The 55866-nt window shown below is 71.3% G+C and carries 49 protein-coding genes and 1 tRNA gene (1 of these 50 cut by a window edge); 21 read left to right on the top strand and 29 right to left on the bottom strand.

The features are described 5' to 3' along the window. Together WMF24_RS33420 and WMF24_RS33415 are read left to right on the top strand one after the other, a co-directional pair. On the top strand, positions 1 to 392 hold the 3' portion of the coding sequence (locus WMF24_RS33420) for an enoyl-CoA hydratase/isomerase family protein (protein WP_437731485.1). 346 nt of this gene lie to the left of the window's left edge; 392 of the gene's 738 nt are visible here — the last part of the coding sequence; its start codon lies beyond the left edge, outside the window; its stop codon occupies positions 390 to 392. 2312 nt (positions 393 to 2704) lie between these two features. Then, the gene (locus WMF24_RS33415; protein ID WP_437731484.1) at positions 2705 to 3157 is read left to right on the top strand and encodes a hypothetical protein; all 453 of its coding nucleotides are present in this window, start codon (positions 2705 to 2707) and stop codon (positions 3155 to 3157) included. 54 nt (positions 3158 to 3211) lie between these two features. Here WMF24_RS33415 and WMF24_RS33410 read toward each other — a convergent pair whose 3' ends face one another. From WMF24_RS33410 to WMF24_RS33380, 7 genes are all read right to left on the bottom strand, one after another. Further along, a complete protein-coding gene (locus WMF24_RS33410; protein WP_437731483.1) occupies positions 3212 to 4291 on the bottom strand; it encodes a hypothetical protein in 1080 nt (359 codons plus the stop codon). A gap of 243 nt (positions 4292 to 4534) precedes the next feature. Then, the gene (locus WMF24_RS33405) at positions 4535 to 6211 is read right to left on the bottom strand and encodes a protein kinase domain-containing protein (protein WP_437731482.1); all 1677 of its coding nucleotides are present in this window, start codon (positions 6209 to 6211) and stop codon (positions 4535 to 4537) included. Next, positions 6205 to 7260 (bottom strand): hypothetical protein, encoded by a 1056-nt coding sequence (locus WMF24_RS33400; protein ID WP_437731481.1) that lies wholly within the window; start codon positions 7258 to 7260, stop codon positions 6205 to 6207. The genes WMF24_RS33405 and WMF24_RS33400 overlap by 7 nt, the downstream gene beginning before the upstream one ends. Before the next feature lie 178 nt (positions 7261 to 7438). Beyond that, positions 7439 to 11209, bottom strand: a complete 3771-nt coding sequence (gene hrpA, locus WMF24_RS33395) for an ATP-dependent RNA helicase HrpA (RefSeq protein ID WP_437731480.1) — start codon at positions 11207 to 11209, stop codon at positions 7439 to 7441. Between the two features lie 37 nt (positions 11210 to 11246). After that, positions 11247 to 12005: a hypothetical protein gene (locus tag WMF24_RS33390; RefSeq protein WP_437731479.1), complete on the bottom strand. Its 759-nt coding sequence runs from the start codon at positions 12003 to 12005 to the stop codon at positions 11247 to 11249. Next, complete coding sequence (locus WMF24_RS33385; RefSeq protein ID WP_437731478.1) at positions 12002 to 12934, bottom strand: PEGA domain-containing protein; 933 nt, start codon at positions 12932 to 12934, stop codon at positions 12002 to 12004. The genes WMF24_RS33390 and WMF24_RS33385 overlap by 4 nt, the downstream gene beginning before the upstream one ends. 11 nt (positions 12935 to 12945) lie before the next feature. Next, on the bottom strand, positions 12946 to 14328 hold the full coding sequence (locus WMF24_RS33380) for a serine/threonine-protein kinase (protein ID WP_437738884.1): 1383 nt from the start codon (positions 14326 to 14328) through the stop codon (positions 12946 to 12948). An 835-nt stretch (positions 14329 to 15163) separates the two neighbouring features. On the opposite strand from WMF24_RS33380, the gene WMF24_RS33375 reads away from it, so the two are divergent. From WMF24_RS33375 to WMF24_RS33365, 3 genes are read left to right on the top strand one after another with little or no spacing between them, the layout of a single operon-like run. Further along, the gene (locus WMF24_RS33375) at positions 15164 to 15811 is read left to right on the top strand and encodes an Isoquinoline 1-oxidoreductase subunit (RefSeq protein ID WP_437731477.1); all 648 of its coding nucleotides are present in this window, start codon (positions 15164 to 15166) and stop codon (positions 15809 to 15811) included. Then, entirely contained in the window at positions 15808 to 16266 is a 459-nt protein-coding gene (locus tag WMF24_RS33370; RefSeq protein ID WP_437731476.1) for a (2Fe-2S)-binding protein, read from the top strand. The genes WMF24_RS33375 and WMF24_RS33370 overlap by 4 nt, the downstream gene beginning before the upstream one ends. A gap of 2 nt (positions 16267 to 16268) precedes the next feature. Beyond that, positions 16269 to 18521, top strand: coding sequence for a molybdopterin cofactor-binding domain-containing protein (locus tag WMF24_RS33365; RefSeq protein WP_437731475.1), 2253 nt, complete (start codon positions 16269 to 16271; stop codon positions 18519 to 18521). Between the two features lie 28 nt (positions 18522 to 18549). On the opposite strand, the gene WMF24_RS33360 is transcribed toward WMF24_RS33365, so the two are convergent. Further along, positions 18550 to 19047 carry a GNAT family N-acetyltransferase gene (locus WMF24_RS33360; RefSeq protein ID WP_437731474.1) on the bottom strand — a complete coding sequence of 166 codons (498 nt, stop codon included), beginning with the start codon at positions 19045 to 19047 and terminating at the stop codon, positions 18550 to 18552. Positions 19048 to 19255: 208 nt separating this feature from the next. Here WMF24_RS33360 and WMF24_RS33355 point away from each other — a divergent pair, with 208 nt between their 5' ends. The 3 genes from WMF24_RS33355 to WMF24_RS33345 all read left to right on the top strand — a co-directional run bounded on the left by WMF24_RS33355 (position 19256) and on the right by WMF24_RS33345 (position 22009). Then, positions 19256 to 19975: a DUF969 domain-containing protein gene (locus tag WMF24_RS33355; RefSeq protein WP_437731473.1), complete on the top strand. Its 720-nt coding sequence runs from the start codon at positions 19256 to 19258 to the stop codon at positions 19973 to 19975. Continuing rightward, positions 19972 to 20928 (top strand): DUF979 domain-containing protein, encoded by a 957-nt coding sequence (locus tag WMF24_RS33350; protein WP_437731472.1) that lies wholly within the window; start codon positions 19972 to 19974, stop codon positions 20926 to 20928. The genes WMF24_RS33355 and WMF24_RS33350 overlap by 4 nt, the downstream gene beginning before the upstream one ends. A gap of 61 nt (positions 20929 to 20989) precedes the next feature. Continuing rightward, on the top strand, positions 20990 to 22009 hold the full coding sequence (locus tag WMF24_RS33345; RefSeq protein WP_437731471.1) for a DUF2891 domain-containing protein: 1020 nt from the start codon (positions 20990 to 20992) through the stop codon (positions 22007 to 22009). A gap of 104 nt (positions 22010 to 22113) precedes the next feature. Here WMF24_RS33345 and WMF24_RS33340 read toward each other — a convergent pair. Next, a tRNA-Gly gene (locus tag WMF24_RS33340) sits at positions 22114 to 22188 on the bottom strand. Between the two features lie 401 nt (positions 22189 to 22589). Then, complete coding sequence (locus tag WMF24_RS33335) at positions 22590 to 22889, bottom strand: hypothetical protein (RefSeq protein ID WP_437731470.1); 300 nt, start codon at positions 22887 to 22889, stop codon at positions 22590 to 22592. A gap of 775 nt (positions 22890 to 23664) precedes the next feature. Between WMF24_RS33335 and WMF24_RS33330 the strand changes: the two genes are divergently transcribed. The 5 genes from WMF24_RS33330 (at position 23665) to WMF24_RS33310 (ending at position 28727) form a co-directional block, all read left to right on the top strand. Continuing rightward, a complete protein-coding gene (locus WMF24_RS33330) occupies positions 23665 to 23862 on the top strand; it encodes a hypothetical protein (RefSeq protein WP_437731469.1) in 198 nt (65 codons plus the stop codon). Positions 23863 to 23994: 132 nt separating this feature from the next. Next, on the top strand, positions 23995 to 25266 hold the full coding sequence (locus WMF24_RS33325; RefSeq protein ID WP_437731468.1) for a hypothetical protein: 1272 nt from the start codon (positions 23995 to 23997) through the stop codon (positions 25264 to 25266). After that, a complete protein-coding gene (locus tag WMF24_RS33320) occupies positions 25263 to 25808 on the top strand; it encodes a glycine-rich domain-containing protein (protein ID WP_437731467.1) in 546 nt (181 codons plus the stop codon). Before WMF24_RS33325 ends, WMF24_RS33320 begins: the two co-directional genes overlap by 4 nt. After that, positions 25808 to 26974 carry an MFS transporter gene (locus WMF24_RS33315; RefSeq protein WP_437731466.1) on the top strand — a complete coding sequence of 389 codons (1167 nt, stop codon included), beginning with the start codon at positions 25808 to 25810 and terminating at the stop codon, positions 26972 to 26974. The genes WMF24_RS33320 and WMF24_RS33315 overlap by 1 nt, the downstream gene beginning before the upstream one ends. A gap of 109 nt (positions 26975 to 27083) precedes the next feature. Continuing rightward, complete coding sequence (locus WMF24_RS33310) at positions 27084 to 28727, top strand: flavin-containing monooxygenase (protein WP_437731465.1); 1644 nt, start codon at positions 27084 to 27086, stop codon at positions 28725 to 28727. A 72-nt stretch (positions 28728 to 28799) separates the two neighbouring features. Here WMF24_RS33310 and WMF24_RS33305 read toward each other — a convergent pair whose 3' ends face one another. Genes WMF24_RS33305 through WMF24_RS33285 form a run of 5 tightly spaced genes read right to left on the bottom strand, consistent with a single transcriptional unit; the run spans position 28800 to position 32999 of the window. Then, positions 28800 to 30203: a hypothetical protein gene (locus WMF24_RS33305; protein ID WP_437731464.1), complete on the bottom strand. Its 1404-nt coding sequence runs from the start codon at positions 30201 to 30203 to the stop codon at positions 28800 to 28802. A 9-nt stretch (positions 30204 to 30212) separates the two neighbouring features. After that, positions 30213 to 30629, bottom strand: a complete 417-nt coding sequence (locus WMF24_RS33300) for a PAAR domain-containing protein (RefSeq protein ID WP_437731463.1) — start codon at positions 30627 to 30629, stop codon at positions 30213 to 30215. A gap of 48 nt (positions 30630 to 30677) precedes the next feature. Then, entirely contained in the window at positions 30678 to 31421 is a 744-nt protein-coding gene (locus WMF24_RS33295; protein ID WP_437731462.1) for a hypothetical protein, read from the bottom strand. 38 nt (positions 31422 to 31459) lie between these two features. After that, positions 31460 to 32809 carry a hypothetical protein gene (locus WMF24_RS33290; RefSeq protein ID WP_437731461.1) on the bottom strand — a complete coding sequence of 450 codons (1350 nt, stop codon included), beginning with the start codon at positions 32807 to 32809 and terminating at the stop codon, positions 31460 to 31462. After that, positions 32790 to 32999 (bottom strand): hypothetical protein, encoded by a 210-nt coding sequence (locus WMF24_RS33285; protein WP_437731460.1) that lies wholly within the window; start codon positions 32997 to 32999, stop codon positions 32790 to 32792. Before WMF24_RS33285 ends, WMF24_RS33290 begins: the two co-directional genes overlap by 20 nt. A gap of 169 nt (positions 33000 to 33168) precedes the next feature. Here WMF24_RS33285 and WMF24_RS33280 point away from each other — a divergent pair, with 169 nt between their 5' ends. After that, positions 33169 to 33786, top strand: coding sequence for an ECF-type sigma factor (locus WMF24_RS33280; RefSeq protein ID WP_437731459.1), 618 nt, complete (start codon positions 33169 to 33171; stop codon positions 33784 to 33786). Continuing rightward, positions 33770 to 35362 (top strand): serine/threonine-protein kinase, encoded by a 1593-nt coding sequence (locus WMF24_RS33275; protein WP_437731458.1) that lies wholly within the window; start codon positions 33770 to 33772, stop codon positions 35360 to 35362. Before WMF24_RS33280 ends, WMF24_RS33275 begins: the two co-directional genes overlap by 17 nt. A 136-nt stretch (positions 35363 to 35498) precedes the next feature. On the opposite strand, the gene WMF24_RS33270 is transcribed toward WMF24_RS33275, so the two are convergent. After that, complete coding sequence (locus WMF24_RS33270; protein WP_437731457.1) at positions 35499 to 36167, bottom strand: hypothetical protein; 669 nt, start codon at positions 36165 to 36167, stop codon at positions 35499 to 35501. Positions 36168 to 36433: 266 nt separating this feature from the next. Here WMF24_RS33270 and WMF24_RS33265 point away from each other — a divergent pair, with 266 nt between their 5' ends. Further along, positions 36434 to 36637 (top strand): hypothetical protein, encoded by a 204-nt coding sequence (locus WMF24_RS33265; RefSeq protein ID WP_437731456.1) that lies wholly within the window; start codon positions 36434 to 36436, stop codon positions 36635 to 36637. 85 nt (positions 36638 to 36722) lie between these two features. On the opposite strand, the gene WMF24_RS33260 is transcribed toward WMF24_RS33265, so the two are convergent. From WMF24_RS33260 to istA, 3 genes are read right to left on the bottom strand one after another with little or no spacing between them, the layout of a single operon-like run. Further along, complete coding sequence (locus WMF24_RS33260) at positions 36723 to 37253, bottom strand: GNAT family N-acetyltransferase (RefSeq protein WP_437731455.1); 531 nt, start codon at positions 37251 to 37253, stop codon at positions 36723 to 36725. After that, positions 37250 to 38026: an IS21-like element helper ATPase IstB gene (gene istB, locus WMF24_RS33255; protein WP_437731454.1), complete on the bottom strand. Its 777-nt coding sequence runs from the start codon at positions 38024 to 38026 to the stop codon at positions 37250 to 37252. Before istB ends, WMF24_RS33260 begins: the two co-directional genes overlap by 4 nt. Continuing rightward, the gene (gene istA, locus WMF24_RS33250) at positions 38013 to 39620 is read right to left on the bottom strand and encodes an IS21 family transposase (RefSeq protein ID WP_437731453.1); all 1608 of its coding nucleotides are present in this window, start codon (positions 39618 to 39620) and stop codon (positions 38013 to 38015) included. The genes istB and istA overlap by 14 nt, the downstream gene beginning before the upstream one ends. A 106-nt stretch (positions 39621 to 39726) precedes the next feature. On the opposite strand from istA, the gene WMF24_RS33245 reads away from it, so the two are divergent. Further along, complete coding sequence (locus WMF24_RS33245; RefSeq protein WP_437731452.1) at positions 39727 to 40008, top strand: hypothetical protein; 282 nt, start codon at positions 39727 to 39729, stop codon at positions 40006 to 40008. A 186-nt stretch (positions 40009 to 40194) separates the two neighbouring features. Here the strand turns inward: WMF24_RS33245 and WMF24_RS33240 are convergent, their stop codons facing one another. From WMF24_RS33240 to WMF24_RS33230, 3 genes are all read right to left on the bottom strand, one after another. Beyond that, entirely contained in the window at positions 40195 to 41595 is a 1401-nt protein-coding gene (locus WMF24_RS33240) for a serine/threonine-protein kinase (protein WP_437731451.1), read from the bottom strand. A gap of 351 nt (positions 41596 to 41946) precedes the next feature. Next, a complete protein-coding gene (locus WMF24_RS33235) occupies positions 41947 to 42237 on the bottom strand; it encodes a hypothetical protein (protein WP_437731450.1) in 291 nt (96 codons plus the stop codon). Positions 42238 to 42352: 115 nt separating this feature from the next. Further along, positions 42353 to 43306 carry a LysR family transcriptional regulator gene (locus WMF24_RS33230; protein WP_437731449.1) on the bottom strand — a complete coding sequence of 318 codons (954 nt, stop codon included), beginning with the start codon at positions 43304 to 43306 and terminating at the stop codon, positions 42353 to 42355. A gap of 60 nt (positions 43307 to 43366) precedes the next feature. Here WMF24_RS33230 and WMF24_RS33225 point away from each other — a divergent pair, with 60 nt between their 5' ends. Next, positions 43367 to 44500, top strand: a complete 1134-nt coding sequence (locus WMF24_RS33225) for an SDR family oxidoreductase (RefSeq protein WP_437731448.1) — start codon at positions 43367 to 43369, stop codon at positions 44498 to 44500. Here the strand turns inward: WMF24_RS33225 and WMF24_RS33220 are convergent. The 7 genes from WMF24_RS33220 to tssI all read right to left on the bottom strand — a co-directional run bounded on the left by WMF24_RS33220 (position 44487) and on the right by tssI (position 53396). Next, complete coding sequence (locus tag WMF24_RS33220; protein WP_437731447.1) at positions 44487 to 45011, bottom strand: GNAT family N-acetyltransferase; 525 nt, start codon at positions 45009 to 45011, stop codon at positions 44487 to 44489. The genes WMF24_RS33225 and WMF24_RS33220 overlap by 14 nt on opposite strands. 120 nt (positions 45012 to 45131) lie before the next feature. Beyond that, a complete protein-coding gene (locus WMF24_RS33215; RefSeq protein WP_437731446.1) occupies positions 45132 to 45614 on the bottom strand; it encodes a GNAT family N-acetyltransferase in 483 nt (160 codons plus the stop codon). Positions 45615 to 45837: 223 nt separating this feature from the next. Then, the gene (locus WMF24_RS33210) at positions 45838 to 47628 is read right to left on the bottom strand and encodes a hypothetical protein (protein ID WP_437731445.1); all 1791 of its coding nucleotides are present in this window, start codon (positions 47626 to 47628) and stop codon (positions 45838 to 45840) included. Positions 47629 to 47639: 11 nt separating this feature from the next. After that, positions 47640 to 48056 (bottom strand): PAAR domain-containing protein, encoded by a 417-nt coding sequence (locus WMF24_RS33205; RefSeq protein ID WP_437731444.1) that lies wholly within the window; start codon positions 48054 to 48056, stop codon positions 47640 to 47642. 25 nt (positions 48057 to 48081) lie between these two features. After that, positions 48082 to 49395: a hypothetical protein gene (locus tag WMF24_RS33200; protein ID WP_437731443.1), complete on the bottom strand. Its 1314-nt coding sequence runs from the start codon at positions 49393 to 49395 to the stop codon at positions 48082 to 48084. Between the two features lie 17 nt (positions 49396 to 49412). Further along, positions 49413 to 50774 (bottom strand): hypothetical protein, encoded by a 1362-nt coding sequence (locus tag WMF24_RS33195; RefSeq protein WP_437731442.1) that lies wholly within the window; start codon positions 50772 to 50774, stop codon positions 49413 to 49415. 18 nt (positions 50775 to 50792) lie between these two features. Then, a complete protein-coding gene (tssI, locus tag WMF24_RS33190) occupies positions 50793 to 53396 on the bottom strand; it encodes a type VI secretion system tip protein TssI/VgrG (RefSeq protein WP_437731441.1) in 2604 nt (867 codons plus the stop codon). Between the two features lie 141 nt (positions 53397 to 53537). Between tssI and WMF24_RS33185 the strand changes: the two genes are divergently transcribed. The 3 genes from WMF24_RS33185 (at position 53538) to WMF24_RS33175 (ending at position 54953) form a co-directional block, all read left to right on the top strand. Then, positions 53538 to 53726, top strand: coding sequence for a hypothetical protein (locus WMF24_RS33185; RefSeq protein ID WP_437731440.1), 189 nt, complete (start codon positions 53538 to 53540; stop codon positions 53724 to 53726). Positions 53727 to 53943: 217 nt separating this feature from the next. Further along, complete coding sequence (locus WMF24_RS33180) at positions 53944 to 54348, top strand: RidA family protein (protein ID WP_437731439.1); 405 nt, start codon at positions 53944 to 53946, stop codon at positions 54346 to 54348. A 314-nt stretch (positions 54349 to 54662) separates the two neighbouring features. After that, entirely contained in the window at positions 54663 to 54953 is a 291-nt protein-coding gene (locus WMF24_RS33175; RefSeq protein WP_437731438.1) for a putative quinol monooxygenase, read from the top strand. Positions 54954 to 55866 lie beyond the last annotated feature (913 nt).

Genomic DNA, 55866 nt, shown 5'->3' with positions numbered 1-55866 from the left:
ACTACATCGCGCTCGGCGATGGCGACTACAAGATGGGTCTCCCCGAGCTCGCCGTGGGCATCCCCTTTCCGCCCGTCGCGTTCGAGATCGTGCGCGCCGCCTGTCCCAACCCCGCGTTCCGGAGGCTCGTCTTCGGAGCGGACCTCCATTCTCCCGCGGAGGTCTTCGAGATGGACGTCGGCGACGCGTTCTCTGCCGATCCGATCGACGACGCGCGCCGCTGGCTCACCAAGGCGTGCGGCCGCCCCGCCGCGGCGTTCCGGCTGGCCAAGGCGAGCCAGCGCAAGGAGGCGTGGGAGCGGATCGCAGCGCCGTCGCCCGCCGAGCGGGAGGCGTTCATCGACGCGCTCCTCTCCGCGAAGCAGGCGTTGACCGCGCCGCTCGCCGGGTGAGCCAGGTCACCGCCGCCGGATTGCGCCGCCGCGGCGGTGGCCGGCGGTGGGGGGACGCCAGCCGGCGTGCAGCGGGCGGTGGGGGGACGCCAGCCGGCGTGCAGCGGGCGGTGGGGGGACGCCAGCCGGCGTGCAGCGGGCGGTGGGGGGACGCCAGCCGGCGTGCAGCGGGCGGTGGGGGGACGCCAGCCGGCGTGCAGCGGGCGGTGGGGGGACGGCGGCCGGCGGGCGGACGCCGTCGAGGCTGCGCGCGGGCCATCGGGGCGCGTCGGTACGGTCCTGGCGGTCGCGGGTCGTCAAGGGCGCGGCTTCGGATCGCTGCGCCTGGGGCACGCGTCCGGGGCTGCGGTCGTTCACCATCCTGCTGGTTGACGAATAGCCAGGGGGAGAAGCGTTCCAGCAGCAACGGACGCCCTGGCGAAGGACTTCGCTTCGTCACAGGCGCTATCCGAGACGCCCTATTCCAGCCTGTCGCCCGATGATGCGGTGCCAGATCGGCTCAGGTAAGGTGTGCCTCGTGCATTCAATTGGCATACCCATGTGTGGTCAGGATCATACGCCGTAGCACCTCCAATAGATACAGGCGGGGCCGCTCGTGCGCTCGGCAGCGCGTCGAGGATCTCCTCGCTCCCCGGACGCCATCGAAAGGACCATCTCGTCATCTCCGAAGGTCTCGGGTGATGCGCGTTCCGACGTTCGATGATGCGCCCTCGCGTATGGCGATACCACTCATTGAGCCGTTTGGCTACATACAGATCCCCCGTGTGTGAGAACCATGCATCGAGCTCAGACCCGGCGTTGATCGCGTTGACAAAAACTTTGACCGGCGAGAGCCACTCTTGCGATAGCTGTCGCAGCAGGAGCTCGTCAAAGCGCGATAGGAAGAGCCCATGGCCTGCCCGTCGGGGAAAGAGTCCGGCATGATAACGCCCAAGGTTGGCCAACTGCGGGTGGAACATGCTCCCAGACGCACAGAACCTGGAGAAGGCGACGGGTGAGCGGCGGCACCACAATTTCCAGAGCGTAGCCGCGAGAGCTGTCTCGAGCTTCGACCATTCGACCACGGGCGGCTTGCGTAGCAGAGCACCCGCGACATCGAGGGATATGGCCCTGTCTGGGCCGGGCCCTTGCGGAGATGCTCCGGCGGCGTCTGGGCTGAGATCGACGACGTACAGCGCGCGCCCTCGCTCGACCACGGAAGCGCAGATCCGACAGAGGCTCATCAGGCCGCCCGGTGTCGGTGGAAGCGCCACACAGACCGGCGGCCCACCAGAACGCGCAAGCTCTTCGTTGAGATCGGTAGACGGATCTCCACCCAGGTATCTAACGCGCGCAGCACGATGACGTTTCGGATCGAGTCTCGATGGCCCCAGCAGGAGCTCGTCATCGTCGACCAGGACGGGGGATGCCACCTTGGCTAGATCCGCTCCGGCAACCCTGCCCATGGCAACGTAGACTGCGCCCTGTATCGGATTGTTTATCATCTGAATCCGCATGATCTGCACTGGCACGCTGGCGGGTATGGTGTGCCCGATTGACGGCTTCAAAGCAGCTCCTGCACGATGTGTGGCGCCATTTGTCGCAGCCAGGATATCCCGTGATGCACTTGCCGCCGATGTCTTGGCAATCTACGAACATGTCCGTGCATGTCTTGTCGGGCGTGCACCCTGCCATCTCCTCAGTGGCGCCGCTCCCCACGTCGCCACCGTTTTCGAACCAGTCCCCCGTAGCTGCTGACCCCGGTGGGTATGGTTCTCCGGCCCCTGTGCCTTCCGTCCCCCTGAGATAGCACTCGCCCACGTCGTAGTTGCACGCCCACACCGTGAGACCGAGAGGAATAAGAACAGGGATCGCCTTCAATTTCATCCTGTGGCGCATGTTCCTGCTCCGAGTTATTCCAGATGCGTGTGCGGAGGGGCGGCGTCAACTGTGATTCAGGGCATGGAGTGCGTCCCTGCGGCTACGGCTTGTCAATCTCGCCCCGGTCCGAAGCCGAGCCCGAGCTGAGCGCAGCGGGTTGCACATCGTCGCGGCCGAGCTCGGCGCGGACCATCGGAGGTCGAGGCGCACGTCGGTGCAGCCCCCCACGGCAGGGCGCGGCGGTCGAAGCGGACGACGACGGCGGCTGGCGACGAGGAGCGCGGGCGCGAGCGCTACATAGCCCTTCGCCGCGGCGGTGCGGCCGTCCGGGACGCGTCGACCCCAGAGCATGGGGATCTGCTCGCCGAATTTCTCTTTGACGCCCACGCCATGCCCAGAAAGATCGTGTGCGCTCTCCTATTGTCTATCGCGGCTCGGCCAGGGCTCCCACCATGTCCATGCGCTTACTCGGCAAGATTGGCTTGCTCTACGTCGGTGCGCTCGTCGTGATTCCGAGTGGGGTCTCACTGAGGAGAATTGTGATGAATGCGGATATTGAAGATCTGCTGGTCGATTTTTATAACGGTGCCCACATGCTTGATGTTGTCGCCGCGTGGGCTTACGCCGTTGCGAATTGGCAGGCCGTCCTCGAAGGTCTCGCGTCGTTCGAAAAGGCGTACGAACAGCTCATCGAGCTTCACGCGGAGGGTAAGCTTGGCGTCGGAGCGGCCGACTTCTCGGCCGGCAATCTCGAGCTGGTCCAGCGGATCCATCGGCTGCTCGGGCCTGGCCTGGACAGCGACGAAGCGCGTCAAGCTGCTCCAGAGATACACGCTCTGGCTGAGCGCTGTGTGCGAGCGTTGAAAGGAAGCGATACGCCGCCGGTCGGGCAAGGAGGTCAATGAAGCCGAGACGGCGGGCAGCTCACGCTGCTGTTTTCCTGACCGGGCCGCCGGGGCTCACCGGCAGGGCGCGCAGCTGCCGCCGCAATCGACGCCGTTCTCATCCTGGTTCATCACGCCGTCGGTGCACGAGGGCTCCCGGCACATGCCCGCCCAGCAGATGCCGCTGTCGCACTCCGCGCCCGTCCTGCACCCTTGCCCGGCCGGACACCGCGGGCACGGCAGCGCGCCGCAGTCGACCCCTGTCTCGTCGCCGTTCTGCGCGCCGTCGTCACACGAGGGCGGCGCGCAGCGACCTCCCTCGCAGACGTTGTTCTCGCAGTCGGCACCCCGGACGCAGGCCTCGCCGTCGGCGCAGGGGCGGCACAGACCGCCGCAATCCCGCGCGGTCTCCCCGAGCGCGGGATCGACAGCGTTGTTCGTGCAATGGGGCGGCACGCACAGCACGCCGTCGCACGCCAGGCCGTTGGAGCAGTCGTTCATCGTGACGTCGCCATCATAACAAGCGACGCAGGCGCCCACATGGCACATCCTCTGTGGATCGCCAGGACACACGGCGCCCTGGGTGAGCGGCATGTTGACCGGCCCGCCCTCGCCGCAGCTGTCGTACGTGCACGGCTCGCCGTCGTCGTAGATGTCCGACGGGTCCTCGAGCTCCAGGAGCTCGCCCGTGGTCGTACACTCCACCCGACGGCAATCTCCCTCTCGCTGCGAGGCGATCGGCCCGGGATGGATCTCCACCTCGCACGCCCCGCCGACGCAGCGGCCGGCGCCGCACGCCGGGCTCGGCGGTCCCGGGCACTCGGCGTCGCTCTGGCAACCCGCGTCGACGCCGCCGTCGGGCGCGCACCCCTCGGTGCCCGGAGCGCACTCCGAGCAGGGCCTGCACGCGACGGCGCAATCCGGATCGCGCGACTCGCTGGGAAGGCAACAGATGTGGCTGTCAGGATCGACACACACGCACCGGCTGTCCGTACAGACGGCGCCAGGGATGTCCTGATACGCGTTGTGGCAATCGGCGTCGGTGTCGCAGTAACCGCCGAGCCACGGCGCATCGTCCGCGCAGGAGGCGATGAGCCCTGCAGCGATCGCGATGACCGGCGTGGCGAGCGCCACGCCGCGAAGAAGTGATCTCATGGGAACAGCACCTCCGGACATCCACCATCGCTCGCCGGCGAAAGCACCAGCAGAGACGCGCGGACTGCCCATGTGCAGCCCCTCGTATACAGCACTGGACTCGAGGGCGCGCGTAAGAAATCGACAGAATTGGCCGCGATTGACTGGAAATTCAGAGCTGGTCAGTGGAAAGTGGTGAAACGCGCGCGCCTGGAAGCCGCGTTCGTTTCAAAGGGCCGCGATCGGCTGGCAAATTGGAGCGACTCAGCGGAATGTGGTGGAGCGCGGTCCTGGCCACTGCGCTCCGCAGGTGTACCAGTCGGCGCCGCAGGGCGGCTGCGGCTCGTCCGGCTCGATGGGCCGAGCCGGCGCCGGGGGGCGCGCCGGCGTCTCCAGGCGGACGCGCGGCGGGACGGGCGCGGTGCGCAGCGGGACGGGCGCGGTGCGCGGCGGGAGATCGGGGGGGACGGGCGTGGCCGGACGGGGCTCGGGCGGAGGATCCGCGGGGCGCGAGGCCAGCGCGCAGGGGCGCGGGAGGCGGGCAACGGCCGGGACGCGCGCGGTCCGGGGCAAGACGAGCTGGAACCAGGCGAGGAGCGCCGCTGCCGCCGCGAGGGCCAGCGCGCCTGCCGCGAGCGCGAGCCGCCAGCGGCCGCGGCGAGGTCCAGGCAAGGTCGGCCCGGTCGCATGCCGCGCGAGAGATGGCGCTGCCGGCTCTCGCCATGCGACAGGAGAGGCCGAGCCCGGCGGCGCGGGTGGTGGTGTCGGTTGCGGCGGCGCGAGCGGCGGCTCGGGCACCATCGGCTGCGGCGGCGCGCGCGGCGGCTCGGGCATCAGGCGCGGAGGCACCTCGGGCAGCGCGGACGAGGCCCCAGGAGAGGGCGCATGCTGCTGCTCGCGGCCAGTCGAGGCGCCGAGCGAGGGCGCATGCTGCTGCTCGCGGCCAGTCGAGGCGCCGAGCGAGGGCGCGTGCTGCGCCTCATCGTCATCCAGGACCCCAGGTGACCCGCTCGTCACGCCGGAGGGCAGCGTGGGCGGCCCGATCGGCGGCGACGGCGGCGCCGCATGAAACGACCGCGCGCTGTCCGCGGCCGGCCTCGGGCCGCGCACACCGGATCCTGGGCCCGGCTCTGCGCCCCGCTCGAGCTCGGCTTGCCAGCGACACCAGCCCTCGATGGCCGCGTGGAGCGCCGCGATGAGCTCCTCCATGCCGCGATACCGGGCGGCGGGGTCCTTCTCGATCGCCCTCCTCACGACGCCGGCGACCGACGGCGGCAGCGGCACGACCGTCTCGATCGCCGGGGGCACCTCGTGAAGGACGCAGCGGGCGAGCTCCTCGGGCGCGCGCCCCTCGAACGGCCGGCGCTGGCCGAGGAGCTCGTACAGGACCAGGCCCAGCGCGTACACGTCGGTCCGCTCGTCGAGGACCGCGGGCGTCGAGAGCTGCTCCGGCGCGCGGTACGCCGTTGCCGCCGCGTCGAGGCCGAAGAGCTGGACGAGGCCCAGCCCGTCGAGCCGGAAGGAGCCGTCGTCGAACAGCACGAAGGCCTCCGGGCGGAGATCCCCGTGGAAGAGCCCCGAGGCGTGGGCGGTCCTCAGCACCTCGGCGAGCTCGGCGACCTGCGAGAGCGCCCACGACGGCCCGAGATCCCTCGACCGGCCCTCGAGGCGCTCGCGCAGCGACGGGCCGTCGCGCCGCTCGATGGCCGCCCAGCAGAACGAGGCGCCGACGCCGCCGTCGAGCACCCGCGGGAGCTCGTCGACGAGCGCGCTCACCGCGCGGAGGCGCTCCAGCGTGTCGAGGAACCCCTCGGGCACCGACGCGCTCACGTACAGGAGCGCGCTCCTGCCCGCGCGATCCACGGCGGCATGGACGTCCGCCCGACCGCGGCCGGGGAGCTGCGCGACGATCCGGTAACCGAGCCCAGCGCCGTCTACCATGTCATCTCCAGGCCGAGCTGCGTGCCGGCGGCTGTCACCCGGGGGCCCCGGCCCCTCGGGTAGAGGGCGTAGAGCAGCGTCCCCGCGCCGAGGAGCGCGCCGGCGGTCAGCGCGATGGCGGCGCGCTCCTCGGCGCGCCCCATGGCCCTGTAGGCGCTCTGCGCTCGCTGGAGCTCGGCGCCGGCGATCCGGTAGCCTCCGTGGTTGCGCGCGAGCAGATCGTCGAACCTGCGCTCGTGGCCGTGCGCCTCCGCGAGGAAGATCGCGCCCAGCGTGACGCCCCCGGCGGTCGCCGCGCTGCCCAGGAGGACGAGCGCCGTCGCCGGTCCCTCGCTCCCCGGCGCAGCCGGCCCCGCCGCCTGGGGCCATCCCGCCGGCGTCGGCGCGCGCGGCGCCGTCTGCCCAGCGCCGGCCGGCGCCGGCGGGGCAGGGCCGCCGGCCGGCGCCGGCGGGGCAAGGCCGCCGGCCGGCGCCGGCGGGGCCAGATCGAGGACGACCTGGCGCGATTCCCCGGCGCGCACCTCGACGGTCGCCTCCTTCGCCGCCGCGCCGAGCGCCGCGCGGACGCGGTGCGCGCCGGGCTCCACGACCACCTCGCGGCCGAGCGGCGCCTGGCCGATGGGCCGGCCGTCGATCGAGAGCTGCGCCCCCGGCGGCACGGCGAAGGTCAACGCCCCGACCTCCTGCTTCACGCGCGCGAGATCCAGCGCCCGGCTCGCGTGCCGCTCCCGCTCCTCGGCGCTCCGGGGCGCCGGCGTCCTCTCGAGACACAGGGCCAGAAACTCCGCCGCTCTGGCCTTGTCCCCGACCCGGAACGCGAGCTGCCCCACATTGCACGCTGCCTTCTCGGACGGGGCCAGTTGCCAGACCTGAAGCCAGATGTCCCGCGCCCTCGCGAGCTGCCCTTCCGCCACCGCCCGGTCGGCCGAGCGCTCGAGTCGACGCTGGGCCTCGCTCGCCCCGGCGTCCGCGCGACCGACGGAGGGCAGGAACACCGACGCGGCGAGGATCAACGCCCGAGGGAGGGCGCGCGAGGCCGTCACGCTCATGACGAGCTACATATCAGGTCGGGTCAGGCGAAGGGGAACCAGCCGGCGTTTCTCAGGAGAGACAGAGAAACGAGAAAATAGATATGGTCGCGAGAATCTGATCCGCTCCGTGGGAATGCGATGGGCGGCGTGTTGGACGCTCTCCTCGGATCCCTGAGCGGACTCCTCGTGCGCCGAATCAGCCCATCATTCGTTTCCACTGCTCCGACAGCCGCTGCGTCGAGACGGGGACAGCGGCCTTCACCTCGGGCGCGAAGAGCGACACCCGGAGCTCCTCAATCAGCCAGCGGAACGACTCGAGCTCTTCCGCGGACACGCCCTTCTGGCGGAGCGCCTGCTGGTGCTTGAGGTAATCCTGCCAGAACGGCAGCACCTGCGCGGCCTTGGCCTGGTCCTTCTGCGGGCCGTTGGGCAGCCGCTCGAGCCGGATCTGGACGGCGCGCAGGTAGCGGGGCAGGTGCGCGAGCCTGTCGAGCGGGGCGCGCGCGAACAGCCCGACCGGCAGCAGCAGCTCGACCTGCGTGCGCGCGTCGTCGAGCGCCGGCCGCGGCGCGCCCGGCTTGCCCGTCATCGACCGGAGCATCGATTGCACGCGGTCGAGCTCGACGCCGATGTCCCGCGCGAGCCCGGCGAGCTTGCCCAGCACCCCCTGCAGCGACCGCCGGCCCTCGTCCACGCGCGCCTGGAACGCGGCCCGGGTCCTCGGGAACGCGGCGGGATCGCCGAGCCGGAACGCCTCGTCGAGCGCGCGCAGCGCGATCTGCCGCGCGAGGCCGGGCTCGCCCGGGGCCACCTTGGCGCCGAGGCCGCTCACGGCGACGGCGCTGCGCAGCGGCTGCTCGAGCTGGCTCATCTTGCCCCCGAGCTGCAGCAGGAAGAGCCGCCGCAGCCCGGCCCGCGTCGCCTCGTCGGCCGCGGCCCTCGAGGCGAGGACGCGCACGGACACGGACGTCTCGCCGTCGACGAGCGCCGGATAGCCGAACACCTTGTGCCCCCCGGCGTCGACCTCGACGCGCTCGGGCAGCGACTCGATAGCGAACGATGTGAGCCCGTCCCGCTCGATACCCGCCTTGCCGACCCTCGCCCACGCCTCGCGCGCCCGGCCGGAGAGGCGCTCCTTGAGATCCCTGAGGTCGCGCCCCTCGGCGATCACCCGGCCGTCCTCGCCGATGACGCGGAAATAGAAGCGCAGGTAGGGCGGGAGCTCCTCGATCCGGAGCGCGTCGGCCGGCACGCGCTCGCCGGTGCGGTCCTCGACGGCGGCCGCGAGCGCGGGCCGCATCGGGCCCTGGAACGGCCGCAGATCCGCGGCGATCTCCCGGGCGACCTCCCGCATCGGGACGAGCGCCTTGCGGAGCGACTTCGGCAGCGTCTCGAGCAGCAGGGCGATCTTCTCGGCGTGCCAGCCGGGGATCGTCCACTCGAGCGCCTCGGGATCGGCCTGCGGCAGGAGCACGAGCGGCAGCGCGAGGGAGACGCCGTCGTCGTCCTCGCCCGGATCGAAGCGGTAGGAGAGCGGCACCGTCGCGCCGTAGAGATCGAGGGCGTCGGGGTAGCGCGCGGGCGAGAGCTCCGCGGCCTCGTCGAGGAGGACGTCGGCGATCGCCAGGTGGAGCACCCGCGGGTCCTTCTCCTCGGCCTCCTTGCGCCACGCCTCGAACGTCTTGCCGCTGTACACCCCCTCGGGCACGCGCCGGTCGAAGAAGAGCTCGAGCGCGTGCTCGTCGGCCAGCATCTCGCTCTTCCTCGCCTTGTCGCGCAGCCGGCTGACCTCCTCGAAGAGCTTGCGGTTCGCCTCCATGAACGGCGCGCGCGTCGCGTACTCCTGCCGGACGAGGGCGTGCAGGAGGAAGATCCGGCGCGCGGCCCCCGGATCGATCGGCCCGTAGTCCACCCGGCGGTCGCGCGCGATCGGCAGCCCGTAGAGCGTCACCTGCTCCTTCGCCATCACGGCCGCCGGCCGCGCGGCCCAGTGCGGGTCGCTGTAGCTGCGCTTGCAGAGCGGCCCGGCCGCGGCCTCGATCCACGCGGGATCGAGCGCCGCCGCCATCCGGGCGAAGAGCTGCGACGTCTCGACCAGCTCGGCGGCCATGATCCACGCGGGCGGCTTCTTCGCGAGCCCCGACGAGGGGTGGAGCTGAAATCGCGTCTGCCGGGCGCCGAAATACACCTTGTGCTCCTGGCTCCACATGCCGATACGGCTGAGCAGGCCGGGCAAGAGCGCGCGGTGGATGGCGTCGCCCTTCGCGGGCGCCGTGTTCGGCGAGAACCCCATGTCCCGCGTGATGCGGCTGAGCTGCCGGTGGACATCGACCCACTCGCGCATGCGCAGGTACGAGATGAAGTGATCGCGGCACGCCTTCCGGATCTGGTTCTGGGTGAGCCGGCCCTGGGCGTCCTGGTAAAAGGCCCACAGCTTCAGCAGCCCGGCGAAGTCCGAGCCCTCGTCCTTGAACTTCCGGTGCGCGTCGTCCGCCTGCCGCTGCGCGGAGAGCGGCCGCTCCCGCGGGTCCTGCACCCCGAGCGCGGCGGCGATGATCAGCACCTCGGCGAGCGCCCCCTCGCTCTCGCCGCCGAGGACCATCCGGCCGATCCGCGGATCGAGCGGCAGCCTCGCGAGCTTCCTGCCGATGTCCGTGAGCGCGCCCGCCTCGTCGAGGGCGCCGATCTCCTCGAGGACCCGGTAGCCCTCGTCCACGGCGCGCTTCGACGGGGCGTCGAGGAAGGGGAAATCCTCGATGTCGCCGAGCCCGAGCGCCTTCATCTGGAGGATGACGCCCGAGAGGCCGACCCGCAGGATCTCCGGATCCGTGTAAGCGGGCCTCGCCTGGTCGTCCTGCTCGGCGTAGAGCCGGAAGCACACGCCGCTCTGCACGCGGCCCGCGCGCCCCTTGCGCTGATCGGCGCTCGCGCGCGAGATCGGCTCGATCTGGAGCTGGGTGACGCCCGTCCGGGGGCTGTACCGATTGACGCGCGCGAGCCCGGCGTCGACCACGTACACGATGCCTGGAATGGTGAGCGACGTCTCGGCCACGTTGGTCGCGAGCACGATCCGCCGCCCGGGCAACGATTGAAACACCCGCTGCTGGTCGCTCTGCGGGAGCCGCCCGTAGAGCGGCAAGAGCGTCGTGTGCGGCAGGCCATGGCGCTCGAGCTCAGCGATCGTATCATGGATCTCGCGCTCTCCCGGCAGGAAGACGAGGATATCCCCGCGCGGATCGATCGATGTGATCTCCTCGACCGTGTTGGCGACGGCGTCGGCGATCTCCGCCTCTCCCGTCTCCGGGGGGCGGTGGATGACCTCCACGGGGTAGGTGCGGCCGGAGACCTCGATGACGGGCGCGCCGCCGAAGAAGGCCGAGAATCGCTCGGTCTCGAGCGTCGCGGAGCTGACGATGACGCGGAGATCCGGGCGCCTCGGCAGCAGGCGCTTGAGGTAGCCGAGGAGGAAATCGATGTTGAGGCTGCGCTCGTGGGCCTCGTCGATGATGAGCGTGTCGTAGTCGGAGAGCCGCGGATCGCCCTGGATCTCGGCGAGGACGATGCCGTCGGTCATGTACTTGACGTACGTCGCCGGGCCTGTCCGGTCCGAGAAGCGGATCTTGTAGCCCACCTCCTTGCCCAGCTCGACGCCGAGCTCCTTGGCGACGCGGGCCGCGACGCTCGTCGCGGCGATGCGGCGCGGCTGCGTGACGCCGATCCGGGCGGTGAGCCCGCGGCCCATGGCCAGGCAGATCTTGGGGAGCTGCGTTGTCTTGCCCGAGCCGGTCTCGCCCGCGACGATCACCACCTGGTGCGCCTCGATGGCCCGGGCGATGTCGAGCACCCGCGCCGAGATGGGCAGCTCCTCGGGGAAGCGGACCGGGCTCCCCGACGGGGGCTGGGACGAGATCCGGCCGCCGGGGACGGGCGGCGCGGCGGGTTGCTCTTGCGGGACGCGGGTGCTCACGGCGCGAGGGGGTAGCACCTCCCGCCGCGGCGCGCCGTCAATCGTGGTGGCCCGCCTCGCACTTCGGCTTCATGCAGCGACCCTGCACGATGTCGCGGCACATCTGGTTGCGCTTCTCGTCGTTCTCCTCGTCGAGGGCGCTGTAGATCAGCTGGAGGCGGCACTCGAACGAGCCCTCGTTCTTGAGCGGGGCGCACGCGTCGAACACGGCCGGCTTCTCCGCGGTGAGGCACAGGAGCATGCAGCCCTCGAGGCTCAGCGCCAGGGTGTCCGGGCACAGCGCCGTGTAGAGCGTGCAGATCGCCTCGCAGCGGCCGGTGCACCCGTCGCGGCCCATCGGGCCGAGCAGGCCGCTCGCGGTGCAGCCGGCGGGATCGCCGGAGCCCACCGCGCGGCACGAGGCGTACTCCTCGGGCGACGGCATCGCCTCGCAGGCGGCGCAGCATGTCTCGACCGACGGATACTGCGGCGCGAGCTCGCAGGCATCCATCGACTTCACGCAGTGCGTCGAGCACGCGGCGACCTCGCAGGGGCCGGTCTGCTCCTGGGGCGGCGGCCCCTCGGGCGGCGGCCCCTCGGGTGGCGGCCCCTCGGGCGGCTGCCCCTCGGGCGGCGTGACCGCGCTCCCCTGGCTCGCCTCGCCCTCTCCGCCGTCGAGCTCTCCGCCGTCGAGCTCCCCGCCGTCGAGCTCCGCTGGGGGGCCGCCTTCGCCGCCGGCGCCGGGCAGCGGGGCGATGATCTGGCACCCCGCGATCCACGCGGCCAGGGTGCACAGAGCAGCGAGCCGCGTCGTCATAACGTCCCCCGCACGCCGATGTAGCCGGGCCCGACCGCCCACGTGACCTTCGAGGCCGACGCCCTCGAGCTCTCCAGGCCCAGGGCGACGCCTCCGACGGCCGCGCCCGCGATGGCGACGCCGAACCCGACGTTCGACACCCAGCCGAGGGCGTTCGCGCCGCCCCGCGCGTCGCCGGAGCAGCTCGCGGTGCCGAGCCGGCACGCCTCTTCGAGGTCGCTCCTCGCGTTCAGGTACGCCACGCCCGCGCCGAGCCCCACCGCGAGGCCAGCGCCCGAGGCGATGAACCCGCCGAGGACCCACGGGCTGGGGCCGCTGCCGCCGTCCGGCTCCGGCACCGGCGTGAGGGGGACGTCGAGCGTCGTGACCTCCCGCTCCGGGACGTAGACCCGCTGCCGGCTGCCGACGTAGCCGTCCGCCTCGACCTCGACCCAGTGGTTGCCCGGATCGATCGGCGATCCCTCGACCGAGGCCGCCATGATCTGGCCGTCGACCCGGAGCCGGGCGCCGGCGGGGCTCGGCGTGATCCTCACCCGGAGCCGCGGGATGCGCTCGCCGAGATCGTCGCGAAGGGCCTCGGCGCGGCGCCGCGCCTGCATGAACGGCCAGGGCTCTCCCGGGGTGGGGCGCGACGCGGCGATCGTCGCCGCCAGATCGCGCGCCTCGCTGAGCCGCCCGATCGCGGCGAGCGTCTTCGCCACCTCGATGGAGGTCGTGGGCACGCAGACGAGCCGCTCGGCGCGCTGGTAGGCGCGGAGCGCCTCGGCGTACCGCTTCTGGGCGAACAGCTCGTCGCCGGTGTATACGAGCTCGCGGGCCTCGTTCCGCGCCTTCTCGTCCGCGCCGCCGGGCGCCTGGGCGGCGAGCGCCGGCGAGGCCGCGACGATCAGGCCGGCGAGCATCAGCAGCGTCCTGGGCCCGGGTTTCATGGTCTCACCTGTCAGAAGCCGAGATCGCGGCGCGCGCGCGGGCGGCTCGCGACCTTCTTGACCGACGACGCGGCCGGGGCGACCGACGCCGCCCTGGCGACGGGCGCGGCCGGGACGACGGCGGGGGCGTCGGGCCCGGCGACGCCGGGCGCGGCCGGCGCCTCGGAGGGGGCGGGCCCGTCGGGCTGCGGCGCGCTGGCTCGCGCCTCGGCGCGCGCCGGGGCCTCGGGCCGCGGCGCGGGCGTCGCGCACGCGGCCGCGGGCTCGGCGGCCGCCGGGGCGGCGGGCTCTGCCGGGCTGCCCGCGACCATGGCGAGCGACGCGCTCTGCGCCGCCGTCGCCGTCCGGGCCACGCCGGAGGCGCCCGCCCACGCCAGGGTGCTGAGCCCCATGACCGCGGCCGCCGCCGCGGCCCAGGTGCGCGCCCGCTGCCGCGGCGAGCCGGCGCCGAGCGTGGCGAGCGGCATCAGCGTCGTCACGAGCGACGGGAAGCCCTCGCCCGAGGCGAGCGTCTCGCGCGCGGGCATGATCTCGGTCTCGCCGGCGCCGGGCCGCGGGCCGCGCGGGGCGGCGAGGGCGGCGTCGAGCGCCTCGAGCACGGCGCGGGCGCTCTGGGGGCGGCGCGCCGGATCGGGCTCGAGGAGCGAGAGGATCCAGGCGTCGATCGCGGGCGGCAGCTCCGGGACGAGCCGGGACGGCGGCGGGGGCGGCCCGCGGTCGATCGCGACGGCGACCGCCGCGATGGTGGCGCCGTTGAACGGGGTCTGCCCGGTCAGGCAGAAGTAGGCGACGACGCCGAGGGCCCAGAGATCGCTGTGCGGCCCGACCCGCGCCCCGCCCGCCATCTGCTCGGGCGACATGAAGTGCGGCGTGCCCATGATGGCGCCGGTGACGGTGAGCCGCTCGGCCTCCTCGACGGTGTTCTTCGCGATGCCGAAGTCGAGCACCTTCACGAAGGGCTCCGGCTCGCCCGCGACGAGGAAGACGTTCTCGGGCTTGATGTCGCGGTGGACGATGCCCGCCTCGTGCGCCCTGGCCAGCGCCGCGCCGAGCTGGCGCAGGATGGGGACCGCCTCGCTCAGCGTGAGCCGCCCGCGGCGCTCCACGAGGTCGTGCAGCGTCTGCCCTTCGAGGTACTCCATCACGATGTAGGGGACGTCCTGCTCGGTGAGCCCGACGTCGAACACGCGCACGACGTGCGGGCTCTGGATCCGGGCGGCGGCCTCCGCCTCGCGGTGGAGGCGCATGGCGGCGAGGGGGTGATCGACGTACATGTCGCGGAGGAACTTCACCGCGACCTGGGTCCTCAACGCTGTGTGCTCGGCGAGCCAGACGCTGCCCATCCCGCCCTGGCCGAGCGCGCGGAGCAGCCGGAGGTGGGAGCCCACCTGCATTCCCGGCAGGGGCCCGCGCTCCGAGCTCGAGGGCGCGGTGTGGCAGCTTGCCTCAGCCGGGGCGATCAGGCACGGCGATGGCCGGGTGGCCTCGCCCATTCCTACCGTCTTGCTCATGCCGGGGCCGACTTGCATGCGGCGAGCCAGCGCCTCGGATTGGATGGTTACGCGGGCATGACCTGGTGTGGGCGTGGCGCATCGTGGCGTGCGGCCGCGCCGCGCAGAGCCCTCGTGACAGTTCGCTACAGGCCCGGTTGCCGCCGAGGGCCGTCTCGCGGCGCGCAGCGCGCGCTCCACAGCTGCGCGCTCCACAGCTGCGCGCTCCACAGCGGCGCGCAGCGCGCGCTCCACACGCGCTCACGGCCGCTCTCATCGCCCCTTGCGGACAGGGCCGGATCGGTGAGCCGCGGCGCCTTTCGATGGCCGTGATGTAGCACCCGCGCGGCGAGCACGTTTCCGCCGGGCACCGCGGCGCGCTCCGGAGCTCGAGGCGCCGCGGCGGGTGCGCTGGAGGCGACGCGCTCGCGATGTGGAGAGCGAGGTGAGCGGACATGGGATCGAGCGCTGCGTCGCCTGGGACGACAGCGCGCCAATGCCGTTGCGCCATTGCCGACGTCAACCAGGGTGGGGCGATCCGCGCGCCGGGAAGCGCCGGGAAATGGCGAGCGCGGACTCGGCGACACAGGGCCAGCGCGCCGCTCGCCTGCTTCGATAAGGGCCCACGTCGAGGCGAGTGCGCCGGGCGCTTCCACGGCTCAGACTGCCGAGCGAGCGAGCCTCCGGCGCGACGAAAGCCTTGTGCTGCACGCCTGAAGCAAGCAGTCTAGGCCGCGCGATGCAGCCTCTCCACCTCTGGTTCCTGGCGGGCGTCGGCCTCCTCGCCGCGGCGTGCGATGCCCCTCCCGCGGAGGCGCCGAAGCCCGTCGTCCTTCCGCCCGTCGCCCCGGGCGAGCTCCGCAGCCCGGAGGCGTTCGCGTCGATCCGGGACAGCGACGCGCGCGCGGCCTCGATCTTCCTCGAGGCGAGCAAGGTGCTCTTGCACCCGCGCTGCGTGAACTGCCACCCGCACGACGGCGTCCCGCGCCAGGGCGATCACGGCGAGCGCCACAGCCCGATGGTCGAGCGCGGACCGCGCGATCGCGGGGTGGCGGCGATGGAGTGCACGTCGTGCCACCAGGTGCAGAACCTCGATTTCGCGCGCGTGCCCGGCGCGCCCGGCTGGCACCTCGCGCCGGCGGAGATGGCGTGGCTCGGCCGGACGCCGGCGGCCATCTGCGCGCAGATCAAGGATCCGGCGCGCAACGGCAAGAAGACGCTCGCGCAGATCGTCGAGCACTCCGCGCACGACGAGCTCGTGGCGTGGGGGTGGGCGCCCGGCCACGGCCGCACGAAGGCGCCCGGATCGCAGGCGCAGTTCGGCGCGCTCATCGATGCGTGGGTGAAGGCGGGCGCCGCGTGCCCGCCCGAGGAGGCACGTCCATGATCATCCTGAAGGTGAACGGCGCCGAGCAGAAGCTCGACGTGGATCCGGAGATGCCGCTCCTCTGGGTGCTGCGCGACGTGCTCGGCCTCACGGGGACGAAGTACGGTTGCGGCCAGGCGCTCTGCGGGGCGTGCGTGGTCCACCTCGACGGCGAGACGGTGCGCGCGTGCGTGACCCCGGTGAAGCGCGCCGCCGGCGGCTCGGTGACGACCATCGAGGGGCTCAGCCCGGAAGGCGATCACCCGCTCCAGCGCGCGTGGGTCGAGCTCTGCGTCCCGCAGTGCGGCTTCTGCCAGTCGGGACAGATCATGAGCGCGGCCGCGCTCTTGCGGAAGAACCCGCGCCCCTCGAACGAGGACATCGATAAGTCGCTTGCCGGCAACATCTGCCGGTGCGGCACGTACACGCGCATCCGCGCGGCGGTCCGCAAGGCCGCCGGCCTGCCCACGGAGTGAAGATGGAACAGCAACGCGTCGTCCTCCTCCGCCGCTCCTTCCTCGCGGGGCTCGGGCTCGCTGTCTCCGGGCTCGCGCTCGGGCTCGCCGAGGGCGCCGCCGAGGCCGCGCCCGCCGCGCCGGCGGAGCCCGGGCTCCGGACCGGGGTGTTCCTCCACATCGCGCCCGATGGCGTCGTGTCGATCGTCTGCCACCGGTCGGAGATGGGGCAGGGGATCCGCAGCTCGCTGCCGGTGCTGGTCGCCGACGAGCTCGGCGCCGACATGGCGCGGGTGAAGATCGTGCAGGCCGACGGCGACAAGGTCTACGGCGACCAGAACACCGACGGTTCGCGCAGCGTGCGCAACGGCTACGAGCCGATGCGGCGCGTCGGCGCGACGGCGCGCGCGATGCTCGTCGCGGCCGCGGCGAAGAAATGGCGGGTGCCCGCCGCCGAGTGCGTCGCCGAGCAGCACGCCGTCCACCACGCGAAGTCGAAGCGCTCGCTGGACTTCCGCGAGCTCGTGGCGGACGCGGCGAAGCTCCCGGTGCCCGACGAGAAGACGGTGGCGCTCCGCCCCGTCGCGGAGCTCAAGCGCGTCGGCGGCCTGCTGCCGCTGCTCGACGCCCCGGCGATCGTGACGGGCAAGGCCCAGTTCGGCGCGGACGTGCGGTTGCCGGGCATGCTCACCGCGGTGATCGCGCGCCCGCCGGTCGTGGGCGGCAAGGTCGTGCGGTACGACGGCGCGCGCACCCTGGCCGTCCCGGGCGTGAAGAAGCTCGTGGAGTTGCCGGGGCCGAAGGGCGGCGCTGTCGGGTTCCAGCCGCTCGGCGGCGTGGCGGTCGTCGCGGACTCGACGTGGGCGGCGATGCGGGGCCGGGCGGCGCTGCACGTCGCGTGGGATCACGGCGCCAACGCGGCGTACGACTCGGCGAGCTACAGGGAGGCGCTGCTCGGCGCGGTGCGCGCGCCGGGCAAGGTCGTGCGGAAGGTCGGCGACGTGGACGCGGCGCTCAAGGCGGCGGCGCGCACGATCGAGGCCGAGTACTACGCGCCGCACCTGGCGCACGCGGCGATGGAGCCGCCGTCGGCGGTGGCGCGGGTCGACGCGAAGGGCTGCGAGGTGTGGGCGCCGACGCAGAACCCGCAGGCGGCGCGCACCGAGGTGGCGCGGGCGCTCGGGCTCGACGAGGCGAACGTCACGGTGCACGTGACCTTCCTCGGCGGCGGCTTCGGACGGAAGTCCAAGCCGGACTACTGCGCCGAGGCGGCGCTGCTCGCGCGCGCCATGGGCGCGCCGGTGCGCGTGCAGTGGACGCGCGAGGACGACGTGCAGAGCGGCTACTTCCACAGCGTGAGCGCGCAGCAGCTGAGGGCGGGGCTCGACGCGGCGGGCAAGGTGACGGCCTGGCAGCACCGGACGGCGTTCCCGCCGATCCCGTCGACGTTCGACGCGAAGGCGAGGACCCCGAGCGAGAACGAGCTCGGCCTCGGCGTGCTCGACCTCGCGCTCTCGGCCCCGAACGTCCGCGTCGAGGCGTGCGACGCGCCGGCGCACGTGCGCATCGGCTGGCTCCGGTCGGTCTGCAACATCTTCCACGCCTTCGCGGTGCAGAGCTTCATCGACGAGATCGCGCACGCGCGGCAGGCCGATCCGCGCGAGGTGCTCCTCGAGGTGCTCGGCCCGGCGCGCCAGGCGACGCCGGACGAGCTCGGCGTCGCGAAGGTCCCCAACTACGGGGCGCCGATCGAGAAGCACCCGGTCGACGTGGGCCGGCTGCGGCGCGTGATCGAGCGGGTGACGGAGATCTCGGGGTGGGACGCCGCGCGCAAGGCGGGGCGCGCCGTCGGCCTGGCCGCGCACCGGAGCTTCCTCACGTACGTGGCCGTCGTCGCCGCGGTGTCGAAGGACGCGCTCGGCAAGGTGAAGGTCGACGAGGTGTGGCTCGTCGCGGACGCCGGCACGGTGATCAACCTGGATCGCGCGCGCTCTCAGATGGAGGGCGCCGTCGTGTTCGGGATGAGCATCGCGTTCCACGGCGCCATCACGGTGAAGGGCGGCGCTGTCGAGCAGACGAACTTCCGCGACTACCCGGTGGTGCGGAGCACCGAGGTGCCGCAGCGGATCCACGTGGAGATCGTGAAGAGCGACGCGCCGCCCGGCGGCATCGGCGAGCCGGGGGTGCCGCCGGTGGCGCCCGCGATCGCGAACGCTGTGTTCGCCTTGACGAAGACGCGCGCGCGGGAGCTGCCGCTGCGGCGCCTGGGGCTGTGACGGGGGGCGGGTAGGGGGGGCGCCGCTGCTACGGCGTCCCGGTCTCCGGCTCTGCCCGCGTCGCCGTCGTCGTTCCGGCGCTCGTCTCTTCTCGCTGATAGATGTCCTTCACGTTGATCTCCATGAACCTGTCCGGCTTCTCGAGAGGCGTGAAGCCGTATTGCCGGTAAAGCCCGTGCGCGTCCGCGGTGGCGAGCAGCGTCCGCCGCAGCCGGAGGCGGCCGAGGGCCTCGGTGACGTGGGCGATCAGCGCCTTGCTGTACCCTTTCCCCTGCTCTTCCTGGACGATGAACACGTCGGCAAGGTACGCGAACGTCGCGTGGTCGGTGATCACCCGGGCGAGCCCGATCTGCGCTCCGGCCTTGTAGACGCCGAAGCAGAGCGAGTTCTCGATGGCCCGCTCGACGACCTCTCGCGGGATGCCCTTGCACCAGTAGGCCGATGCGAGGAAGGCGTGGATGCGATCGAGATCGAGGAGCGACTTGTCGGACGAGATGACGATGTCTTCGCTTGCCTGGTGCTCCACTGCGGCGGTCCTCCGTAGCGCGGACGTGCTGGGAGAGCCTGGCCCCTGACGGCTCCTCCAGCGACCTCTGTACCTGTCGCGTCCCGGAGGCCACCCGACGCGCCGGCCGGCGTCAAGCGCGGGCCGCCGAGCGCACGAACCTCGCGCGCGCCCGTGGACGATGCCCTCGCCGGCGTGCGACGTTGCCCGCGAGCACGGGGGAAGAAGCATGCTCACGCTCCTCGGGGTCGCGGTCCTGGTCGTCGGCTTCGTCGTCCGGATCCATCCGCTCCTGGTCGTCGCGGCGGCGGCCATCGCCACGAGCCTCTCGGCGGGGATGAGCCCGATCGAGGGGATCTCGGCCCTGGGCAAGGCCTTCAACGACAACCGCTATGTCAGCCTGGTCTGGTTGATCCTGCCGGTCATCGGCCTCCTGGAGCGCGCTGGCCTCCAGGAGCGGGCGCGCGCGCTGGTGTCGCGGGTGAGGGGCGCCACGACCGGGCGTCTCCTGCTCGTGTATTTCGTGGTGCGGCAGGTCAGCGCGGCCCTCGGCCTGACCTCGCTGGGCGGCCACGCGCAGATGGTCCGCCCGCTGATCGCGCCCATGGCCGAGGGCGCGGCGGAGAACCGGTACGGGCCGCTGCCGGACAGGACGCGCTGGCTGATCCGCGCCTCGGCGGCGGCGGCCGACAACGTGGCGCTGTTCTTCGGCGAGGACATCTTCCTCGCCATCGCGTCGATCCTGCTCATCAAGGGGTTTCTCGAGCAGAACGGGATCTTCGTCGAGCCGCTCCAGGTGTCGATCTGGGCCATCCCCACGGCGATCCTGGCGCTCCTGATCCACGGGACACGGCTCCTGCTGCTCGACCGGCGGCTCCGGCGCGAGCTCGCCCGCGTCGCCCACGACTCCCGCGTCTCCGACGTGGATACCGGGGAGGGGCGCGGATGATCACGCTCGATGTCGGCTATGCCGCAGCAGGGCTGTTCTTCGCGGCGTCGGCGCTCCTGAGCGCGGCCGACCGCGAGAACGAGAAGCGCTGGAAGAACGCCCTCTTCTGGGGGCTCCTGGCGACGAGCTTCCTCTTCGGCGCGCGCCTCGGGGATCTCGGGAACGGGGTGCTCGTGATCGCCCTCGTGCTCCTCGCCGGCCTCGGGGGCCTGGGGCAGGGGCGCCCCGCCACGACGACGCGCGAGGAGCGGCTCGCCGGCGCCGAGCGGCGCGGCGACCTCCTCTTCATCCCGGCGCTGATCGTCCCGGCGACGGCCCTCCTGGGCACGCTGGTCCTCCGGCGCATCGAGGTCCTGGGGACCCCGTTGCTCGACCGGGGGCAGGCCACGCTGATCTCGCTCGCCCTCGGCGTGGTGCTGGCCCTCGCGGCGTCCGTGGCGTGGCTGCGCCCGCCGCTGCTCGCGCCCTTGCAGGAGGGCCGGCGCCTGCTGGACACGGTGGGCTGGGCGGCGATCCTGCCCCAGATGCTGGCCGCGCTCGGGCTCGTGTTCTCGGCGGCCGGCGTCGGCGACGTGGTCGGGCAGCTCGCCGGGGGCGTCCTCCCGCTCGGCAGCCGGTTCGCCGCGGTGGCGGCTTACACGGTGGGCATGGCGGTGTTCACCGTGATCATGGGCAACGCGTTCGCGGCGTTCCCCGTCATGACCGCCGCGGTGGGGCTGCCCTTGATCGTGCGCCGCTTCGGCGGCGACCCGGCGATCCTGTGCGCCATCGGGATGCTGTCCGGCTTCTGTGGGACGCTGATGACCCCCATGGCCGCGAACTTCAACGTCGTGCCTGCGGCGCTGCTCGGGCTGCCCGATCGCGACGGCGTGATCAAGGCCCAGCTCCCCACCGCGCTGCTCCTGCTCGTCGGGAACACGCTCCTCCTGTACCTGCTCGTCTTTCCCCGCTGATCCCCGCTCATTCTCCGCTCATTCCGCGATCGTTCTCCGCTCATTCCGCGCCGAGGTCCCCATGACGCACGTCCTGACCCCCGAGATCGCCTCGCAGCTCGCCGCCCTCGCGCTCGGGCACGTGACGCGGGAGTACCCGAACAAGCTCGATCACGTGATGACCGGCCCCGAGGACGTGCGGGGCCCGCGCGACCTGCACCCGATCTTCTACGGCAGCTTCGACTGGCACTCGTGCGTGCACGGGTACTGGCTGCTCGCGCGGATCCTCCGCCTTTTCCCCGGAGCGCCGGCCGCCGCGCACGCCCGCGCGCTGCTGGAAGCGCAGCTCACGGGCGAGAAGGTCGCCGCCGAGCTGGCCTATCTCCGGCGGCCGTCGAGCCGCGGCTTCGAGCGGCCTTACGGGTGGGCGTGGCTGCTCATGCTCGCGGCCGAGCTCGCGCGGCACGGCACCGAGGAGGGGCGCCGGTGGTCGGCGGCGCTGGCCCCGCTCGGGGACGCGTTCGCCGAGCGCTTCCTCGAGTTCCTGCCAAGGGCCACGTACCCCGTCCGCGCCGGGGCGCACACCAACACCGCGTTCGCGCTGGCGCTCGCGCTGGAGTACGCGGCCGTGAGGGGCGATGAGCCGCTGTCGCGGCGGTGCGCCGAGGCCGCGCGGGCGTGGTATGGCCGCGACGCGGGCTGCCAGGCGTGGGAGCCCTCGCAGGACGACTTCCTCTCGCCCGCGCTGATGGAGGCCGAGTGCATGCGGCGGGTGCTCCCCGGACCGGAGTTCCGCGGCTGGTTCGCGCGGTTCCTGCCGGGCGCGGCGCAGGGCGAGCCCGCCACGCTGTTCCTGCCCGCGACGGTCAGCGACCGGAGCGACGGCAAGATCGCGCACCTCGACGGGCTCAACCTGAGCCGCGCCTGGTGCTGGCGCTCGCTCGCCGCGGCGCTGCCCGCAGGCGATCCGGTCCGCGCCCGCGCGCTCGACGCGGCGGAGCGGCACCTCGACGCCAGCCTGCCGCACGTGGCCGGCGACTACATGGGCGAGCACTGGCTCGCGAGCTTCGCCCTCCTCGCGCTCGGCGCGGGCGCCGACTGACGCGAGCGGCGGCGCTCAGGGCCTCCGGTGTTGACGCGGGCGGAGGGGCCGCGCTCGGCGTCGCGGTCGTTTCGTCGACGCCGGCTGCTGCGATGCCTGGACTGTGGAGCGGGAGACGGGATTTGAACCCGCGACGTCAACCTTGGCAAGGTTGCACTCTACCACTGAGTTACTCCCGCGGACGTCGATGACGCGAGGTCGTCTCCGTCGGTGCGCGGCGGAGGAGTACCAACCGCCGTCGCCGTAGTCAAGCGCTGATGTTCGCGACCGTGGCGCTTGTTCCAGGACGAGGTGCCCGGCGCGGGTGCGCGCCGCCCAGGACGAGGTGCTCGGCGCCGGCGCGCGCCGCGGCAGCCCTCGCGCCGGCGTCCATGCGGCACGAGGCGGGGGGCCCGTCCGCGCGGCGGGCGCCGCGCCGGCGTGGCCTGGCGCGGTGAGCGGGCGTCCGTGCGGGACGAGGCGGGGGGCCCATCGCGCGGCGGGGCCCCGTTCTGGCGTCGCCGGGCGTGTCGAGCGGGCGGCCGGCTCCTCGTCGCCGGCGCGCGGGGCCGAGGGACCCCGCGCCGCCTCGCCGTGCGCCTCAGGCCACGCCGACGCGCCCCTCGCGCCGCAGGTGCTCGAGCCGGTGGGCGAGCTGCGCGGTCTCGATCCACCGCCGGAACGCCGGGTTCTTGGCCACATAGGCCGCGAAGGCGGCGTTCGTGAACGACTGCGGATCGCACCCGCGCGCGGCGGCGATGGCGGCGGCCTGCTCCAGGAGGCGCATGGCCTCCGACCAGGAGCTCTCGACGGCCTTCTCGGTCCCGGCCGGAGCGCCTCCGTCACCTTCCGGCGTGGTGAGGGCGTCGTTCTCGAGTTCGATGCGATCGACAGCGCGCATGGCGTGACTTCCTTTCCGATTCCTTTCCGGCGTATCGCCTTGGCCCACGCGCGGGCCGGGGGCCGGGATCACGCGATGAGTTAAGCTTCGGAGCCGGAGATGCAAGGGCACCTCGCGGCGTCTCTTCCACGGGCCGGGCGGCTCTCCCGCGCAGGTCGGCGGTGCAGGCCGTCGCCGGTGGCGCCGGTGCGGCCATGTGCGCACCGGGCGAGCTCGCCCTCGAGCGCGTGAGCCGGATCGTCACGACCCGGCGGGGACCCTCGGCGGCGGGAAGGTGATCGCGCCGCCCGGCGGGCGCCGAGGGCGCCGGCGCTCGCCGGCCGAGCGACACGCGGGCTGCGCCGGATGGACGCCGCCGCGCCGGCATGGCCAGTCGAGCGCGGACAGAGAGACGGTCGCCGCGGGAAAAAAAACGTCATGCCATCACGAAGGCGTCAACGCAGGTGTTCGCGACGCCGTGCGATGAATTCGAATGAATCGTGGGATCGCCGGCGCGCGTGGCGAGAACGTTGTGCTGCGCCTGAAGCCGTCCTGTCACCGGAACTCGCGGTGGCGCGATGCATCCAGGAACTGCCTCATTGGCGTCCATGATTTCGTTTCAATCGCCGCGGCAGATCGCTTGACGATCGTTGGTGCCCCAATATAGTCAGCGAGACGGTCGGGCGGATCACAATGGTGTCCGCCGGGCCGTGGGGGCACACGACCGCAGCGGCGCGCGGGCTGTGGAGATGTGCGTCGTTCACGCAACATCCATCATGCATTCTCGGAGGTTCGAATGAAGCAATTGATCCAGCAGCTCGCCCAGGATCATCTCTGGAGCCGGTGGCTCGCGGCCAACTCGGCCGGCGGGCCCGCGCTCGACGCCAGGAAGGCCGGCTGCATCTCGCGGAAGGCCGGCTGCATCTCGAAGAAGGCCGGCTGTATCTCGCGGAAGGCCGGCTGCATCTCGAAGAAGGCCGGCTGCATCAGCTAGCCGGACCGTCCGGGCTCGCGAGCGAGGCGGAGAGCCGCCGCTTCTGTCGGCCTCCTGCCTCGCTCGCGTCCCCCGGACCCATGGATTCAACGCTTCTTGACGGCCTGTTCGGCTGCCACCCTGGAATCGACCATGGACGCCCATCGACAGACGCTCTCCGAGATGATCGAACAGGTCAGGGACATCCCCATCTACCGCCGGTCGATCGAGGCGGGCTCCTTCCCGATCCTCGAGAAGCCGGAGATCGCCAGAGGCTTCCCGGACAGCTGGATGACCCCGAGGCTCGCCGAGGCGCTGAGGACCGGCGAGGCGGAGCTCGTCCTGTCGACCGGGACCAACCACGCGCGGATGCAGATCATACGCCCGCCCCTCTTCCTGCTCGGGTCGTATTACCGGCTGTGGAGCGAGCACCCCGACATCGCCGTCACCTGGCAGCAGGGCTGCCAGCGCGTCTCGATCACCACGGTGCTGGCGACCGAGCACGTGGCGCGCCTCAACGCGAGGAGGCGGGGCGCCGAGGCGCCGGCGCTCCCGGGGCTCGCGGATCGCCGGCTCGACGCGCGCACGCTCTACCTCAACCTGCGGCTCGACCCGGCGCACTGGGATCGCGGCGACGTCGAGCGCATGCTCGACGAGATGACCGCCGTGCAGCAGGCGCATCCGCGGGGCTGGTACCACCTCGACTGCGACAGCCTCCACCTCGCGCATCTCGTGCGGAAGGCGGATGCCTGTGGCGCGTGGGCGCGCTTCCCGAGGCCGGCAAGCATCATTCACGCCTACGAGCTCACGCCGAGGAACGTGCGGCGGTTCCTGCAGCAGCGCTTCGAGTGCCCGATCATCGATCTCTTCGGCAGCACCGAGCTGGGATACCTGTACTACAGCGATCGCCACGGGCAGTACTGGCCATCCCTCGACAGGATGCACCTCGAGCTGATCCCGGTCGAGGAGGGCAGCACGATCTACAGCATCATCGTCTCGAGCGTGCGCAACCCGTACATGCCGCTCATCCGCTACCGCTCGGGGGACTGCGCCGAGACGGTCGACGGCTCCCCCGATCCGCTCCGGATCCGCCGGTTCTGCGGGCGAGAGCGGGAGCTCTTGTGGCTCGATCGCGGGGGCGCGATCTCCCACGCTCACCTCGACGACTGGATCGCCGCCGCCGCGACCTCCATCTTTATTTACCAGCTCCACCCGGAGGGGACGCGCCGGGCGCGGCTCCTCTACACGACGTTCGACGACAGGCCGATCGACCCGGCCGCGGCGCGCGCGCTGCGACGGTCGATCCAGGAGGGCGCCGGGCTCGAGTGCGCCCTCGAGCATCGCGCGCACATCGCGATCGGCAAATCCGGCAAATATGCGTGGTTGGCGCGGGGCGGCGACGCGACGGAGCGAGGTGGCCTGTGAAGCGCGATCGACCGAAGGTGACGGAAGCCGCGCTGAAGGCGCTGCTCGACGAAGCGCTCTTCTCCGGCGTGGTGCGGCACTTCGTTCGGACCACCGGCGAGGAGCCCGCCCATGTCGAGCGCCAGGTCATCGAGTGCCTCAGGTACCTGTACCTGATCTCGCGCCATCCGGAGCCGCTGATCGGGCTGTTCCTGCCGGTGGAGCAGGAGATCGACGAGATCTGGCATTACCTCATCCTGCAGACCCGAGAGTACCGGGCGCTCTGCGAGGAGCGCCTGCCGGGGCGCTTCTTCATCCATCACCGCAGCCTGCCGTACGAGGAATACCAGGAGACGCAGCCCAGCCGGGAGCAGGCGCTCGACGAGGCGCTGCGCTGGCTGCCGCTGTACCGCGAGGAGTTCGGCCCCTTCGACGAGGGCGCATTGCCGCACTGGACGATGGTGCGATTCCTCCACGAGCACCTCGGCCTCTCCCTGGACGCCATCGCGGCGCTCGGCGCCGACGACGAGCCCGCGCGGCCCGACGCGGAGCGGCTCCGGTGATGGGCCGGGCGCTTCGGGCGGTGCCGGCCACGTCCGTCAACACGCTTGTCCTGCTGCTGTGTCAGGTCGTCGGGATCGCGGGCGTCGTCGCGATCCAGTTCGTCGGCAGCGTGGTGGGCGAGCGGCTCGCGATGGACATGCGGCTCGCGACCCTGCCGGTGGCCGTGCTGGTGCTGTCCTCGGCCCTGGGCACCTGGCCCGCCAGCCAGATGATGCGCCGCTTCGGGCGCAGGCCGTGCTTCATCGCCGCGGCGCTGCTGTCCGCCGGCTGCCTGTCGCTCGCGGCGCGGGCTGTGGCGCTGTCGGATCTCTGGCTCTTCTGCGCGGCGGTCTTGGGGGTCGGCCTGCAAGGCGCGTTCGTGCAGCAGTACCGGTTCGCGATCCTGGAAGGGCGGCCGAGCGGCATGGGGCCGCGCCTGCTGACCCTCGTGCAGCTCGCCAGCGCTGCCGGAATCGTGCCTGGCCTCTCGCTCTTCGGCCTGCTGGAGGGGCGGACGGCCAGCGCCATGCCCTCTGCCCTGATGATCCTGGCGGCGCTCCAGGCGCTGGCCGCTCTCTCCTTCGTGGCGTACCGGCCGCAGGGAGCGTGTGCCGTCGAGGCCTCCGCCGCGCCCGACGCGCGCGCCCGCGCGCTCTACTGGCCGATGGTGGCCATGGGCGCCGGCGCCTTCCTGGTGATGAGCCTGATCATGGTGCCGACGCCGTTGCAGATGTGCGGCATCGAGCGGAGCTCGGTCGAGGAGGCGAGCTGGGTGATCCAGGTGCACCTGCTGTGCATGTACCTGCCCTCGCTCTCGGTCGGCGCCCTGCTGCGGCGGCTGTCGATCGCGCAGCTCCAGGGCCTGGGGCTGCTGTTCTTGCTCGTGGGGTTCCTTGTGAGCTGGCTCCCGGGCTTCGGGGGGCACCTGGTCGGACTGGCGCTCGTCGGGGTCGGATGGTGTTATGTGTTCGTGACCGCGACGACCCTCGTCGCGCGCAGCCGCTCGGGGGCCGAGCGCTTTCGCGCGCAGGGCGTCAATGATCTGTGCGTGTTCGCCGCCAGCGGCGTCGCGTCGCTGACGTCCGGGGCCCTCCTGTCGGCGCTGGGCTGGAGCGGCCTCCTGGTCCTCGGCCTCGCGCTGGTCCTGGGCTTGATGGCGCTCGCCTGGGGCGTCCACCGCGCCTGAGCCGCGGCGGCGGCGCCGGGTCGGCGCGGCGCGGCACGCATCTTCTCGGCGATCGCACGGGGCGCGGAGCGCCCGGGCGCACGCCCATGTCCAGAGGGAGGCGAACATCATGTCAGGATCGCAATCGAGCTGTTCGAACACTGGCGCGGAGCCTGCCCGCCGCTTCGATGCCGTCGTCGTCGGTGCCGGGTTTGCGGGCCTGTACATGCTCTATCGATTGCGCGAGCTCGGCCTCTCGACGCGGGTCTACGAGGCGGGCAGCGGGGTGGGCGGCACCTGGTTCTGGAACCGCTACCCGGGCGCGCGCTGCGACATCGCGAGCATGGACTACTCCTATTCGTTCTCGCCCGAGCTCCAGCAGGAGTGGACGTGGACCGAGCGATACGGCACCCAGCCGGAGATCCTGCGGTATCTCGAGCACGTGGCGGACAGGTTCGCGCTCCGCCAGGACATCCAGCTCGGGACGCGGGTGACGGCGGCCGCCTTCGACGAGGCGACGGGTCGGTGGTCGATCCATACGGACGACGGCGCCAGCGCGTCCGCGAGGTTCCTGATCATGGCGACGGGCTGCCTCTCCGTCGCGAAGCGGCCCGACATCCGGGGAATCGACGCCTTCGAGGGCGAGCTGTACCACACGAGCCGCTGGCCGCACGAGGGCGTCGACTTCACCGGCAAGCGCGTCGGCGTCATCGGCACGGGGTCGTCCGGTGTCCAGGTCATCCCCGCCGTCGCCGAGCAGGCGAGCCACCTCTTCGTCTTCCAGCGGACCCCGTGCTTCAGCGTGCCCGCGCGCAACGCGCCCCTCGACCCTGCGCACGTGTCGTCGATGAAGGCGAATTACGCCGAGCACCGGCGCAAGGCCCGCGAGACGCGCGCCGGCGTCGTCATGGACGTCGACCCGAGGTCCGCGCTGGAGGTGTCGCCCGACGAGCGGGAGCGCGCGTACAGGGCCCGATGGGAGCAGGGCGGGACTGCCTTCCTCGCCACGTTCTCGGACGTCATGCGCTCCCGGGAGGCCAACGAGACCGCCGCCGAGTTCGTCCGGGGCCGGATCCGCGCGACGGTCCGCGATCCGGCCGTCGCCGAGGCGCTGTCGCCCCGGGGATATCCGCTGGGCACCCGGCGGCTCTGCGTCGACACGCGCTACTACGAGACCTATAACCGGGACAACGTCACCCTTGTCGACGTCAAGGCGTCGCCGATCGAGGAGATCACGCCCAGGGGGCTCCGGACGCGGAGCGCGGAGTACGCGCTCGACAGCCTGGTCTTCGCGACGGGGTTCGACGCGATGACGGGCGCGCTGACGGGCATCGAGCTCGTGGGGAGAGGCGGCGCGTCGTTGAAGCAGAAGTGGTCCGGCGGCCCTCGCACGTACCTCGGCATCGCCGTCGCCGGCTTTCCGAACCTGTTCACCGTCACCGGACCCGGCAGCCCGTCCGTGTTCAGCAACGCGATCGTCTCGATAGAGCAGCACGTGGAGTGGATCTCGGACTGCATCGGAGCCCTCCGAGCGCGCGGCTTCGACCTCATTGAGGCGACGGTCGAAGCGGAGGACAGGTGGGTTGCCCACGTCAAGGAGGTGGCCGACGGCACGCTCTACCCCCTGGCCAGCTCCTGGTACATCGGGGCCAACATCCCTGGCAAACCGCGCGTCCTCATGCCCTATGCGGGCGGCGTCGGGGCCTACAGGAAGACGTGCGAGGCCGTCGCGGCGCAGGGATACGACGGGTTCTTGCTGTCGAGGACGGGGTGAGGGACACTGGCCGGGGCGTCGATCCGCCTCATCGGAAGGAGCGCCACGGGCCTCGGGCGGGATCGAGCTCCATCACCCCGCGGGCGCGCCCCGTTTCGCGAAGTGCGCATGGTAGCGGCGGTACATGTCCTCCCACGCCGCGTACTCCGTCGGGCGCTCGCGCAGCCGCTGCTTCCAGGCTGCATCGACGGCTGACCGGACCTCGCTGGAGCCCAGGCCGTACCGCTGGAACACCGCCTCGGCTGCGTCAGGGGACAAGGCCAGCTCGGCGCAGAGGGCGGCATACCGGGAGAGCGGGAGGATCATCTCCAGCGGTTCGGGGAGTCGCGCCGGGATGCCGTTGGCCGTGTTGCCCGGCGGGGAAGGAGGCGGTGACGCCTTGGCGCTCTGCGACATGGCTCCGGCAACGGCGGCCTGTCCGCGCGCGGCTTGCCTCAGCAGGTCACGGGGGATCTCGAGGCTCAGCGACGTTTCTCCGAGCTCGCTCGGAGGTCGCACCGCGGGTCTCGCGGGCGCGGGCACAAAGGGAACCACCGCGCCCCGGGGGACATGAAGCAGGGGTCCTGTGCCCTGGAGCGCCTCTGGGGCGACCACCCCGCCGGAAGGAGGGGCGGCAGGCGTGGGCGAGGCGGCGAGATGGGTCGTCGAGCGCTCGACGTCCGTGATCGCTCGCGCACGGGCGAGGAGCATCTCCAGTCGGCGCGCGTGGTGCGCCTCGAGCCGTTCGAAGTCCTTCGCCAGCGCCGCATCGCGTTCGAGCGCCTCGCGCCACCGACGATTCAGCGCGGCGAGCGCCTCTTCATCGGCGAGGCCGTGGCGTCGCAGCAGCCGCTCGCGCTGCTCGGGCATCGCCGCGAGCTCGGCGCACAGCGCGGCGTACTCGGCCAGGCCAGGACCGGGCTCGCCGCGCGGGCTCGCCGCGGCCGGCTCGCCGGTGGGCGCCTTCGCCGGCCCCTGCGCAGCAGCGACCCGCGACGGCCTCAGCACCCGAGGGCCTACCCGGAGCGGTCCCAGCTTGCCCGGCTCCGCGCGCAGCTCCAGGAGGAGCTCACCGAGCTTCGCATCCACCCGGGCGCGCCGAGCCCAGCGGCGGTGGAGCCGGGCCATGTCGTTCATGCCGAGACCCTCGCCCTCGAGCAGCTCGAACGGCGCCGAGTGCGCCTCGAAGGCAGCAAGGAAGCTCGCCCAGGCGGCCGCATCCTCCGCGAGCGGCTCGATCGGGCGATCGAGCCAGTCCTCCGCGAGCGCCAGCTCCCGCTCGTAGGCCGCGAGCAGCTTCGGCTCCGCGGCAATCCGCTGCTTCCAGGCGAGATCCGCGCGCGCGAACGCGCGCGGCTTCAGCCCCTCGACCGCGAGCACGTCCGCGAGCGGGAACCCCTCCGCCAGCGCCGCCCTGACGGCAGCGTACTGCGCCAGCGACAGCCCTTGGCTCGTCTCCTGCGCCTCCGCTGCTCGCTCCGTGCCTGCTGCCGCCATTCCAGGGCCCTAGTCGCCCACCAGCACGGTCCCGGAGGCGATCACGCTCCCGTTCGGCGCGTCGGCCGGGTCGTTGCAAGTCAGCGCCGGATCGCCGAGGTGCGCAGCGGGCCTATCGTTGATGAGCACCGTCTTGCTGCCCACCTGGATGCGAGCCTTGTTGGACGGGGGACGCTGGAACGTGCCTCCCGCGGGGACGTGGGCCGGCGCGTTCGTCGCGGTGCTCCCCTGGACCGCGGCCGGCCTGTCCTCGACGAGGACGTCCGCGCTCAGGTCGCCGGACAGGTCCCCGTTGAACGGCATCGGCGTCGGCGTGGGCACGGGCCCGCCGGGCGAGGGGACCATCACCACGTGCGTGTCGATGCCGACGATCTTGTCGCCGCGCTTTGCGGCAGGCTTGCCTGGCGTGGAGGATCGCGAACGCATCTTCCTCTGTGCTCTCCTGTGCTGGTGAGCGGGGCGCGACCGCCAGCGTCAGCCGTTTCCCTCGTCGCCTCGGACCGGCGGCGCGTCGACCCAGAGGGGCGCATCGAGGGGCTTGCCCGTTTGCGGGTCGAACCGCTGGAGTCGCTTCCCCTCCGGCGCGCTCTGCGCTGCTGCCTGCGCCTGGCCGGACTGGAACGGCATGTCGGGACGCGGAACGAACTCCGCGATGTCCGCCGTGCCTCGGGGAATGCCGACGCCCAAGGGCGCTCCCGGCCGTACGGGAGCAGCCTCCGGAGGTCGAGGCGGCACCGGCGGGCTCGCCGACGCCGATACCGTCTGGGCACGGGGTGGTGCCGGCGCCCAGCTCCCTGGGCCGCAGGCGCGCCGCGCGTGCGCGCCTGCGGCCCAGGGAGAGACCTCGTCGCGCTCCGGCGACGAGCCCGGCGGGACGAACGCCTGCCCCTGGTGGGGCACGATCGCCGGTGGTGCGGGCGGAGGGGGATGCGCTGGCGAGGCATCTTCCGCCCCTGGGCGCTGCGGCGGCCCGAGCGACGCGAGCGAGGGCCGCTTCGCCTCGAGGCTGCGGCGCGTCCTCGCGAACACCGAGCTGAAGCGGAGCGCCTGGATGCCCTGGTTGCGCTTCCCCGCGAGCGCCAGCTCCGACATGTGCTCGGCGTCGGCCCGCTCCCACTCTGCCGGCGCGACGCCGAGGCGCGCGAGCACCTCGTAGAGGTCCGCGCCCCGGAAATAGACCACGTGGGCCAGGATCTCGGCATACCGCTCAAGACGCATGATGCTCTCGTTCCTTCCGCTCACGGTCGGCCTACTTGTCATGGCTCGTCTGCGTCGGCCGAGTCCGGCGGGACAGGCCTGTTCCGGAGACGGAGCTCGTTGCATGCTGCCACCATGAGCCGACACCCCGCCGTCCATATCTCCACGGCCTTCTCGACGTCCTTCTGCGTTCCTCGGCCATTCTCGTACAGGTCCGCGAGCACCATGCAGCCCGTCAACCCATCGGAGTCGCGCTTGACCATACGGCAGCTCATCTTTACGAGCTCGAAGATCTTCTTGTCTATCTCGGGTCCTTGGCCCTCCTTCTGGAGTCGGGAGATGACGCGCGAGCACCCGTCATAGACGCCGTGCTGACAAGCCGCCACGTTGAAGAAGCGCGCCTTCTCGAGGTCCCTGGGTACGCCCTTGGCGGACTGGAACAGGTATGCGAGGGCAACGCACTCCTTGAAGTCTCGACCACTGACACACGCGTGGTAAGTGAGCTCCGCGCGGGTAGCATCCCGCCCGCGTGGCTCGTCGCCGTACTGGCCGGTACACGCGATGGCGAACGAGCATTCCTCCGCTCGGCCAGCGCGGCACTCAGCCTGGGAGAACTCGCACGCTTTGAGGTAGATCTCTTTACTGAGGCTACGCTGCTCGTCTGCTGTTTTATTCGGCCAGTGGTGGTTGACGATCGGCTCGCACGCGCGCGCCTCGCCCGCGAGGCACATCTCGAGGAGCCTCGCGCTCATGACCTCCGCACGGGGCTTGTCGTTATCCTGCCAGGCGATCCCCAACAGCGTCAAGCAGGCCTCGACGTTGGACGCCGTGCACGCGTCCTCGGCAGTCTTCAGCGCTGTCTTGCCCACGGTGCCCTGAAAAACGCTCAGCTCGTCGGGATGGCGGAGCACATCCAGGGCGAGCGCCAGGCAGCCTCGCTGCTCACCGCGTGCGCAGACCAGCTCGTGCTGGCTAGCCTCCGCGACAGCCACGCTCCGTTTACTGGGCCATTCATGCCGGTGGTGGTACTCCGCGGCCAGATCCATGCACGCCTTCGTGTCGTTGCCGAGACACGCCTTTTTGAAGAGAGCCTCCGCGCGCGCCGCGTCCTCTGCCACACCGAATCCGTGGAGGAACAGCCAGCCGGCGACGCGGCAAGACTCGATGTCTCCCCGCTCGCAGCGGTCCAAGGCCGGGGCGGGGTCTTCCGTCGGTGGCAACGAGAACAGACCCGCACCAGGATCCTCGTCTGGTCCGGTCGGCGCGGCGCTCGCCGTCGCCGGCGTACGTACGCCGAGCTGCTGCCCCTCACCCTTCTTGGAGGGCGCGCTCGCTGCGCCGCAGCCGGCGAGGAGGACCGACATGGCTGCCATGATCAGGGTCGAACCGTCACGAAATCGCTTGAGCATCGTCATCTCCCTCGGCTGAGGCGGCGCCGTCCAGGAACATCGAGGGCGTGGGCACGGCAACGTCGATGTCGACCCGGTAACCGCGCGAGATGGCCTCGCGACCACGGAAGGCGAGCACGGTGAGGTCCCGCGCGGCGAGAGAGCCGGCGCGAAGCTCGAAGGTGGATGGATGAGGTGCCCCATTCGACATGGAAGCGCCCTTGTATCACGAGCGAGAGTCGCTCTTCTATGTCGCGCAGCGAGACGGCGCGCTGCACGCCTGCGTGCCAACTCCAGGCTGTCGCGACGTGGGTGGCACACCGTCGGGCTCGCCAGCCCGCCCGCTTCGTGTACGATCCGCCCCGCGAGAGGCGCACCCCATGAACGCGAGCGATCGACGCGCACCCCGGCCGAGCGCCGGCGAGGGCATCACCGTCCTCCTCCACGCGGCGCAGGAGGGCCAGAAGGACGCCGCGGACGCGCTCCTCCACGCCGTCTACGCCGAGCTCAAGGTCATCGCCCTGGCCCGCGTCCGCCACCTTCGCGCCGGGCAGACGCTCGGCCCGACCGCCCTCGTCCACGAGGCCTACGAGAAGCTCTTCCGGGACGGCGAGGCCCGCTTCGAGAGCCGCGCCCACTTCTTCGGCGCCGCCTCCCAGGCCATGCGCGACCTCCTCGTCGATCACGCGCGCAGCAAGGCCGCCCGGAAGCGCGGCGGCGACCAGGAGCGCGCGCCCGAGGGGGCTCTCGACGCGCTGCCCCTCGCGATCGACCTCCCGTTCGAGGACCTCATCGCCCTCGACGAGGCCCTGCGCAAGCTGGGCCAGGAGCACCCGCGCAAGGCCGAGATCGTGATGCTGCGCTATTTCGCGGGCCTGACCGAGGAGGAGATCGCCGAGCTGTCCGGCGTGACGACGCGCACGGTCGAGCGCGAGTGGCGGTTCGCGAGAGCGTGGCTCTACCGGGCGCTGCACGGCGGAGATGAGCCAACCCCTTGATCCGGCCGAGGTCGAGGCGCTCTTCGAGGCGGCGATCGAGCAGCAGCGCCACGACGATCGCCGGGCGTTCCTCGAGGCCCGGTGCGCGGGCCGCCCGGAGCTCTTCCGCGAGGTGTGGAGCCTGCTCCGGTGCGATGGCGCGCAGCCGGACGGCTTCCTGGAGGGCGCCGCCGTCGTCCTCACCTCGCGCGATGAGGCGCTGAGCCCCGGCGCGCGCGTCGGGCGGTTCACGGTGCTCGACAGGGCCGGCCAAGGCGGCATGGGCATCGTCTATGCTGCGTACGACCCGGAGCTCGACCGTCGTGTCGCCCTGAAGCTCATCGCGCCGGGAACGTTCGATCCGGAGGGGCGTTCCCGCCTCGTGCGCGAGGCGCAGGCGATGGCGAGGCTCTCGCACCCGAACGTCGTTCCCATCTACGAGATCGGCGAGCACGGTCGGGGCGTGTTCGTCGCGATGGAGTTCGTCGACGGCCGGACGCTGCGCGACCTGTCCCGCGAGCGGCCCCGCGCGTGGGAGGCCGTGCTCGCCGCGGGGATCGAGGCGGGCCGCGGCCTCGCGGCGGCGCATCGGGAGGGGCTCGTCCACCGCGACGTCAAGCCCGACAACATCCTGATGGGCAAGGACGGCCGGGCGCGGATCGCCGACTTCGGCCTCGCGCGCCCTCAACACGACACGGACTGGCTCCCTGCCGGGGTTCATAGCGCCGGTGTCCCCGTGAGCGGCTCGCTCCGTGCGCCCCTCACGGCCGGGAGCGCGTTCATGGGAACGCCGGCCTACATGGCGCCCGAGCAGGCCGAGCGGTTGCCGGCGACGTCGAGGAGCGATCAGTGGAGCTTCTGCGCGACGCTCCACGAGGCGCTCTATGGCGAGCTGCCCTTCGAGGGCGGGGACTTCCTCGCGCGGATCGAGGCGGCGCGGCGAGATCTCCTGAGGCCGGCGCCGCCCGGCGCGAAGGTGCCCGGGTGGGTCCGGGACGCGCTCGCGCGGGGGCTTCGCGCTCGCCCCGAGGAGCGCTGGCCGACGCTCGATGATCTGCTGGACTTCCTCGCCGACCGGCTCGCGAAGAGCTCGGACATCGATCTCACCGTATCGAGGCGCGAGCGTATCCGCTTCGGCCTCGCGATCGGCGCCGTCGGTGTCGTGATGGCGACGGTCGGCCTGGGCCGCTTCGTCCCGGTGGTCCGCCCCGCGCACCTCCTCGGGATGGGCTGCGTCACGGCGCTCGTGGGCCTCTCGCTCCTCTGGGCGTTTCGCCGTCCGCTCTCGAGGAACGCGGTGAACCGGCGGATTGTTCATGTGGTGAAGATGATGTTCGGCGCGATGCTCCTGCACCGCGCGCTCGCCGTGATCACGGACGAGCCCGTGGAGCGCGCGCTCGCGACGAATCTGCTCCTGTTCGCGGCGATCCACGCGACCGCCGCGCCGGGCCTGCGGAAGGCGAGCTGGCTTTCGGCCGCCCTCTGCGCTGCCTGCGCGGCCGCCGCCGCGGTGTTCCCCGAGCACGCCCGCGCGCTCTACGCCGCGGGCGTGCTGGGCTCCCTTGCGAACGCGATCGTCGCGTGGCACCGCGACTGACGCCGCGTCCTCGATCGCCGCAGGTCCGGGCGGGAGATGCGCCGGTGGCCGGGATCGCCGAGGCTTGCTGCGCGCGAGGCGCGCGCGGCCCTCGTTCTCGGCGGCCCCGGTACGCGCCGGGGCGCGAGCCTCCGTGCTATTCGGTCACGATGGTGATGGGATTGAAGAAGACCCTGACACCGGTCTTCGTCCCCGCCTCGTTCCCCCTCGTGTCACCGACGTAATCCAGCTTGTTAACGAGGTTCTCTGGCGCGAACGTGAAGATGTCGTGGGCGTGGTCCGTGTCCGTGTACGTGTGGCTGAAGGAGATCGGGCCATCCACGTCGACGATCGGGCGGCTCGCGACGTGCAGGCGATACCAGGCGGTCCCCTCTGCGTGCGTCCAGTTGCTCTTTGTCTCCAGGGCGTCCATGTAGACGGCGGCCCAGAGCTCGTTGCCGTTGAAGACGCTCAGCTCGACCTGGAGCGACACGCTCGGCCCGTGGCCGTCGTACTCGGCATCTCCACCGACGCGCGGAGGGACATAGAACGGCGTGGAGAGGCCGACGAGCGTGATGGGCGACAGAAGGGCGTCCCCGCCGGCGTCCGCCGTCGAGAGCTCCGCGCCGTCATCGAACGCCGCGGCGGAGAGGGTGGCTGTCAGCTCGCCGGCGGCGCTCTCGATCTCCGCGCCGTCCGAGGCCGGTGCGTCCTCCGCGAGGGATTCGGCCTGCGGCTCGGCGGCGGTGGCCACGCAGCCGGGGGCGGCGACGAGCAGGGCGAGGGCGAGGGGCGAGAGGCTGCGGAAGAGGGCGATAGGGTTCATGGTGGCTCCCAGGATCTTCTTTCAGGTCAGGTGTTGAGCGCAGGCGAGCGGTCCCGGGGTCGCTTCACCCCGCTGCTCGCTCGCCTCACCCCGTCATCCGGAAGCCAGGAGGAAAACCCGACAGGGGGTCGGTCGATTTTTTTCGAGGCGCCCGAGGCTCCGGCCCGGGGCGAGCTCTCACCGCCCGGCGCTCCGGCCGCGGCCGGGGGGAACGCGTCTGGATACGTCCTCCGGTGCCCGGGTCCCTGAGCTACGCTGATGCCATCGTGATCCGCCTGAGCCGCGAGCGTCTTTTCCGCGCCGACATCGCCGCGCTGGAGCGGCTCGCGCGGTGGCTCGGCTTGCCGGAGCCGCGGCGCTGGCGCACGGAGCGCGAGCGCAGGGCGAAGATCGTCGAGGCGATCGAGCGGTGCGAGAAGCGGCTCGCGAAGGTAGAAGGGGCCGGGCCACGGCGCCGGAGGGGCGGATAGGCGCTTTCGGAGAGGTGCGCACCCGCGCGGAGCGGCGGCGTACGAGCCACCAGCCGACGCAAGCGCGGGTTCCACGCGCGGCGCTTCACGACCGCGGCGGGCTCCACACGTACGGCGTGGTGGTGGAAACCATGTGCATTCCGAGCCGTTCCAGGATCGGGCGGCTGTCCGGCGAGGCATCCACCTGCAGGTAGCGCAGCCCGCGCTCCCGGGCCTGCGCGGCGCGCCGCGCGACGAGGCTGCGGTAGATCCCGCGTCCGCGCCACGCCCGCAGCGTGCTGCCGCCCCACAGGCTCGCGAACTGGGTATTCCGATGAAAGCGCGCCCACCCGGCGCCGACGAGCTGGTCCTCCGCCTCCGCGACGTGGATGGATAGCGCCCCTGGATCGGCTTGTTGCTCCTGCCGCAGCTCGGTGATGAGCCAGGCCCAGTCTCCGCCCCAGACAGCGGACTGCAACGCGGCGATCGGGTTGTCATAGCTCGGCCTCATGGATCGCGCTTGGGTCGGCCAAGCGGATCCTGTGATCGCGAGCGCCGCCAGCGCCGCGATCACGACCCGGGCGATCGACGCTCGGGGTCGGCCAAGCGGATCCTGCCACCCGCTCGACATGCTCATGTCTTGCTCTCCTTCGATGCCTCCGCCGCCCGGCGTCGCCGGCCCGGGGGAGGGTTGCGGTACGAGTCGCCCTCGAGGACGAGGACGTGGGCGTCGTGGAGCAGCCGGTCCATGGCGGCGCTGGCGAGCAGCGGATCGCCGAACAGGCCGCCGAACTCCTCCACGGCGCGATTGGACGTCAGGATCATCGCCCCGCGCTGGTAACGCAGCCGGATGACCTCGTAGACATCGGCCGCCTCTTCCACGGTCAGCGAGCGGAGGCCGAGGTCGTCGACGACGAGCAGGTCGACGCCGACGAGCCTCGCCAGCCGACGATCGTAGCTGCCGTCGGCGCGGCCGGCGCGCAGCTGCTTGAGCATGTCGCCGGCGCCCACGTACAGCACCTGGTAGCCAGCGCGACAGGCGCGGTGACCGAGCGCCTGAGCGATGTGCGACTTGCCGACCCCCGCCTGGCCGACCAGCAGCACGTTCTGCCGGCGCTCGACGAAGGAGCAGGTCGCCAGGTCGATCACCTTCGCCTTCGGCACCCTCGGGTTGAACTGGAAGTCGAAGTCCTCCAGCGTCTTGAGGCTGTCGAAGCCCGCTCGGCGGACGCGCTGATCGAACTGCCGCCCGTCACGGCGATCCACCTCGTCGGACAGCAGCCGCACGAGGAACTCCTCGTGCGAGAGCTGCTCGTCGACGGCCTGCCGCACGCGCACCTCCAGCGACTGCAGCACGCCTGACAGGCGCAGCTTCTTGAGCACCGGCACCAGCTCGTCAGTGAGGCCCATGGTCCCCTCCTGTCGACGACAGCCGCGACGCCGCCAGCAGCCGGAGGTCGCGCGCGAACCGCGGAGGCGCATCCGACCACGCCGCCGGCGCAGCGCTCTGTGGGCTCGGCTCGAAGTCGAGCCCGCGCCGGAGGATGTCGCGAACGCCCTGGTAGCTGAGGTTGCCGTAATGGCTCGCGCGGCGACACGCGGCCTGCGCGCGCTCCTGGGGGAACTTCTCCAGGTGCGTGACGATCGCCTGCACCTTGCGCAGCTGCGAGAGCACGTCGTCGGCGTCGAACACCTCGCGGACGAACCTGCCCACGTCCTTGCCCATCTGGTCGGCGCGCTGCTCCCAGTAGGCGCGGCTCCGGTGCCGCAGCGCCGCGCGCTCCTCGGGCAGGTGCCGCTCGAGCGTGCTGCGCAGGCCGGCGCCGCGCCGATCGTGCCGTGCCACGGCCTCGTCGTCGGCATACACCACCACGCTCGACGGCGTCGCGCGCAGCCACACCTCGCGCTCCACCAGCCGCCAGGGCACCGAGTACAGCCTTCCTCCGAGCTCGACGTGGCAGTCGCGATGCACCCGCGCCCGCTTCCAGGTCACGAGCTCGTACGGGCGCAGCGGCAGCGGCTGAAGCCGGCTCTTCTCCTCGGCCTCGAACACCTCAAGCGGCTTCCGCTTCGTGGTGCCGTGCTGCCGAGTGCCCGCGATCTCGACGATCCATCGACCGAGCGCCGCGCGCACCTCGTCCACGTCCTGCCCCTCGCGACCCGCCAGAGCGTTGCGCTTGACGTACTTCACGCTCGCCTCGACCTTGCCCTTCTTCTGCGGCGCTCGCGGCGGCGTCGGGTCCACGGTGAAGCCGTAGTGCCTCGCGAGCTCGCGGTAGCTGCGGCTCAGCGCCGAGTCCTCGTCCACGCCGAAGGCGGCCCGCACCACGGCCGCCTTGAGGTTGTCCGGTACCATCGTCGACGGCACCCCACCGAAGGCGCGGAACGCTTCCTCGTGCAGCCGCAGCCACGTCTCGGTCTTCTGGTCGAACACGATCTGTGCGAACAGATGCCGGCTGTAGCCAAGCACCATCACGAACACCCACGCCCTGCGCAGGCTCTTGGTCTCAGGATCCCACAGCCGCCCCGCGTACCCGAAGTCGACCTGCGCGACGTGCCCGGGATCGGTCTCCACGACGATGGCGACGTCCTGCGGCCTGATCCCTTGCTCCCTCTGGAGCGTCGCGACCATGCGCTTGACCGCGGAGCGGCTGCCGCTGAAGTCGCGCTCTTCGAGCCGCAGCCGGTCGTAGATCGCTGCCGGCTTGAGCCCTTCCTCGACGCGCGCCGCGATGTACGCTCGCCATCGCTCCACGCTCGACTGCTGCTGCGGCGCCACCTTCGGTGGCACGTGCTGTCTTACCGCTTCCTTCAGCACCTCGAGCGCGGGGATCTGCTCCGCGCTGCCATCGAGCAGGCCAGCCTGCGACAGCGCCGTGCGATACCGCCTCTCGGTGTTGGGTCCCATCCCCAGCAGCCGCGCGACTTCCCGGCAGTCCTCGCCCCTGCGGTGCAGGCGCACGAGCTCCTGCAGCCTGTGCATCTCCGTCCTCCTCGCGCTCATCCCGGCCTCCTCGAAGCCGGGAGCCATGCCCGGCCCTATCAGGCTCGGGTGTACATGCCTCACCGCTGTCTGACGCCCGAGATCCGGCGCTTCCGCCGTCTCGGCCGTGATCCACTTGGCCGACCCGGCCGCGATCCACTTGGCCGACCCGGCCGCGATCCGCTTCGCCGACCCGGCTGCGATCCGCTTCGCCGATCCCGCTCCTACGGTCGCCGTCTCCGACGGCGCGTACGACGCATTCCGGAAGCTCGACCCAATTTCTCTCTCTCCGAACGCCCTCCCTGCCGTCAGGCGCCTACCTGTCGTGATCCACTTGGCCGACCCGGCTGCGATCCACTTGGCCGACCCGAGGCCGATCCGTTTCGCCATCCCGGTCGCGATCCAATAGGCCGGTCCCTGACAATCGGGTCGAGCGGCTCGCCGTGGTCCAGACGATGGTGCGCACCTTCGACACCGGGCAGGACTCCGCCGGCTCGGCCAGCACCACGGCGGTACCGTGGCCGCGATCTCACCGAGCCTGGCGACACCCACCGCTTCGAGCGCCGGCACTCGCTATAGGACGGAAGGGGTGGACTCAGTCCGTCACTCGCGACCTGATGGGCTTCTGCGGGAGTTCGATGATGAAGGTACGGGCAGGAGGGGGGCTGCTGGTGGCTGGCTCGCCGGGCACGACGGACGTGGCGACCGGCGGCGTGGCGGCTGCTGGAGAGCGCTGCGCGAGCACCCACGCCAGGGCTGCCGCGCCGCCCACCAGAATGCCCGCTCCCGCCGCCATGAGCGGCGCAATGGCTCGCGTCGCGCCGCGCCGCTGTTCAGGATCTATGGCTCGCGTCGCGCGGCGCGGCTGTTCAGGATCTAACGAATCAGGGTGGAGAGGCGCTGTATCCTCCATGCGATCCGCTGCCGCCGCAAACGCGGGCTGCATGCTCGCCGGCTGCGTCGCCACGCTCACCGGCCGTTCTCCGGCGGCCGCCTCGATCTTCGCCCCGGATCCGGCCTTCGATCGCGCGGGCGCCGCATCGTGCGGCGCGGGCGCTGCGGCATCCGGCTGAAGTCGTGCAATGCTCTCGAAGAGGAGCTGGCCTCGCGCGCCGGCGAACGGCAGGAGGCTGCGCGCGAGCTCCGTGACGCTCTGCGCTCGCTGCGCCGAATCCTTCTCGAGGCAGCGGGCGACGGCGCGCTCGATCCTCAGCGGAACATCCCACCGATGAGCCGACATCGGCAGCGGCGCGTCGGACAGGATGCTCGCCATGACCTCCATGAGCTCGCCGCCCTCGAAAGGCGTGCGAGCCGTCAGCATCCGGTAGAGGGTGACCCCCAGCGCCCAGACGTCGGTGCGCACGTCCGTGTGCTTGAAGCTGCGGAGCTGCTCGGGGGACATGTAGTGGACGGAGCCCATGATGACCCCGGTTGCCGTCAGGCTCGCTTCCTGCACAGACTCCGCGCCCGAGAGCAGCATCTTCGACAGGCCGAAATCCAGGACCTTGACGAGCGACGTGCCGTCCGCGCGCTGCGCCAGGAACAGGTTCTTGGGCTTCAGATCGCGGTGGATGATGCCGCGCGCGTGCGCCTCGGCGAGCGCCGCACAGATCTGGAGCCCGTAGTCGGCCGCCTCGCCGACCGGCATCGCGCCGCGCCTGCGCAGCACATCGCCGAGATCTTCGCCGACGAGGTGCTCCAGCACCATGTAGGGCGCGCCGGTGTCGAGCGTGCCGACGTCGAGCACGCGAACCACGTGCTCGCTCTCCAGCGCCGCCGCCGCGCGCGCTTCGCGGAGAAACCGGGCGCTGGCATCGGGGAGCGCGGCCGTGGCAGGCAGAAGGAATTTGATGGCGACCCGGCGACCGAGGACGCCGTCCGTGGCCGAGAGGACCACACCCATCCCACCAGCGCCGAGCACGCGCTCCACGCGGTACTTGCCGACGATGACTTCGCCAGGCCTGGGAACTCCAGCGGGGGGAGGCGCCACGGTCATGCCGTACCAGCCTATCCAGCAGCTCGTAGAGGAGACAAGCCCACAACCGGTGCTTCGCACCCCAGAACGCGTGGCATCGGCACCAGGTGACCAGCGCATCCGCCTGGGACGATGGCAAGTGCCGTGTCAGAGGCGGTCACGCGCCTACTTCCAGGACGTACTCAGCTCAGGATGCGCGACGTCCCCCGAGGCGAACTCATTCGCGACGTCGTGGCGCTCGATCACGCTGTACAGCGGGCGATCTCGAGCCGATTCGCCGCGAAGGTGCCGCAGTGTGCCCATGCCTGTGGGTGCCACATCTCGAGCCGTGCCGGGAACCTGAGCCGGCCCCAGGTGCCGGGACCTGCTGGCTCATGCCGGCTCCGGACCCTTGCTGTCCAGGCTCTTGGGGCTGGACGCGGCGTCGTCGACATCAGGGCCACCCAGGCCGAACACCTGGCGCGAGGCGTCGGCGCGCACGGCGCCGGGAGGGAGCTTGCGCGCGTCGTCGGGGTGCAGGCCCCAGAGCGTGAAGCTGCGTCCCTCGGGCGTTGTCACCGTGCGCTCGATCAGGCGCAGCGCTCCGAATCCGGAGTCCCAGACCCGCACCCTGGCCTCGGGGGAGGGGAGCGATGGATCGTGGCGCGATCGGTGTCTGGCCATCCAGTACAGACAGCAACATCAGGGCTCCAGCGCGAGAGTGGCGCCGTCGTCCGAGGCCGCCGCCTCCCGATCTCGGCGTCGGTCATCGCTCGGGCGGCCTCCCACGTCAGCCGGACTATCCCGCGCACCGGCGGACCAGGGCCCGCAGGTGCGGCGAGAGGGCACGGCCCGAGAAGAAGAGGTCCCGGAACCAGCGCTGCGCCGGGTCGTCGTCGTGGCGTTGCGACCACAGGGCCACGACCTGCGCGGCGGGCAGCTCGAAGGGCGGCGCGAAGACCCGCACTCCGAAGAGCTCGCGGGCGCGCTGGGCGACGCTGCTCGCGATCGTGCAGATGAGGTCGGAGCTGCGCACGGCGAGGGGCGCGGCCACGAAGTGGGGCACGCGCACGGCGACGCGCCTGCGCTTGCCGAGGCGGGCCAGGGCGCGGTCGACGGCGCCCTCGCGGCGGCCCTCGACGCTCACGAGGACGTGGCCGAGGGAGATGTACGTCTCGAGGTCCAGGCGGCGCTTGATCGCCGGGTGACCCTTGCGGGCCACGACGGCGAAGGGCTCCTCGTAGAGCGGCGCGCGGCGGAGCCCAGCGGCGGGCACGGGCTGGGAGGCGCCGAGCAGGGCCAGATCGACGTCGCCGAGGACCAGCGCAGGGACGGTATCTGTGGAGAAGCGCTCGATCTCCAGGCGCACGAAGGGGGCGTGTTGGCCCAGGTGGTCGAGCACGTCGGGGAGGGTCGTGAGCTCGAAGTGGTCGACGGTCGCGATACGGAAGGTGCGCGTCGAGGTGCGCGGATCGAAGGGCTCGGGGGAGGCGAGGGCGCGGCGGAGGTGCTCGAAGGCGGCGGGCAGGGCCGCCCGGAGCTGGAGGGCGCGCGGCGTGGGGGCGAGGCCGCGCCCGAGGGGGGTGAGGAGGGGATCGCCGAAGAGCTCGCGCAGGCGCGCGAGGGAGTGGCTCATCGCCGACTGGCTGACGTGGGCGCGGCGCGCCGCAGCGCTCACGCTGCCCTCGACGAGCAGCGCCTCGAGAGCGGGGAGGAGGTTCAGGTTGATGCTGCGGACATCGATCTCGCTCATGCCTGGTATGAGATACATCCCATGTTCGTCATGGGTCCAGCGACGCATGCTGGGTGGCCTATGAACGTGAGCGACGTCGAGGTGCTGGTGACGGGGGGTACGGGGTTCATCGGGCGCTGGCTTCTGGCCGAGCTGACCCGGACGAAGGTCGTGGCGGCGCCGGTGCGCCGCGCGCGGCAGCGGGCCGCGGCGCTCTCCGCGTTCGTCGACGCGCACGGCGGCGATTCGCGGCGGCTCCTTGTGGTCGAGGGCGATGTCGAAGAGGCGTCGCTCGGCCTGGCGGACCGCTTCGAGCAGGTGCGCGATGTGTATCACCTGGCGGCGCGCTTCGCCTTCGGGCTCGGCGCGCAGGAGGCGCGGCGCTGCAACGTCGAGGGATCGCTGCACGCGGCCGGGTGGGCGCTCGCGCGGCCCCGCCTGCGGCGCTTCGTCTATCTCGGCGGCTACCGCATGCTGCACGCGAGCACCCGGCCGGGCGCGGAGGGCGCGCTGACCGAGCGCGCGCGGGGCCGGCTCTACCGCCGGCTCGGCGCCTACGAGGCGTCGAAGCACGAGTCGTACCTCGCCGTGCGCCGCTTCGCGGCCGAGCGCGGGCTTCGCTGGACGGCGGTGCATCCGAGCAGCGTCATCGGCGACTCGCGCACCGGCGAGACGACGCAGCTCACCGGCCTCGGCGAGACGGTCGAGCGGCTCTGGCAGGGCCGCCTGCCGGCCCTCGTCGGCAGCGAGCGCACCTTCCTGCCGCTGGTGACCGTCGACTACCTGGCGCGCTTCCTGGCGAGCGTGCCCGAGCGCCCCGAGACCGCGGAACAGGACCTCTGCGTCCTCGACCAGGCGACGCCGCGGCTGCCCGCGCTGATCCGCGGCATCGCCGCCCACCTGAAGCGCCGCGCCCCGAGGTGGGTGCTGCCCGTCGGCCTTGTACGTCTGCTGCCGGAGGCGCTCACCGGCGTGCCGCGAGAGAGCCTGTCGTTCCTCGCCGAGGACGCCTATGACACCCGCGCGGCCGACGCCCACGCCCGCGCGATCGGGCTGGCGATGCCGCCGATCCAGACGAGCGTCGAGCGCTGGTGCGACTACCTCGTGGCGACGCGCTTCGGCCGTGACAGCCAGGGCGCCGCGGCCGAGCTGGTGGATGCGCAGGGGGCCAGTCGCACGACGCCGGCATGTTCGCCCATCGTCACGACGCGCTGAGGTCGAGCCGCATCGCGCAGCGCTGCGCCGGATCGAGGCCGTGGCGCGCCTCGTTCTTCAAGATCTCCACGAGCCGGGAGGGCATCTCTGCCGGTAACAGCTCTCGAAAGCCCATCGCAGCGTAGAACGGCCCGTTCCTGGGGACGGTCCGGAAGGTGGTGAGGGTGAGTGCCTGGAGCTTTGCGGTCCGTGCCCACGCGATCACGTGGCTGAGCAAGCGTCGACCGAGCCCCTGGCCTTGGTGATCGAGGTCGACGTCGAACTCGCGGATGTGGAGCTCGTCGCCCACCGTCTCGGCGCCCAGGAATGCGATCGGCCGACCGGCGCCGTCGTCGACCACCCACAGCGTCCCTGCCCGAAGCGCATCTCGCCAACCCTCCGCCGGGGTCACGCTCGTCAGGGCCTCGAAATTCAGGTCCGTTCCCCGGAAGGCCTCGCTGGCCGAGCGTTCGATCTCGGGGAGGCGAGGCAGATCGGCCTCGATGGCCTGTCGCACGAACGTCGAGCCCATGGGATGGCGGTGACCGGAAGAGTACCCTGATCTGGAGCCGCGTGCCCTGGCGTCGGGACACGCGGAGGTCACACGGCGCCGCCCGGCCTCCTCGAAGCGCGCGGGCGTAGCCGAACGATGTCAGCGCGAGAGCCGCGCGGGCACCGTGAACGAGAAGCGGGTGCGCACGATGCCGTCGGCGCCGCGCTCTTCGCGCTCGTCGACGGAGATGCTCTCGAGCTCGGCCGTCGTGCGCCGCCAGAACGCGAGGCCCTCCGGGTTCTCCGGGCGCACCGTGAGCGTCCAGGGGCCCGGGTGCGCGGCGAAGAGCTGGTGCATGGCGTCCCGTCCGACGCCGCTGCGGCGCGCGCCGGCGATCACGAACATCTCCTCGACGTGCTGCGTGCCGCGGTCGTCGCGGTAGGTGAGCGCGAAGCCGACCGGCACCCCGGCGTCGATGTCGAGGAAAAGACACGCGTCGAGCGGCGCGAGCTTCGGGTACGTGTAGAGCGCGTCGGGACCGATCGGCACGCGCACCCGCGCGCTCCACTCGTGAAGGTAGAGCTGCAGCAACCGTTGCAGCCGGACGTCGTTGGCGCTGACCCGTTCGAGCGCGACGTTCATGCGCGGCAGCTACCACAGATACGACGCGCGCGCTCGGTGCCCCACGCCCTCCGCGCAGCAACCGCATCGTGCGCTAACCGGCCGGCTGACCTACGCCTCGCCCACGCCGGCCTCGCAGAGGGAGCCCCGTGTCCTGGCGTCGGTGCACACGGAGGTCACACGGCGGGACGCCTCCTCGAGCCCGCCCATCGGTGCTGCCGTGCCCGCTCGTTTGGGTCTCCCATCACCTCGCGGGCGCGCCTTGCTTTGCGAAGTGCGCATGGTAGCGCCGGTACATCTCCTGCCACTTCGCGTACTCAGCGGGCTCCTTGCTGAGCCGCGCCTTCCAAGCGGCATCGATTGCTGACCGCATCTCGATCGAACCCAGTCCATATCGTTGAAAGACCGCCTCGGCGGCGTCAGGGAACACGACCAGCTCGGCGCAGAGCGCAGCGTACTGAACGAGCGGCAGGACGATCTCGATCGGCTCGGCGAGAGGCGACGGACGATGGCGACCGGTCTCGCTCGAAGATGACGCCGCGGAACCTCGGGGAGCCGTTCCGGTCATAGCAGCCTGCCCGTGCGCGGCTCGTTTCAACAGCTCACGGGGGATCGCGAGGCTCAGCGACGTTTCTCCGAGCTCAGCCGGAGCCTGCGGAACGGGTTTCGATGAGGCCGGAGCGCCGGCAGGCGTCGCGGGAGTTGTTGCGGCAAGTGGGATCACCGGGTGTTGCGGGGGAGCCTGCACCGGTGACGTCTCCACGACGTCCCAGGGCGCCCGTGGCCGCTGCGGCTGGGCTGTCGGCGTGGACGGCGGAGGATGCCCCGAGGCTCCGGCCGCGAACGGCAGAGCTGGGCCGCGGGGGACGTCCAGCAGCGGCCCGGTCTCCGCGACCACAGGAGGCGGGGACTTCACCCTTGCCGAACCACTGGACTGCGCGAATGGCAGCGCCGCCCGTTGTGGAATGTCGGGCAGGGGTGCCGTGCCGGTGAGCGATTCCGCGGCGCGCTGAGGCTTCGGCTCGGTCGTCGCGGGCGCGAGCGCGCCTCGCGCAGGCACGAAGGGGACCGCCGCGGCTCGGGGCACATCCAGGAGGGGCCCCGTGCCCCGCAGCGCCTCCGGGGGCACGGTGGGCGTCATGGGCCCGGCCATCGTCTCGCCCGAGGGCGGCGCGGAAGACGCGGACGAGGCGGCGAGAGGTTCCGGCGAGCGCTCGACGTCAGCGACGTCACGCGCCCGGGCGAGGAGCATCTCCAGTCGACGCGCGTGGTGCGCCTCGAGTCGTTGGAAATCCTTCGCCAGCGCCGCATCGCGCGCCAGTGCGGCCTGCCATCGCCGATCGAAGCTGGCGCGCGCCTCGTCATCAGCCAGGCCGTGGCGCCGCAGCACGCGCGCGCGCTGCGTCGGTAGCGCCTCGATCTCGGCACACAGCGCGGCGTACTCGGCCAGGCCCAGACCGGGCTCACCGTGCGGTGTTGCGGCGGTGGGCCCGCCTGCGGACACCTTCGCTGATTCCCGCGCATTGGCTACCCTCGACGGCCTCAGCACCGGCGGGCCCACCCGGAGCGGCCCCAGCGCCCCAGGCTTCGCGCGAAGCTCCGCGATCTGCTCGCCGACCTTCGCGTCCTCCTCCGCGCGCCGCGCCCAGCGGCGGCGGAGCCGCGCGACGTCGTTCATGCCCAGGCCGTTCTCCTGCAGCAACTCGAACGGTGCCGGATGGGCCCCGAACGCACCGAGGAAGCCCGCCCAGGCGGCGGCGTCGTCCGCGAGCGGCTCGACCTGCCGATCAAGCCAGTCCTCCGCGTGCGCCAGCTCCTGCTCGTACGTCGCGAGCAGCTCCGGCTCGGTGGCGAGTCGCTGCTTCCAGGCGACATCGGAACGCGCAAACGCACGTGGCTCCAGCCCCTCAAGCGCGAGCACGTCTGCGAGCGGGAAGCCCTCCGCCACCGCGGCCTTGACGGCGGCATACTGCGCCAGCGACATCGCTTCGCTCGCTGTCACCGCCACCGTCACCGCCTCGTTCGCATCCGCCACCTTCCAGGCCTCTAGTCGCCGACCAGCACGGTCCCAGTTGCGATCACGCTCCCGTTCGGCGCGTCGGCCGGGTCGTTGCAGGTCAGCGCCGGGTCCCCGAAGTGTGCGGCCGGCTTGTTGTTGATGAGCACCGTCTTGCTGCCTGCCTGAACCCGCGCCTGGTTCGACGGCGGTCGCTGGAACGTGCCTCCCGCGGGCACGTGCGCGGGGGCGTTCGTCGCGGTGCTCCCCTGGAGCGCCGCGAGCTTGCCTTCGACGAGGACGTTCGCGCTCAGGTCGCCGGACAGTTCTCCGCTGAACGGCATCGGCGTCGGCGTGGGCACAGGCCCGCCGGGCGACGGTACCATCACCATGTGCGTGTCGATGCCGATGACCTTATCGCCATGCTTGGCGGCGGGTTTGCCTGGCCTGGGGTATCGCGACCGCATGGTTCCTCCGAGCTATCCTGCGCCCCTACGGGACTGCCGCGCCTACGCCATGGCCAGCGGGAGCCGGGCGGCGACTGTGGAAGAGGGCGAGCCGGCGATTCTTCCTCTCCTTGTTCTCATGGTAGCCCACGACCCAGACGTCATCGTTCGAGCGAGCGGCGATGCTCCAGGGGCGGTAAGGCTCACCCACCTGGCGATCGGTCGGCATGGCCCTCTCCCTCCAGGCGCCGCCTCGCGGTAGGACCCAGACGGAGCGCGCTTCAGGGGTGTCTTTCGGTGGGCTGCCCAGCAGCGCCAGCGATCCATCCTCTGCCAGGTCGGCGTCTCCGATGTATGAAACCGGCGATGACGGAAGCGGCGCGAACGACGTCCCGTCGAAGCGCAGGAGAAGGGGTATCGTAAGCGCCCCGAGGTCGTAGTTCCCGACAAGGTAGAGCTCGGACGGGCCTTCACCCAGCAGCTTGCAGTCGAGGAGCTTGAAGCTCCGCGTGCCGTGCGCGATCTCCGGCGGGAGCGGAAGCACGACCTCCGTCCGGTTGGGCGGGCCAGGCCGGGACAGCACCAGGCGGGGAGGCTTCGGCTCGCCTTCTTTCATCTTCGTGTGTTGTTCCAGCACGGCGACGTGTCCCGAAGCGAACCCGAGCGCGGCGGCGATCCCATATTCTGTCTGTTTTGCCGCCTTGAATGATAAGGTCGGAGATGGCCGTCGGGCACAGTCGAGGGCTTCCGCCTGCGCTTGCCAGGCGTTGTTTTCGTTTCGATCGTCCGCGAGAAGACCAACGAGGCAGCCTTGTTGCTCCCAGAGACCGCGGTACAGGGTGTTGGAGCTCTGGTCATGCTTGGTCTCGTGTATCCGCTCCCAGCGATCACCTCGGTGCCGAAACAGGCGTTCGTACCACAGGTTATCTGCGGCGCTCGAGGTGTCGTAATCTCGCCACACCAGCCATACGCTATCGGGCCAGCGTCCCGTGATCATCTGGACGGATCCCCGATCGTCGGTGCCGTCCTCTGGCGGTAGACCTCGGCCCATCTCCGGAAGCGCCTGGACCGAATCGCCCTGGATCAGGGCGAAGAGATCGCGATCGCTCTCGAGGAGGATCGCTCCGCCTTGCAGATGCCAGAGATCGGCCGCCGTGACCCGAAGGTCGATGACCTTGTGCAGGGATCCCTCCGGGGAGGGAGGCTCGGTGATGTCTATCGCGTCCGGTGGGCGGGGTGCGGGGCTGCTGGAGGCCGGGGCCGATGGCGCAGGCGCACCGCTGCATCCGCATGACAGCGGCGCAGTTGCACACGTCAGGAGACCGAGTAGGACGGGTACTGTGGATTGGGGTGAGCGCATGGCGAAGTTTCTCGCGTTCAACGGTAGCCGAGAGCCTCACGGAGCTTTGAGGTGTCGATGAAGCCTCGCAGCGGATCCTTCTTGTCGTTGCTCTTGCGCTTCGTTTGAGCAACGCCTTGCCACTTCCCTTGGGGTTGCTTGACGTCGTGCCCCTCTTTTCTGAGCTTCTCCAGTGACAGTATCCAGCCGGTTTCCTTGTCCCGGTCGAATGATTTTCCATCAATTGTTGTGAACTGATCGTGGCCTCGCTTCGGCTGTGCGTCCGGAGCCTCTCGCTCGTAAGAGGCGACGATGGATATGTGTCCTCCGGCCTCGCGGTTGGCCATGAAGATGTCTCCTGGCTTGGGTACGTACCCATCGCCAGGGGGGTGCCAGATGAGGAGGCCGGTGGACGACCGCTTGGCGTAGGCCTCCACCATGTTCAGGTTCTCCCCCGCCTGCCACTTCCCGTTGAGCGACTCTCGGTTGAGAAACTTCCCGAGCTCCTCTTTCGTGATCTTGTCCTCGGGCGTCCCGCGCAAGACCCAGGCCTTCCAGAACACCCATGTCACGAAATCGCCGCACCAGCTATGAAAATCGTTGTACAGCAGGGGGTACTTCTTTCGGGCCTCCTGCTCTGCGGCGGAAGCATCCATCCCCGAGCCCTTCAGTCGCGTCGCTTCTGCGCTGTAGGCAGCCTCTCGCTCGATCCGTTTCTTCTCCAGGCTGTCATGCTGCCGCCGGCACGTCCCGCCCTCCTTCACACCCGGGAAAGTGGGCAGCGTCTTCGGGCATTCAGCGCCGCTCTGGCTACCGTGCCGGTTTTCGGTGATCTCGAGGATGAGTGGGCTCCACTCGATGCTGTTGACGGCCTGCCATGCGATGTCGACCAGCCAGTCCTTCGGACTGACGATCGTGAGCTGGCCGCCGAGCTTCGGCACATGGCTATCCTTGCCGGGTTGCTCGGGTGCAGCAGCGAGCGGGCGTGACTGCGCGGGCGCCGCCTGAGCGGCTGGGGGCGCCTCCGGCGACGGCGAGGGGGCCGGCTTGCTCTTGCGGTCCACCACGTAGGTGGCGCTCACGTTGCTCCCCACCTTCGGGCCCTGCAGCCTCACCAGGAAGTAGTCGCCGCCCGGCGTGGCGCCGTAGTCGTTGCCGCCGATGAAGGGATTGTTCCAGTACAGTGTGACCGAGCCGCTCGAGCCGCGGTAGGTCACGCGGCCCTCGGTCCCGGTCATGAAGCCGTCGGACTCGGCCGACCAGACCGCGGTCCCGGCGCAGGAGCGCGGCGGCTCCTGACCCGGGGTGAGGATGCCGTGCTCGAGCTGAGGAGGGTCGACGAACGTGAGCGGCTCGCCGGTTTGGTTCACCAGGTTGCAAAGTACGCTTCGCGCTGCCATCGGTCCGCTCTCCTCCCGTCAATGCCCGTGCGCTGCCTCGATCCGGCCGCGCGTCTCCTCGTCGAGAACGCCGGTGGGCTCGAGGCCCTGATCGCGCTGAAAGGCCTTGAGCGCCTCGATCTCCGCCCCCTCGGTGTGCCCCTCGGTGAGCCGGTAGTAGCCGAGATTTTTCAGCCGCAGCCGGACCCCGTGCGGCGTATCCATCGGCGGCAGGTCGCCGAGCTTCAGCCGCCACGTCAGCGTCGGTTCCTTCTCCGGCTCCTTGATCCACACCACGAGCTCGCCCGTCTCCGCCGTCGGCGGCAGGTCCTGCTCGACCATCCCGTCGTCGGTCGTCACGCCCTCGTACTTCACGCCGTCGACCACCAGCCGGTACTTCTTGCGGGCGTACGGCTTCTCGTAGACGTCCGCGACCCGGACGCGGAAGGACTTCAGCGGCTCCTTCTCCTGTTCCGGCTGCTCGCCGTCGTCCACCGCATCGCAGTTCAGCTTCACCAGCTTGCCCTGCAGGCTCGCGTCCTCGTCCAGCTTCAGGAACGACTGCGGCGTCTTGATGGTGATGGCCTTGGCGTCGACGAGCGCCTTGTCCGTCAGGTAGAGCGCCGGGCCCTTACCGAGGAGCGAGACCGAGCCGCCGCCCAGGATCGTGATGGCCTTGGCGTCCAGCTTGATCTCGTCCGGGGTCAGCTCGATGCTGCTCGCCCCGCACGAGAGCCGCAGCGACCGGGCGGCCTTGACCCTCACGCTCCCCGTGGTCGCCACCGCGCCGTCGCCGTGTACGTCGAGCGTCGCGACGGCCTCGTCTTCTTCGGTGCCGACCGTCGCCCCCAGGCGGCCCTTGATCGCGACGTCCAGATCCCTCCCCACCACGCAGCTGGAGTCGCCGTCGACCACGACGTGCTGTGATCCCTGTACCGCGAGGAGCCGGTTCTGGCCGATCCGTTCGATAGCCGACCCGGCGGCGCTCTCGGTCCGGTTTCCCTGCGTGGAGGTCGTCTGGTCCCCACCTGCGACGACGGTGCGGTCGCCCTGCACGGTGATTCGCTGATCGTGACCGACCGTCGTGGCGTGGTCGTGCTGAACCACCTCGTCGAGGTCGCGCTCCGCGAAGAGGAAGATGCGCTCCTCGCCCGCGCGATCGTCGAAGGACAGCTCGTTTGCCCCGCCCGCGCCCGGCGAGCTCTGGGTTCGCAGTCCGCTCTTCAGTTTCTCCGCCGGGAGCGGGAACGGCGGAGGGTGCGTGGCGTTGTAGAGGCACCCGAGCACCACCGGGCAGTCGGTGTCCCCGCCGAGGAAGCCGACGAGCACCTCCATGCCCACGCGCGGGATGAACTGCGAGCCGAACGATGCCCCCGCCCAGCTCTGCGCGACGCGGAGCCACGCCGAGCTCTTCTCGTCGCGCTTCCCTTCCAGATCCCAGTGGAACTGCACCTTCACGCGCGCGTGCTCGTCGGTATGCACCTCGTGTTCAGCCGGCCCGGTGACGATCGCCGTCTCCAGGACCTGCCTCGGCTTGCGCGCCGGTCCACGTGGCCGGAGCAGCGCGGTTGCCGGGACGCACTCGAAGCGGTTGCGGTAGGTGCGCTCGGCGGGCTGTCCGGACAGCTCGGGCGTGTGACCCTCGTGGACGACGCGGGTGACGGCGTATGCGCCTTCGAGGCCGGGAGAGCCCTCGGCGTGCAGATCGAAGCGGCGCCCCGGCGCGAGCGCGCGCACCCAGCTCTCGCCGCGGCCGACGACGGAGCCGCGCTGGACCTGGTCCAGGAAGACCCGGGCGCGATCGGGCGTGACCTCGGGCATGTCGTAGTCAGCGTGGTGCTGGTAGACATCGAGCGGCGGGGGCCTACCGGCCTCTTTGCCGGCCTTCTCGCTGAGGACCAGGTTGGGCCGGCGAAAGTCGTAGTCCCTGAGATGCACGGCACTGGGCTTGAGGGCGCGCTGCAGGCTGAAGGAGACGACCTCGAGGCCGGTCTGGGAGAGGCCTGCCTCCGGACGCAGAACAAGGGCCTCGGGCACCTCGCCACCGAAGGCCGCGGCATATTGTGCGGGGTCGTCGAGGAAGATGACGGGCGCGCGGGCCGTCGCGCTGGCGCTGAGGTCCGGCGCGTCCGCGAAGCACAGGGCGATCCCCTCCTCGGCAGCAAGCCGCCGCACGAAGGCCAGGTCGCTCTCGCGGTACTGCACGCAGTAGCTCCGGACCGCGTACCTCCGCGAGAGGCGGAGCTCGACCGGGAGGGAGGCCGCGGTGAGGACGTGCTGGAGGATCTGCGGCACGGTCTCGTCCTGGAAGATGCGGCTCGTGGTGCGGCGCCGGAGCAGCGCGAGCGGGGGGACGAGGCGGAGGTGCCAGGTCGGCCCGGTCCTGGGGGTGAAGGCCGCCTCGGCGCGCACCTGGTCGATGAGGACCTCGATGCGGCGCTCGGCGCCGCGCCCGTAGCGCAGGATGAAGATGGCGAGGCCACCGAGCAGCTCGGCGTCGCGGCCCTCGAGCTCGGGAGCGGCCTGCACGACGAGCTGGAACGAGAACAGCTCGGAGAGCGCCTCACGTCCTCGGAACGAGACGACGCGCAGGTCCGCGGGCGCGAACGGCGCGGTGTGGAGCTCGAAGAGATCGCTGGTCACCGGCGATATTTACCAGACATCGCGGTGCTGCCGACACAGAGCAGCGGCGCGACGCGCGCGCCGAGCGGTGTGGGTCATGCCGCCCTCCTCTGCCGAAGGCACGTCGACCGGGGCACGCCTGTAAGGGCGATGATACCGTCGTTGAGCTCGCTCGGCAGCGCCGCACGCCTCGCCTCGGCCTGCACCGACACGCGCGAGATCGACATCGTTCTGTTTCTCAGTGCCTGCAAGGCCGAGCCGTGGAGCCCTGCCTCCGCAACGTCGAACCGGTGGAGCGCGGCGCCCGCCGAGTCGACTGACATGGGCGGCGTCTACCAGGTTGAACTGTAGAACGTGTCAGCGGCTGGTTACATTCCGCTCCAGGATCGCGTAGCGTTGCGCGCTACCCCGCCACGAGCGCCGCAGCGAAGCACGCCGAAGCGACTGCCATGGTCGCGATCGGCGGCGGCGGGAACGCGCGCACCGCGTTCAATAGGGGCCATGAGCGCAGCCGCGGACCGCACGGCCCTTGACATCCTTTCATCCTTTTGCTCTTCCTTCGCCCTCAATGCGCGTTGCTAAGATCAACCCGCCCGGCGTCCACCAGACTCCCGGCTATCACCACGTCACGATCGTCGAGGCCGGCCGGCTGGCCTTCCTCGCCGGCCAGTGCCCACTCGATCTCGACGGCAACCTGGTCGGCGCGGGCGACCACCTCGCGCAGGCCGACCAGGTTGCAGCGAACGCCCTGACCGTCCTGGCCGCGGTCGGGGCGCAGCCCGCCGACGTGGTGCGCTCGGTGATTTACGTGGTCAGCGACGACGACCAGGTGCTGGGCGCGGTGTGGCGGCGACTGAACGACTCGGCGCTCGGCCCGGCCTTCGGTTCGGCCAGCACCCTGCTCGGGGTCGCTTCGCTCGGCTTCACCGGTCAGCTGGTCGAGCTGGACCTGACCGCCGCCCTCCCCGATTGAACCAGCTATCATAGCTCGGCCCTCATGGATCGCGCTCGCGGCGGGCGACGTGGATGCGTCCCTCGACCGCGGAGGCGGCGAGGGTGGCGGCGGAGGGCGCGCCGGCCTGGTCACCTGGGGGCCGCTCCAGGGCGCGAGCGCGAGGATTCGGGGGGGCCGGCGGCGCAGGTGCCGGGCACGACGATGCCGGGCTCCGGGGCGACGGGCGGTCCCAAGGAAAATGACGCCGGACCGATGATCTTGCCGGCGACGGGCGGTCCGTACGTCCGGACACTCTGGCGAACCATCACTCCTCGGACAGAAAGGACCACCTCATGCTGATCATCGCCGGCCACCTGGAGGTCGACCCCGACCAGCGCGACGCCTTCGTCGCCGCCCACCAGGACCTCATTCGCAGGGCCCGCCAGGCCCCCGGTTGCCTGGATCTGGCCATCACCGCTGACCCGCTGGACCCCGCACGGGTGAACAATTACGAGCGCTGGGAATCCAGCGAACACCTGGAGGCGTGGCGCAAGATCGCCGCGGCACCGAGGACCGGGATCGCCATCCGGAAGGACCACGTCATGCAGTACGGCGTGTCCGACGTGCGCCCGGTGTTCGGCTGAGCGAAGACACGGCTCTCGCCGTGTCTTCTTGGTGGAGGCGCCGGGAATCGAACCCGGAGCTGAATCTGAGAGGCGGATGCGCGAGAGATACGGCGGACGCCGCGTCGGACGCGTCAAAGCGGTGTCAGAGGCCACCGAGGGCTCAGTTCCTCTCGTATACCCGAGTGCCCTCTCGTGGAGCTCTGTGCCCTGGCGTCGGGGCACACGGAGGTCACACGGCGCGACGAACCCGGCGGGCTGCCTGGAACCGGGGCCGGAGCCGCCCGACGATCCGCTGCGGACGTAGCGCGCAGCGGGTGGACGAAACGCCGCCGAGCTTGCTGCCGCACGCCTCGGCCGCTTACTCGGCCAGTCGCGCTCCGTTCTCATGTGCAAGGACCGCATTGATGTAGTGTGGTCCAGGACACCTGTTGACGCCGCCTTCCGTTAGGAGAAGCATCCGGGATCGGGGGAGGGCATGGGGCACGGGCTGAAGGCAAAGGCGCGCGTGCTCGTGCTGTGCGGCTGTGCCTGTGCGCTCGTCAGTAGTGTACCGTCGCCAGCACACGCACTCGAGTTCAGCGGCGGCGTCAGCGTGGGCGGGATCCAGGTCGGGATCGAGCCCAGGCTCGCCGTGAGCCCCTTCGCCGGGTGGCTCTGGCGCAGCGAGGCGGACGTCAGGCTCGAAGCCCATAACATGCTCAGCATCGTTCCAGGCGATGGTGTCGGGTTCTACGACCGAACGGCCGTCACTCTTGGGTACGCCACGAAGACAACGACCGTCAGCCTCGGGCCGTCCCTTGCGATCTACTCAATGCCGGTATGCAATATGGTAATCTGTAACCGCGTGGTGGGGGTTGCACCAGGCGGCCGCGCTCAGTCCGATTGGTACTTCGCCGGGCCCTTGGGCGTGTCCACCGGCGTCCATGTTGAC

The sequence above is a fragment of the Sorangium sp. So ce1335 genome (assembly GCF_051521615.1).
Lineage (GTDB): Bacteria > Myxococcota_A > Polyangia > Polyangiales > Polyangiaceae > Sorangium.
This window is presented reverse-complemented; position numbering and strand designations above follow the sequence as displayed.

What these genes read in the sequence shown, in the direction of transcription:
- WMF24_RS33285 (WP_437731460.1), bottom strand. Translation starts at nt 32,999, where the DNA reads ATGTCGAATGGGGCACCTCATCCATCCACCTTCGAGCTTCGCGCCGGC.
- WMF24_RS33400 (WP_437731481.1), bottom strand. Translation starts at nt 7,260, where the DNA reads ATGAGCGTGACGGCCTCGCGCGCCCTCCCTCGGGCGTTGATCCTCGCC.
- WMF24_RS33290 (WP_437731461.1), bottom strand. Translation starts at nt 32,809, where the DNA reads ATGCTCAAGCGATTTCGTGACGGTTCGACCCTGATCATGGCAGCCATG.
- WMF24_RS33385 (WP_437731478.1), bottom strand. Translation starts at nt 12,934, where the DNA reads ATGAAACCCGGGCCCAGGACGCTGCTGATGCTCGCCGGCCTGATCGTC.
- WMF24_RS33225 (WP_437731448.1), top strand. Translation starts at nt 43,367, where the DNA reads ATGAACGTGAGCGACGTCGAGGTGCTGGTGACGGGGGGTACGGGGTTC.
- WMF24_RS33175 (WP_437731438.1), top strand. Translation starts at nt 54,663, where the DNA reads ATGCTGATCATCGCCGGCCACCTGGAGGTCGACCCCGACCAGCGCGAC.
- WMF24_RS33355 (WP_437731473.1), top strand. Translation starts at nt 19,256, where the DNA reads ATGCTCACGCTCCTCGGGGTCGCGGTCCTGGTCGTCGGCTTCGTCGTC.
- WMF24_RS33330 (WP_437731469.1), top strand. Translation starts at nt 23,665, where the DNA reads ATGAAGCAATTGATCCAGCAGCTCGCCCAGGATCATCTCTGGAGCCGG.
- WMF24_RS33315 (WP_437731466.1), top strand. Translation starts at nt 25,808, where the DNA reads ATGGGCCGGGCGCTTCGGGCGGTGCCGGCCACGTCCGTCAACACGCTT.
- WMF24_RS33415 (WP_437731484.1), top strand. Translation starts at nt 2,705, where the DNA reads ATGTCCATGCGCTTACTCGGCAAGATTGGCTTGCTCTACGTCGGTGCG.
- WMF24_RS33410 (WP_437731483.1), bottom strand. Translation starts at nt 4,291, where the DNA reads ATGAGATCACTTCTTCGCGGCGTGGCGCTCGCCACGCCGGTCATCGCG.
- WMF24_RS33195 (WP_437731442.1), bottom strand. Translation starts at nt 50,774, where the DNA reads ATGGCAGCGCGAAGCGTACTTTGCAACCTGGTGAACCAAACCGGCGAG.
- WMF24_RS33235 (WP_437731450.1), bottom strand. Translation starts at nt 42,237, where the DNA reads ATGGCCAGACACCGATCGCGCCACGATCCATCGCTCCCCTCCCCCGAG.
- WMF24_RS33405 (WP_437731482.1), bottom strand. Translation starts at nt 6,211, where the DNA reads ATGGTAGACGGCGCTGGGCTCGGTTACCGGATCGTCGCGCAGCTCCCC.
- WMF24_RS33275 (WP_437731458.1), top strand. Translation starts at nt 33,770, where the DNA reads ATGAGCCAACCCCTTGATCCGGCCGAGGTCGAGGCGCTCTTCGAGGCG.
- WMF24_RS33380 (WP_437738884.1), bottom strand. Translation starts at nt 14,328, where the DNA reads ATGCAGGTGGGCTCCCACCTCCGGCTGCTCCGCGCGCTCGGCCAGGGC.
- WMF24_RS33295 (WP_437731462.1), bottom strand. Translation starts at nt 31,421, where the DNA reads ATGCGTCTTGAGCGGTATGCCGAGATCCTGGCCCACGTGGTCTATTTC.
- WMF24_RS33305 (WP_437731464.1), bottom strand. Translation starts at nt 30,203, where the DNA reads ATGGCGGCAGCAGGCACGGAGCGAGCAGCGGAGGCGCAGGAGACGAGC.
- WMF24_RS33220 (WP_437731447.1), bottom strand. Translation starts at nt 45,011, where the DNA reads ATGGGCTCGACGTTCGTGCGACAGGCCATCGAGGCCGATCTGCCTCGC.
- WMF24_RS33200 (WP_437731443.1), bottom strand. Translation starts at nt 49,395, where the DNA reads ATGCGCTCACCCCAATCCACAGTACCCGTCCTACTCGGTCTCCTGACG.
- WMF24_RS33370 (WP_437731476.1), top strand. Translation starts at nt 15,808, where the DNA reads ATGATCATCCTGAAGGTGAACGGCGCCGAGCAGAAGCTCGACGTGGAT.
- WMF24_RS33345 (WP_437731471.1), top strand. Translation starts at nt 20,990, where the DNA reads ATGACGCACGTCCTGACCCCCGAGATCGCCTCGCAGCTCGCCGCCCTC.
- WMF24_RS33325 (WP_437731468.1), top strand. Translation starts at nt 23,995, where the DNA reads ATGGACGCCCATCGACAGACGCTCTCCGAGATGATCGAACAGGTCAGG.
- WMF24_RS33365 (WP_437731475.1), top strand. Translation starts at nt 16,269, where the DNA reads ATGGAACAGCAACGCGTCGTCCTCCTCCGCCGCTCCTTCCTCGCGGGG.
- WMF24_RS33240 (WP_437731451.1), bottom strand. Translation starts at nt 41,595, where the DNA reads ATGACCGTGGCGCCTCCCCCCGCTGGAGTTCCCAGGCCTGGCGAAGTC.
- WMF24_RS33280 (WP_437731459.1), top strand. Translation starts at nt 33,169, where the DNA reads ATGAACGCGAGCGATCGACGCGCACCCCGGCCGAGCGCCGGCGAGGGC.
- WMF24_RS33260 (WP_437731455.1), bottom strand. Translation starts at nt 37,253, where the DNA reads ATGAGCATGTCGAGCGGGTGGCAGGATCCGCTTGGCCGACCCCGAGCG.
- WMF24_RS33205 (WP_437731444.1), bottom strand. Translation starts at nt 48,056, where the DNA reads ATGCGGTCGCGATACCCCAGGCCAGGCAAACCCGCCGCCAAGCATGGC.
- WMF24_RS33390 (WP_437731479.1), bottom strand. Translation starts at nt 12,005, where the DNA reads ATGACGACGCGGCTCGCTGCTCTGTGCACCCTGGCCGCGTGGATCGCG.
- WMF24_RS33270 (WP_437731457.1), bottom strand. Translation starts at nt 36,167, where the DNA reads ATGAACCCTATCGCCCTCTTCCGCAGCCTCTCGCCCCTCGCCCTCGCC.
- WMF24_RS33215 (WP_437731446.1), bottom strand. Translation starts at nt 45,614, where the DNA reads ATGAACGTCGCGCTCGAACGGGTCAGCGCCAACGACGTCCGGCTGCAA.
- WMF24_RS33230 (WP_437731449.1), bottom strand. Translation starts at nt 43,306, where the DNA reads ATGAGCGAGATCGATGTCCGCAGCATCAACCTGAACCTCCTCCCCGCT.
- WMF24_RS33335 (WP_437731470.1), bottom strand. Translation starts at nt 22,889, where the DNA reads ATGCGCGCTGTCGATCGCATCGAACTCGAGAACGACGCCCTCACCACG.
- WMF24_RS33180 (WP_437731439.1), top strand. Translation starts at nt 53,944, where the DNA reads ATGCGCGTTGCTAAGATCAACCCGCCCGGCGTCCACCAGACTCCCGGC.
- WMF24_RS33375 (WP_437731477.1), top strand. Translation starts at nt 15,164, where the DNA reads ATGCAGCCTCTCCACCTCTGGTTCCTGGCGGGCGTCGGCCTCCTCGCC.
- WMF24_RS33300 (WP_437731463.1), bottom strand. Translation starts at nt 30,629, where the DNA reads ATGCGTTCGCGATCCTCCACGCCAGGCAAGCCTGCCGCAAAGCGCGGC.
- WMF24_RS33310 (WP_437731465.1), top strand. Translation starts at nt 27,084, where the DNA reads ATGTCAGGATCGCAATCGAGCTGTTCGAACACTGGCGCGGAGCCTGCC.
- istB (WP_437731454.1), bottom strand. Translation starts at nt 38,026, where the DNA reads ATGGGCCTCACTGACGAGCTGGTGCCGGTGCTCAAGAAGCTGCGCCTG.
- istA (WP_437731453.1), bottom strand. Translation starts at nt 39,620, where the DNA reads ATGAGCGCGAGGAGGACGGAGATGCACAGGCTGCAGGAGCTCGTGCGC.
- WMF24_RS33350 (WP_437731472.1), top strand. Translation starts at nt 19,972, where the DNA reads ATGATCACGCTCGATGTCGGCTATGCCGCAGCAGGGCTGTTCTTCGCG.